This is a genomic window from Streptomyces sp. NBC_01296, assembly GCF_035984415.1.
GTDB lineage: Bacteria > Actinomycetota > Actinomycetes > Streptomycetales > Streptomycetaceae > Streptomyces.
The window spans coordinates 3762816-3818082 of record NZ_CP130720.1 but is presented as its reverse complement, the minus strand read 5'-3'; the positions used below and the strand labels follow the sequence as shown (position 1 = coordinate 3818082).

The 55267-nt window shown below is 69.3% G+C and carries 66 protein-coding genes (2 of these 66 only partly in view); 60 read left to right on the top strand and 6 right to left on the bottom strand.

Translation table 11 applies throughout. The features are described 5' to 3' along the window. Positions 1-2338, bottom strand: the 5' portion of a protein-coding gene (locus OG299_RS17000) for a YfhO family protein (protein ID WP_327361910.1). It extends 125 nt beyond the left edge of the window; 2338 of the gene's 2463 nt are visible here — the first part of the coding sequence; the start codon lies at positions 2336-2338; its stop codon lies beyond the left edge, outside the window. A 442-nt stretch (positions 2339-2780) separates the two neighbouring features. Between OG299_RS17000 and rpsL the strand changes: the two genes are divergently transcribed. The 4 genes from rpsL to tuf all read left to right on the top strand — a co-directional run bounded on the left by rpsL (position 2781) and on the right by tuf (position 7139). Continuing rightward, complete coding sequence (rpsL, locus tag OG299_RS16995) at positions 2781-3152, top strand: 30S ribosomal protein S12 (RefSeq protein ID WP_007265893.1); 372 nt, start codon at positions 2781-2783, stop codon at positions 3150-3152. A gap of 2 nt (positions 3153-3154) precedes the next feature. Next, on the top strand, positions 3155-3625 hold the full coding sequence (gene rpsG, locus OG299_RS16990) for a 30S ribosomal protein S7 (protein WP_266626462.1): 471 nt from the start codon (positions 3155-3157) through the stop codon (positions 3623-3625). Between the two features lie 39 nt (positions 3626-3664). Then, positions 3665-5797 (top strand): elongation factor G, encoded by a 2133-nt coding sequence (fusA, locus tag OG299_RS16985; protein ID WP_327361909.1) that lies wholly within the window; start codon positions 3665-3667, stop codon positions 5795-5797. A gap of 148 nt (positions 5798-5945) precedes the next feature. Continuing rightward, a complete protein-coding gene (gene tuf / locus OG299_RS16980; protein WP_266626458.1) occupies positions 5946-7139 on the top strand; it encodes an elongation factor Tu in 1194 nt (397 codons plus the stop codon). Positions 7140-7326: 187 nt separating this feature from the next. Here tuf and rfbC read toward each other — a convergent pair whose 3' ends face one another. Continuing rightward, positions 7327-7929, bottom strand: coding sequence for a dTDP-4-dehydrorhamnose 3,5-epimerase (gene rfbC, locus OG299_RS16975; RefSeq protein ID WP_327361908.1), 603 nt, complete (start codon positions 7927-7929; stop codon positions 7327-7329). Beyond that, positions 7926-8801 carry a glucose-1-phosphate thymidylyltransferase RfbA gene (gene rfbA, locus OG299_RS16970; protein WP_266626455.1) on the bottom strand — a complete coding sequence of 292 codons (876 nt, stop codon included), beginning with the start codon at positions 8799-8801 and terminating at the stop codon, positions 7926-7928. Before rfbA ends, rfbC begins: the two co-directional genes overlap by 4 nt. Before the next feature lie 82 nt (positions 8802-8883). Here rfbA and rfbB point away from each other — a divergent pair, with 82 nt between their 5' ends. The 45 genes from rfbB to glmM all read left to right on the top strand — a co-directional run bounded on the left by rfbB (position 8884) and on the right by glmM (position 42276). After that, positions 8884-9861 carry a dTDP-glucose 4,6-dehydratase gene (rfbB, locus tag OG299_RS16965; RefSeq protein WP_327361907.1) on the top strand — a complete coding sequence of 326 codons (978 nt, stop codon included), beginning with the start codon at positions 8884-8886 and terminating at the stop codon, positions 9859-9861. Further along, entirely contained in the window at positions 9858-10778 is a 921-nt protein-coding gene (gene rfbD, locus OG299_RS16960; RefSeq protein WP_327361906.1) for a dTDP-4-dehydrorhamnose reductase, read from the top strand. The genes rfbB and rfbD overlap by 4 nt, the downstream gene beginning before the upstream one ends. Continuing rightward, positions 10775-12106, top strand: coding sequence for a polysaccharide biosynthesis protein (locus OG299_RS16955; protein WP_266626449.1), 1332 nt, complete (start codon positions 10775-10777; stop codon positions 12104-12106). The genes rfbD and OG299_RS16955 overlap by 4 nt, the downstream gene beginning before the upstream one ends. A 68-nt stretch (positions 12107-12174) precedes the next feature. Next, the gene (locus tag OG299_RS16950) at positions 12175-12861 is read left to right on the top strand and encodes a glycosyltransferase family 2 protein (protein WP_266626447.1); all 687 of its coding nucleotides are present in this window, start codon (positions 12175-12177) and stop codon (positions 12859-12861) included. After that, positions 12861-13304 carry a DUF2304 domain-containing protein gene (locus OG299_RS16945; RefSeq protein ID WP_266626445.1) on the top strand — a complete coding sequence of 148 codons (444 nt, stop codon included), beginning with the start codon at positions 12861-12863 and terminating at the stop codon, positions 13302-13304. The genes OG299_RS16950 and OG299_RS16945 overlap by 1 nt, the downstream gene beginning before the upstream one ends. Positions 13305-13313: 9 nt before the next feature. Further along, positions 13314-14216, top strand: coding sequence for a glycosyltransferase family 2 protein (locus tag OG299_RS16940; RefSeq protein ID WP_266626443.1), 903 nt, complete (start codon positions 13314-13316; stop codon positions 14214-14216). 24 nt (positions 14217-14240) lie between these two features. After that, on the top strand, positions 14241-16139 hold the full coding sequence (locus tag OG299_RS16935) for a hypothetical protein (protein ID WP_327361905.1): 1899 nt from the start codon (positions 14241-14243) through the stop codon (positions 16137-16139). 149 nt (positions 16140-16288) lie between these two features. Next, positions 16289-17596: an N-acetylmuramoyl-L-alanine amidase gene (locus tag OG299_RS16930; RefSeq protein ID WP_327361904.1), complete on the top strand. Its 1308-nt coding sequence runs from the start codon at positions 16289-16291 to the stop codon at positions 17594-17596. Positions 17597-17718: 122 nt separating this feature from the next. After that, positions 17719-18849 carry a hypothetical protein gene (locus tag OG299_RS16925; protein ID WP_327361903.1) on the top strand — a complete coding sequence of 377 codons (1131 nt, stop codon included), beginning with the start codon at positions 17719-17721 and terminating at the stop codon, positions 18847-18849. A gap of 512 nt (positions 18850-19361) precedes the next feature. Further along, positions 19362-19670, top strand: coding sequence for a 30S ribosomal protein S10 (rpsJ, locus tag OG299_RS16920; protein WP_003948644.1), 309 nt, complete (start codon positions 19362-19364; stop codon positions 19668-19670). A 14-nt stretch (positions 19671-19684) separates the two neighbouring features. Continuing rightward, a complete protein-coding gene (gene rplC / locus OG299_RS16915) occupies positions 19685-20329 on the top strand; it encodes a 50S ribosomal protein L3 (RefSeq protein ID WP_008739720.1) in 645 nt (214 codons plus the stop codon). 4 nt (positions 20330-20333) lie between these two features. Further along, positions 20334-20984, top strand: a complete 651-nt coding sequence (gene rplD, locus OG299_RS16910; protein WP_266626439.1) for a 50S ribosomal protein L4 — start codon at positions 20334-20336, stop codon at positions 20982-20984. Further along, positions 20984-21307, top strand: a complete 324-nt coding sequence (gene rplW, locus OG299_RS16905) for a 50S ribosomal protein L23 (protein WP_030154694.1) — start codon at positions 20984-20986, stop codon at positions 21305-21307. The genes rplD and rplW overlap by 1 nt, the downstream gene beginning before the upstream one ends. A 39-nt stretch (positions 21308-21346) precedes the next feature. Then, positions 21347-22183, top strand: a complete 837-nt coding sequence (rplB, locus tag OG299_RS16900; protein WP_008739715.1) for a 50S ribosomal protein L2 — start codon at positions 21347-21349, stop codon at positions 22181-22183. A 12-nt stretch (positions 22184-22195) separates the two neighbouring features. Further along, on the top strand, positions 22196-22477 hold the full coding sequence (gene rpsS / locus OG299_RS16895) for a 30S ribosomal protein S19 (RefSeq protein WP_008739713.1): 282 nt from the start codon (positions 22196-22198) through the stop codon (positions 22475-22477). Between the two features lie 43 nt (positions 22478-22520). Continuing rightward, positions 22521-22868 (top strand): 50S ribosomal protein L22, encoded by a 348-nt coding sequence (gene rplV / locus OG299_RS16890; RefSeq protein ID WP_037792011.1) that lies wholly within the window; start codon positions 22521-22523, stop codon positions 22866-22868. Next, positions 22868-23710: a 30S ribosomal protein S3 gene (rpsC, locus tag OG299_RS16885; protein ID WP_266626437.1), complete on the top strand. Its 843-nt coding sequence runs from the start codon at positions 22868-22870 to the stop codon at positions 23708-23710. The genes rplV and rpsC overlap by 1 nt, the downstream gene beginning before the upstream one ends. A gap of 5 nt (positions 23711-23715) precedes the next feature. Beyond that, positions 23716-24135 carry a 50S ribosomal protein L16 gene (rplP, locus tag OG299_RS16880; RefSeq protein ID WP_112447745.1) on the top strand — a complete coding sequence of 140 codons (420 nt, stop codon included), beginning with the start codon at positions 23716-23718 and terminating at the stop codon, positions 24133-24135. Beyond that, positions 24135-24359, top strand: coding sequence for a 50S ribosomal protein L29 (gene rpmC, locus OG299_RS16875; protein WP_008739703.1), 225 nt, complete (start codon positions 24135-24137; stop codon positions 24357-24359). Before rplP ends, rpmC begins: the two co-directional genes overlap by 1 nt. Beyond that, positions 24359-24640, top strand: a complete 282-nt coding sequence (rpsQ, locus tag OG299_RS16870; protein ID WP_030026328.1) for a 30S ribosomal protein S17 — start codon at positions 24359-24361, stop codon at positions 24638-24640. Before rpmC ends, rpsQ begins: the two co-directional genes overlap by 1 nt. Positions 24641-24741: 101 nt before the next feature. Beyond that, on the top strand, positions 24742-25110 hold the full coding sequence (gene rplN, locus OG299_RS16865) for a 50S ribosomal protein L14 (protein ID WP_008739701.1): 369 nt from the start codon (positions 24742-24744) through the stop codon (positions 25108-25110). A gap of 2 nt (positions 25111-25112) precedes the next feature. After that, on the top strand, positions 25113-25436 hold the full coding sequence (gene rplX, locus OG299_RS16860) for a 50S ribosomal protein L24 (protein ID WP_266626434.1): 324 nt from the start codon (positions 25113-25115) through the stop codon (positions 25434-25436). Continuing rightward, positions 25436-25987 carry a 50S ribosomal protein L5 gene (rplE, locus tag OG299_RS16855; RefSeq protein ID WP_030154702.1) on the top strand — a complete coding sequence of 184 codons (552 nt, stop codon included), beginning with the start codon at positions 25436-25438 and terminating at the stop codon, positions 25985-25987. The genes rplX and rplE overlap by 1 nt, the downstream gene beginning before the upstream one ends. 5 nt (positions 25988-25992) lie before the next feature. Further along, positions 25993-26178 (top strand): type Z 30S ribosomal protein S14, encoded by a 186-nt coding sequence (locus OG299_RS16850; RefSeq protein WP_003956452.1) that lies wholly within the window; start codon positions 25993-25995, stop codon positions 26176-26178. Positions 26179-26401: 223 nt separating this feature from the next. Beyond that, positions 26402-26800: a 30S ribosomal protein S8 gene (rpsH, locus tag OG299_RS16845; RefSeq protein ID WP_007265911.1), complete on the top strand. Its 399-nt coding sequence runs from the start codon at positions 26402-26404 to the stop codon at positions 26798-26800. A gap of 20 nt (positions 26801-26820) precedes the next feature. After that, positions 26821-27360: a 50S ribosomal protein L6 gene (gene rplF / locus OG299_RS16840; protein ID WP_266626432.1), complete on the top strand. Its 540-nt coding sequence runs from the start codon at positions 26821-26823 to the stop codon at positions 27358-27360. A 2-nt stretch (positions 27361-27362) separates the two neighbouring features. After that, a complete protein-coding gene (rplR, locus tag OG299_RS16835) occupies positions 27363-27746 on the top strand; it encodes a 50S ribosomal protein L18 (RefSeq protein ID WP_008739696.1) in 384 nt (127 codons plus the stop codon). A 45-nt stretch (positions 27747-27791) separates the two neighbouring features. Further along, positions 27792-28394: a 30S ribosomal protein S5 gene (gene rpsE, locus OG299_RS16830; protein ID WP_073912880.1), complete on the top strand. Its 603-nt coding sequence runs from the start codon at positions 27792-27794 to the stop codon at positions 28392-28394. Further along, on the top strand, positions 28394-28576 hold the full coding sequence (rpmD, locus tag OG299_RS16825) for a 50S ribosomal protein L30 (protein ID WP_053682614.1): 183 nt from the start codon (positions 28394-28396) through the stop codon (positions 28574-28576). Before rpsE ends, rpmD begins: the two co-directional genes overlap by 1 nt. Before the next feature lie 2 nt (positions 28577-28578). Continuing rightward, entirely contained in the window at positions 28579-29034 is a 456-nt protein-coding gene (gene rplO / locus OG299_RS16820; RefSeq protein ID WP_030154704.1) for a 50S ribosomal protein L15, read from the top strand. A 187-nt stretch (positions 29035-29221) separates the two neighbouring features. Next, on the top strand, positions 29222-30535 hold the full coding sequence (gene secY / locus OG299_RS16815; RefSeq protein WP_266626430.1) for a preprotein translocase subunit SecY: 1314 nt from the start codon (positions 29222-29224) through the stop codon (positions 30533-30535). Next, positions 30535-31182 carry an adenylate kinase gene (locus OG299_RS16810; RefSeq protein ID WP_266626428.1) on the top strand — a complete coding sequence of 216 codons (648 nt, stop codon included), beginning with the start codon at positions 30535-30537 and terminating at the stop codon, positions 31180-31182. Before secY ends, OG299_RS16810 begins: the two co-directional genes overlap by 1 nt. 102 nt (positions 31183-31284) lie before the next feature. Further along, a complete protein-coding gene (gene map, locus OG299_RS16805; RefSeq protein WP_266626426.1) occupies positions 31285-32136 on the top strand; it encodes a type I methionyl aminopeptidase in 852 nt (283 codons plus the stop codon). Positions 32137-32276: 140 nt separating this feature from the next. After that, the gene (infA, locus tag OG299_RS16800; RefSeq protein WP_003956442.1) at positions 32277-32498 is read left to right on the top strand and encodes a translation initiation factor IF-1; all 222 of its coding nucleotides are present in this window, start codon (positions 32277-32279) and stop codon (positions 32496-32498) included. A 74-nt stretch (positions 32499-32572) separates the two neighbouring features. Beyond that, complete coding sequence (gene rpmJ / locus OG299_RS16795) at positions 32573-32686, top strand: 50S ribosomal protein L36 (protein WP_003956441.1); 114 nt, start codon at positions 32573-32575, stop codon at positions 32684-32686. Positions 32687-32885: 199 nt separating this feature from the next. After that, the gene (rpsM, locus tag OG299_RS16790; protein ID WP_069921529.1) at positions 32886-33266 is read left to right on the top strand and encodes a 30S ribosomal protein S13; all 381 of its coding nucleotides are present in this window, start codon (positions 32886-32888) and stop codon (positions 33264-33266) included. A gap of 54 nt (positions 33267-33320) precedes the next feature. Beyond that, positions 33321-33725, top strand: a complete 405-nt coding sequence (gene rpsK, locus OG299_RS16785; RefSeq protein WP_003956432.1) for a 30S ribosomal protein S11 — start codon at positions 33321-33323, stop codon at positions 33723-33725. Positions 33726-33862: 137 nt separating this feature from the next. Further along, positions 33863-34885, top strand: coding sequence for a DNA-directed RNA polymerase subunit alpha (locus OG299_RS16780; RefSeq protein ID WP_008739666.1), 1023 nt, complete (start codon positions 33863-33865; stop codon positions 34883-34885). An 84-nt stretch (positions 34886-34969) separates the two neighbouring features. Next, positions 34970-35431, top strand: coding sequence for a 50S ribosomal protein L17 (gene rplQ / locus OG299_RS16775; protein ID WP_030154710.1), 462 nt, complete (start codon positions 34970-34972; stop codon positions 35429-35431). Between the two features lie 112 nt (positions 35432-35543). Further along, positions 35544-36395: a tRNA pseudouridine(38-40) synthase TruA gene (gene truA / locus OG299_RS16770; RefSeq protein ID WP_266626424.1), complete on the top strand. Its 852-nt coding sequence runs from the start codon at positions 35544-35546 to the stop codon at positions 36393-36395. 53 nt (positions 36396-36448) lie between these two features. Next, positions 36449-38068 carry an ABC-F family ATP-binding cassette domain-containing protein gene (locus OG299_RS16765; RefSeq protein WP_389869254.1) on the top strand — a complete coding sequence of 540 codons (1620 nt, stop codon included), beginning with the start codon at positions 36449-36451 and terminating at the stop codon, positions 38066-38068. Positions 38069-38286: 218 nt separating this feature from the next. After that, a complete protein-coding gene (locus OG299_RS16760) occupies positions 38287-39543 on the top strand; it encodes a glycosyltransferase family 87 protein (protein WP_327361902.1) in 1257 nt (418 codons plus the stop codon). 233 nt (positions 39544-39776) lie between these two features. Next, complete coding sequence (rplM, locus tag OG299_RS16755) at positions 39777-40220, top strand: 50S ribosomal protein L13 (RefSeq protein ID WP_030864410.1); 444 nt, start codon at positions 39777-39779, stop codon at positions 40218-40220. A gap of 42 nt (positions 40221-40262) precedes the next feature. Next, on the top strand, positions 40263-40784 hold the full coding sequence (rpsI, locus tag OG299_RS16750) for a 30S ribosomal protein S9 (protein ID WP_266664716.1): 522 nt from the start codon (positions 40263-40265) through the stop codon (positions 40782-40784). Between the two features lie 133 nt (positions 40785-40917). After that, positions 40918-42276, top strand: coding sequence for a phosphoglucosamine mutase (gene glmM / locus OG299_RS16745; protein WP_327361901.1), 1359 nt, complete (start codon positions 40918-40920; stop codon positions 42274-42276). 79 nt (positions 42277-42355) lie between these two features. Here the strand turns inward: glmM and OG299_RS16740 are convergent, their stop codons facing one another. Together OG299_RS16740 and coaA are read right to left on the bottom strand one after the other, a co-directional pair. Next, the gene (locus OG299_RS16740; RefSeq protein ID WP_327361900.1) at positions 42356-43303 is read right to left on the bottom strand and encodes a DUF389 domain-containing protein; all 948 of its coding nucleotides are present in this window, start codon (positions 43301-43303) and stop codon (positions 42356-42358) included. Positions 43304-43377: 74 nt separating this feature from the next. Further along, on the bottom strand, positions 43378-44370 hold the full coding sequence (gene coaA / locus OG299_RS16735) for a type I pantothenate kinase (protein ID WP_266633318.1): 993 nt from the start codon (positions 44368-44370) through the stop codon (positions 43378-43380). A gap of 328 nt (positions 44371-44698) precedes the next feature. On the opposite strand from coaA, the gene OG299_RS16730 reads away from it, so the two are divergent. The 8 genes from OG299_RS16730 (at position 44699) to OG299_RS16695 (ending at position 52659) form a co-directional block, all read left to right on the top strand. Next, the gene (locus OG299_RS16730) at positions 44699-45478 is read left to right on the top strand and encodes a hypothetical protein (RefSeq protein ID WP_327361899.1); all 780 of its coding nucleotides are present in this window, start codon (positions 44699-44701) and stop codon (positions 45476-45478) included. 107 nt (positions 45479-45585) lie between these two features. Continuing rightward, on the top strand, positions 45586-47433 hold the full coding sequence (glmS, locus tag OG299_RS16725; protein WP_327361898.1) for a glutamine--fructose-6-phosphate transaminase (isomerizing): 1848 nt from the start codon (positions 45586-45588) through the stop codon (positions 47431-47433). Positions 47434-47451: 18 nt separating this feature from the next. After that, positions 47452-47820: a holo-ACP synthase gene (locus OG299_RS16720; protein ID WP_266626408.1), complete on the top strand. Its 369-nt coding sequence runs from the start codon at positions 47452-47454 to the stop codon at positions 47818-47820. Between the two features lie 33 nt (positions 47821-47853). Next, positions 47854-49248: an NAD(P)H-hydrate dehydratase gene (locus OG299_RS16715; protein ID WP_327361897.1), complete on the top strand. Its 1395-nt coding sequence runs from the start codon at positions 47854-47856 to the stop codon at positions 49246-49248. Positions 49249-49401: 153 nt separating this feature from the next. Further along, positions 49402-50538: an alanine racemase gene (gene alr, locus OG299_RS16710; RefSeq protein ID WP_266626404.1), complete on the top strand. Its 1137-nt coding sequence runs from the start codon at positions 49402-49404 to the stop codon at positions 50536-50538. Between the two features lie 34 nt (positions 50539-50572). Beyond that, on the top strand, positions 50573-51784 hold the full coding sequence (locus tag OG299_RS16705; protein ID WP_266626402.1) for an alpha/beta fold hydrolase: 1212 nt from the start codon (positions 50573-50575) through the stop codon (positions 51782-51784). Beyond that, a complete protein-coding gene (gene tsaE / locus OG299_RS16700; protein ID WP_327361896.1) occupies positions 51708-52292 on the top strand; it encodes a tRNA (adenosine(37)-N6)-threonylcarbamoyltransferase complex ATPase subunit type 1 TsaE in 585 nt (194 codons plus the stop codon). Before OG299_RS16705 ends, tsaE begins: the two co-directional genes overlap by 77 nt. Before the next feature lie 163 nt (positions 52293-52455). After that, positions 52456-52659 (top strand): hypothetical protein, encoded by a 204-nt coding sequence (locus OG299_RS16695; RefSeq protein ID WP_266626400.1) that lies wholly within the window; start codon positions 52456-52458, stop codon positions 52657-52659. An 86-nt stretch (positions 52660-52745) separates the two neighbouring features. Here OG299_RS16695 and OG299_RS16690 read toward each other — a convergent pair whose 3' ends face one another. Continuing rightward, complete coding sequence (locus OG299_RS16690; RefSeq protein WP_327361895.1) at positions 52746-53303, bottom strand: hypothetical protein; 558 nt, start codon at positions 53301-53303, stop codon at positions 52746-52748. Positions 53304-53461: 158 nt separating this feature from the next. Between OG299_RS16690 and tsaB the strand changes: the two genes are divergently transcribed. The 3 genes in view from tsaB to tsaD are tightly spaced (at most 5 nt apart) and all read left to right on the top strand, a layout consistent with a single transcriptional unit that may run on beyond the window. Next, the gene (gene tsaB, locus OG299_RS16685; protein WP_266626398.1) at positions 53462-54124 is read left to right on the top strand and encodes a tRNA (adenosine(37)-N6)-threonylcarbamoyltransferase complex dimerization subunit type 1 TsaB; all 663 of its coding nucleotides are present in this window, start codon (positions 53462-53464) and stop codon (positions 54122-54124) included. Between the two features lie 5 nt (positions 54125-54129). After that, on the top strand, positions 54130-54648 hold the full coding sequence (gene rimI / locus OG299_RS16680; protein WP_266633316.1) for a ribosomal protein S18-alanine N-acetyltransferase: 519 nt from the start codon (positions 54130-54132) through the stop codon (positions 54646-54648). Beyond that, on the top strand, positions 54641-55267 hold the 5' portion of the coding sequence (gene tsaD, locus OG299_RS16675) for a tRNA (adenosine(37)-N6)-threonylcarbamoyltransferase complex transferase subunit TsaD (protein ID WP_327361894.1). 492 nt of this gene lie beyond the right edge of the window; only the first 627 of its 1119 coding nucleotides appear in the window; it begins with the start codon at positions 54641-54643; the stop codon falls past the right edge of the window. The genes rimI and tsaD overlap by 8 nt, the downstream gene beginning before the upstream one ends.

Sequence of the window (55267 nt, the reverse complement as noted above, 5' to 3'; positions counted from 1 at the left end):
CCGCGGGGATGTCCATGGACACCAGGCCGTGGAAGCTCTTCACCGGGGCCGTGCACTGCCAGCCCGGGACGTCGGTCATCGCGAAGACCGCCGTGCCCGCGGCGCCCTTCGGGAGGGTGGCCTCGATGGTGTGGCCGCCCGCCGTGACCTTCGTGGCACCGGTGGACTTCAGAGAGGTGATCGCCGTGTCCAGGGCGGCGCGGTTCAGGCAGCCGACGGGGTGCTCGCCCGCCGTCGCGTCCTGCGTGCGGGTGTTCACCGCCACCGCGACCATGCCGTCGGCCGGGACCTTGCCCAGCTTGACCACCCCGGTCATCCGGTCCTCCAGGGGGCGGGACGTGCCGGCGAAGGCGAGCGTGCCGTAGAGCTCCGGGGAGAACCAGTACGCCTCGGAGCCGGGGGTGCACCGGGCGGCGTACGTCTGTTCCGTGGCGCTGCCGCCCCGGGTGACCTGCGGGACCTCGTACAGGGTGGTGCCCAGGACGTTCTCCTGGCGGGCGTAGACGCTGTCGGCCGGGTTCGGGGAGGTGTGGGCGGCGCTGCGGACCGTGACCAGGGGAGGGGCGGGGAAGCGGGTGGACGTCCAGGTGCCCTGCGCCGCGCCGGGGTGGACCCGGGCCCCGATCGCGAAGATCGCGTCGAGCACCGGGTTGTCGGCGCCGAAGAAGGTCCGGCCGTCGTTCTTGAAGCCGTATCCGAGGGGCTCCAGGGCCTGGTACGTGGCCTGCGGCAGGTAGCTGCTGTAGTACTGCGGGCCCTCCGCCCGCAGGGCGAGGGCGTCGTTGTACGAGGTCTGCGGCGCGCCCGAATCCGTCCGGTACGCGGGCCAGCCGTCCACCTGCCGGACGGCGTCGAAGTGGGCGTTGATCGAGCGGTTCGACGTGGCGACAGGCTTCGCCCAGCGCTCGCGGGCCCGGCGGGAGTCCGCGCCCGCTGCCGCCACCGTGGACTCCGCGAAGACCACGCCGACCATCAGGACGGCGGCCACGGGGATCAGTACCCGGTGCTTCGCCCCCAGGGAGAGCAGGATCAGGGCCAGCAGCGAGACGCCCCCGCCGACCAGCACCGCGTGCCAGGTCCAGCCGCCGAAGTCGTCGGTGCGGCGCAGCACGAAGGTGGCCGCGACCAGCAGGGCGGCCGTCAGCGCCAGGTGGAGGGGGCGCGGGCGGTGGGCCAGGGCCAGCCAGGCCAGGATCACGACCATGCCGCTGAAGACGAAGGTCTCGCGGTACGGATTGCCGTTCGGGACCGCCAGCCCGTGCCACACGTACTGCGTCGGCGGGAACTGGAACGAGGCGACGACGAGCAGCGTCGCCGCGGCCCACACCAGGCGGGTCTTCTTCGCGATGGCGGCGTTGAAGAGGAACGATCCGGCGAGGATCAGGCCCAGCGAGGCCACGTACAGCCGCGGCCGGCCGCCCCACAGGTGGGTGGCCGGGAGCATCCCGGCGAGGAAGACCTCGATCCGCACCGGCTCGAAGGCCCCGGCCTGGGTGGGCTGCGCGGAGCCGCTGGACAGGAACGACGGCAGCAGCAGCGGGAGGGTGAGCAGGATGCCGGTCGCGGCGGCGCTCGAGGCCCGCCACAGGACGCGCAGCCGCCGGCGGCCGGTCATGTCCCGGGTGATCAGGCGGATGCCGAGCAGGACGCAGGCGGCCATCGTCGCCATCATCGCGGTGTAGAAGTTGCCGAACCAGGCGAGCGCGACGAACAGCGCCACCCCCGGCCAGCGGCGCTCCTCCAGGCACCACTCGACGGCGATGCCGAGGAGGGGCAGGGCGACCAGGCCCCACAGCCACATGGGGATGTACGAGGCGTCGCTGAGCGCCCAACCGCACAGGCCGTAGCAGGCGCCGAGGACCCCGCGCTGCCACCACGGGCCGGGGTGCAGCTTGCCGAGGTAGACCGTCATGACGGCGGCGGCGGCGCCCATCGTGACCGGGGTGACCGCGAAGACGGCGAGGTCGACGTGGGCGCGCGGCACCAGGACGGCCAGCCAGGAGAACGGGTTGCCGAGGTACGTGTAGTAGTCGGACAGGAACTGCTGCCCGAAGCCGCCGCGCCAGGTGAAGAGCACGTCGCCGGCGGCCTGCCCGTGGACCAGGTCCCACAGGGTCCGGTGGAAGGGCACGTACTGGTTGGCCTGGTCGTTGAGGGCCCGGCCGGTGTTGCCGAAGGGGAAGGTGCCGCGGGCCACCCAGGCCGCGCAGAACGCGGCCGAGGTGACGAGGAACGCCAGCAGGGGCCCGTACAGGCGGGCGGCTCGCGGTGACCGGCGGCGGGGCGACGGGTGGACCGGGCTGTCGGCGGCCCTCGGCTCCGTGGTGACCGTCCGCAATGTCCCGCTCCCTGGTGGTTGGTCGTGCCGTTTGGGGTGAATCGCTGAATTCGCTGCATCGCTGAATGCCGAGGCAGTTTAGTTCGCGGGGAAGGTCGCTCCGTCCGGCACCGCTTAGCACGCCTTTACCACTTGCGCGAGTCGGAGCGGCCACACGAGGGCCTCGCCCAAGTGGCACATGACCGGCGGCGATGTCCAGGCCGTCCCGCGCGGGCCTTTGTTTTGACCGGATGGGATGCGGTAGGTACGCTCAGACCTTGTGCCTGGGGTGTGCCTGGGCTCCTGTGCGTGTCCATCAACCGCATGAGAGCCGGATCAGCCACCGCGATCCATGCGTTTCCGTGCTTGCGCGGAGCCCCGCCGGATCCGACACACCCGACCGCGTGGGTCGGCAAAGTTCCAGGTTAGCTTCACTACACGGCACACAGAAACCGGAGAAGTAGTGCCTACGATCCAGCAGCTGGTCCGTAAGGGCCGGCAGGACAAGGTCGAGAAGACGAAGACGCCCGCGCTTGAGGCTTCGCCCCAGCGCCGCGGCGTCTGCACGCGTGTGTTCACGACCACCCCGAAGAAGCCGAACTCGGCGCTCCGTAAGGTCGCGCGTGTGCGTCTGACCTCCGGCATCGAGGTCACCGCTTACATTCCGGGTGAGGGACACAACCTGCAGGAGCACTCGATCGTGCTCGTGCGTGGTGGCCGTGTGAAGGACCTGCCGGGTGTTCGTTACAAGATCATCCGCGGTGCGCTTGACACGCAGGCTGTCAAGAACCGCAAGCAGGCCCGCAGCCGCTACGGCGCCAAGAAGGAGAAGTAAGAATGCCTCGTAAGGGCCCCGCCCCGAAGCGCCCGGTCATCATCGACCCGGTCTACGCATCTCCTCTGGTGACGTCGCTCATCAACAAGATCCTCCTGAACGGCAAGCGCTCCACCGCCGAGCGCATCGTTTACGGCGCCATGGAAGGCCTCCGCGAGAAGACCGGCGCTGACCCGGTCATCACGCTGAAGCGCGCGCTGGAGAACGTCAAGCCGTCCCTCGAGGTCAAGTCCCGCCGTGTCGGTGGCGCCACCTACCAGGTGCCGATCGAGGTCAAGCCGGGTCGCGCGTCGACCCTCTCGCTGCGCTGGATCGTGGGTTACTCCCGCGCCCGCCGCGAGAAGACCATGACCGAGCGCCTCATGAACGAGCTCCTCGACGCCTCGAACGGCCTCGGTGCGGCCGTCAAGAAGCGTGAGGACACGCACAAGATGGCCGAGTCCAACAAGGCCTTCGCGCACTACCGCTGGTAGTCCCAACCCACATCGAGACCGAGAGAAGACTGAGCCGAGATGGCTACCACTTCGCTTGACCTGGCCAAGGTGCGCAACATCGGCATCATGGCTCACATCGACGCGGGCAAGACGACCACCACCGAGCGCATCCTGTTCTACACCGGTGTGTCTTACAAGATCGGTGAAGTCCACGACGGCGCTGCCACGATGGACTGGATGGAGCAGGAGCAGGAGCGCGGCATCACGATCACGTCTGCCGCGACGACCTGCCACTGGCCGCTCGAGGACGTCGACCACACCATCAACATCATCGACACCCCGGGTCACGTGGACTTCACGGTCGAGGTGGAGCGTTCGCTCCGCGTCCTCGACGGTGCCGTCACCGTGTTCGACGGTGTCGCCGGTGTGGAGCCGCAGTCGGAGACGGTGTGGCGTCAGGCCGACCGTTACGGCGTGCCGCGCATCTGCTTCGTGAACAAGCTCGACCGTACCGGCGCCGAGTTCCACCGCTGTGTCGACATGATCAAGGACCGCCTCGGTGCGGTTCCGATCGTCATGCAGCTCCCGATCGGTGCCGAGGCCGACTTCCAGGGCGTTGTCGACCTGGTCACCATGAAGGCGTTCGTCTGGTCCGCCGAGGCGACCAAGGGCGAGATGTACGACATCGTCGACATCCCGGCCACGCACGCCGAGGCCGCTGAAGAGTGGCGCGGCAAGCTGGTCGAGACCGTCGCCGAGAACGACGACGAGATCATGGAGCTCTTCCTGAACGGCGACGAGCCGTCCGTGGAGCAGCTGCACGCCGCCGTCCGTCGCATCATCCTCGGCTCCGGCAAGGGCAAGGGCGAGCCCACGATCACCGCGGTGTTCTGTGGCACGGCGTTCAAGAACAAGGGCGTTCAGCCCCTGCTCGACGCTGTCATCCGCTACCTCCCGTCGCCGCTGGACATCGAGGCCATCGAGGGCCACGACGTCCGCGACGCCGAGACCGTCGTGAAGCGCAAGCCTTCCGACGAGGAGCCGCTCGCGGCGCTGGCGTTCAAGATCATGCGCGACCCGCACCTCGGGAAGCTCACCTTCGTCCGGGTTTACTCGGGCCGCCTGGAGGCCGGCACTGCGGTGCTGAACTCCGTCAAGGGCAAGAAGGAGCGCATCGGCAAGATCTACCGCATGCACGCGAACAAGCGTGAAGAGATCGCCGCGGTGGGCGCCGGTGACATCGTCGCCGTCATGGGCCTGAAGCAGACCACCACCGGTGAGACGCTGTGTGACGACAAGGCACCCGTGATCCTGGAGTCCATGGACTTCCCGGCTCCGGTCATCCAGGTCGCCATCGAGCCCAAGTCCAAGGGTGACCAGGAGAAGCTGGGTGTCGCCATCCAGTCTCTCGCGGAGGAGGACCCCTCCTTCCACGTTCACTCGGACGAGGAGACCGGCCAGACCATCCTCGGTGGTATGGGCGAGCTGCACCTCGAGGTGCTGGTCGACCGTATGAAGCGCGAGTTCAAGGTCGAGGCCAACGTCGGCAAGCCGCAGGTCGCGTACCGCGAGACGATCCGCAAGACCGTCGAGCGTCACGACTACACCCACAAGAAGCAGACCGGTGGTACCGGTCAGTTCGCCAAGGTGCAGATCGCGATCGAGCCGATCACGGACGCCGATGGTCCGGCGTACGAGTTCGTGAACAAGGTCACCGGTGGCCGCATCCCGAGGGAGTACATCCCCTCGGTCGACGCCGGTGCGCAGGAGGCCATGCAGTTCGGCATCCTGGCCGGCTACGAGATGACCGGCGTCCGCGTCATTCTTCTCGACGGTGGCTACCACGAGGTCGACTCCTCGGAGCTCGCCTTCAAGATCGCCGGTTCGCAGGCCTTCAAGGAGGCCGCGCGCAAGGCTTCCCCCGTGCTGCTCGAGCCGATGATGTCCGTTGAGGTCACCACGCCCGAAGAGTCCATGGGCGACGTCATCGGTGACATCAACTCCCGCCGTGGCCAGATCCAGGCCATGGAGGAGCGTCACGGCGCGCGTCTCGTGAAGGGCCTCGTGCCGCTTTCGGAGATGTTCGGCTACGTCGGAGACCTCCGCAGCAAGACCTCGGGTCGCGCCAGCTACTCGATGCAGTTCGACTCCTACGCCGAGGTTCCCCGGAACGTCGCCGAGGAGATCATCGCGAAGGCCAAGGGCGAGTAACTCTTCCGAGTACACGCTTTAGGCTTGTCACCGGAGCCTCTGGGGCAACAGGAGTAACCCTCCGTTGCCCCGGAGGGGCCGGCTTTCCAGCAAAGATCACCTGGCGCCGATGAGCAAGGCGTACAGAACCACTCTCCAGGAGGACCCCGTGGCGAAGGCGAAGTTCGAGCGGACTAAGCCGCACGTCAACATCGGCACCATCGGTCACATTGACCACGGTAAGACGACCCTCACGGCCGCCATTACCAAGGTGCTGCACGACGCGTACCCGGACCTGAACGAGGCCTCGGCCTTCGACCAGATCGACAAGGCTCCTGAGGAGCGCCAGCGCGGTATCACCATCTCCATCGCGCACGTCGAGTACCAGACCGAGGCGCGTCACTACGCCCACGTCGACTGCCCGGGTCACGCCGACTACATCAAGAACATGATCACCGGTGCCGCGCAGATGGACGGCGCGATCCTCGTGGTCGCCGCCACCGACGGCCCGATGCCGCAGACCAAGGAGCACGTGCTCCTGGCCCGCCAGGTCGGCGTCCCCTCCATCGTTGTCGCCCTGAACAAGGCCGACATGGTGGACGACGAGGAGATCCTGGAGCTCGTCGAGCTCGAGGTCCGTGAGCTGCTCTCCGAGTACGACTTCCCGGGCGACGACCTGCCGGTCGTCCGCGTCTCCGCGCTGAAGGCCCTCGAGGGCGACAAGGAGTGGGGCGAGAAGCTTCTCGGCCTCATGTCCGCCGTCGACGACTTCATCCCGACCCCCCCGCGTGACACCGAGAAGCCGTTCCTCATGCCCGTCGAGGACGTCTTCACGATCACCGGTCGCGGTACGGTCGTCACCGGCCGTATCGAGCGTGGTGTCCTGAAGGTCAACGAGACCGTCGACATCATCGGCATCAAGGAAGCCAAGACCACCACCACGGTCACCGGCATCGAGATGTTCCGCAAGCTGCTCGACGAGGGCCAGGCCGGTGAGAACGTCGGTCTGCTCCTCCGTGGCATCAAGCGCGAGGACGTCGAGCGCGGCCAGGTCATCATCAAGCCCGGTTCGGTCACGCCGCACACCGAGTTCGAGGCCCAGGCCTACATCCTGTCGAAGGACGAGGGTGGCCGTCACACCCCGTTCTTCAACAACTACCGCCCGCAGTTCTACTTCCGTACCACGGACGTCACGGGTGTCGTCACCCTGCCGGCCGGCACGGAGATGGTCATGCCGGGCGACAACACCGAGATGACGGTCGCGCTGATCCAGCCGGTCGCCATGGAGGAGGGCCTGAAGTTCGCCATCCGTGAGGGTGGTCGTACGGTCGGCGCCGGCCAGGTCATCAAGATCACGAAGTAATTCGTGCTCTGACCTGGTAGCTCGCGCGAGCGGGCACCATGTTTGACAGAAGGGCCCCTTCCCCACCGCTTCGGCGGCGGGGGAGGGGCCCTTCGTCGTACGGGCGGGCAGGACGTACGGCATACGGAAGAGGGCCGCACCCCCGATCGCGGGGTGCGGCCCTCTTCCGTGTGCTGCGGGGGAGCGGTCAGCCGGTCACGCGCAGGGAATCGGTGAACTCGTTGCAGGCGGCGTAGTCCGGCAGCAGACCCGACTCGATGGCCTCGGCCAGCGTCGGCGCGGCCTCGTCACGGGCGGACAGCAGCGGGACGTCCGCCGGCCAGTCGATGCCCAGATCCGCATCGAGCGGGTGAACCGAGTGCTCGCCGGTCGGGTTGTACGTCTCCGAGCAGAGGTACGAAAGCGTGGCGTCGTCGCTCAGCGCGCAGAACCCGTGGCCCAGGCCCTCCGGGATGTAGACCGCGCGGCGGTCCACGTCGTCCAGGCGGACACCCTCCCAGCGGCCGAAGGTCGGGGAGCCGACCCGCAGGTCCACGATGACGTCGAGCACGGCACCCCGTACGCAGGTGACGTACTTGGCCTGGCCGCGCGGTACGTCGGCGAAGTGGATGCCGCGGACCACGCCGCGCGAGGACACCGAGAGGTTCGCCTGCGCCAGGTTCAGCGGGTGGCCGACGACCTCGGACAGCTTGTCGAAGCGGTACCACTCGGTGAACATGCCGCGCGGGTCGCCGTGCAGCTGCGGGGTGATCTCGTAGGCGCCCTCTATCGAGAGCTGACGGAACTTCACCGGGAGGACTCCTCGTCGAGCAGAGCGATCAGGTACTCGCCGTAACCGCTCTTGAGCAGCGGCTGGGCCAGCTCGCGCAGCTGCGCGGAATCGATCAGGCCGGCCCGCCAGGCCGCCTCCTCGATGCAGCCGATCTTGAAGCCCTGGCGCTCCTCGATCACGCGGACGAACTCCGAGGCCTGGACCATGGAGACGAAGGTCCCCGTGTCCAGCCAGGCGGTGCCGCGGTCGAGGATGGTGACATTCAGCTCACCGGCCTGGAGGTACGCGTCGTTGACCGCGGTGATCTCCAGTTCGCCGCGCGCGCTGGGCTTCAGGGTGCGGGCGATCTCGACGACGCGGTTGTCGTAGAAGTACAGACCGGGCACCGCGTAGCGGGACTTGGGCTTGACCGGCTTCTCCTCGATGGAGATGGCCTGGCCGTTCTCGTCGAACTCGACCACGCCGTACGCCGTCGGATCGGCCACCGGGTACGCGAAGACCCGGCCGCCCTTGGAGTCGGTGTGCTCCGCCAGGCGCGTGCCGAGACCGCTGCCGTGGAAGATGTTGTCGCCGAGGATCAGGGCGACGGACTCGTCGCCGATGAAGTCGGCGCCGAGCACGAAGGCCTGGGCGATGCCCTCGGGGCGCTCCTGGACCGCGTACTCCAGCCGGATGCCGAACTGGGAGCCGTCGCCGAGCAGTCGCTCGAACTGGGCACGGTCCTCCGGCGTGGTGATGACGAGAATCTCGCTGATTCCGGCCATGACCAGGGTGGAGAGCGGGTAGTAGATCATCGGCTTGTCGAAGACGGGGAGCAGCTGCTTCGAGACTGCCCGGGTCAGCGGCCAGAGTCGGGATCCGGTGCCACCGGCCAAGAGAATTCCACGCATGGACACAACCCTATGCGAGAGCGCCGGGGCGGCGCGGTCCGGGCCCGAACGGTGGTGTACGAGCGGCTAGACTCTTCGTATTATGCGCATCCTCGTGACCGGCGGCGCCGGCTTCATCGGTTCAGAATTCGTTCGCCAGCAGCTCGGTGCAGACGCATCGGCTCGGATCACGGTCTTCGACAAACTGACCTACTCCGGTGTCGAAGCCAATCTCGCCCCGGTCGCGGACCACCCCGGATACAGCTTCGTCAAGGGCGACATCTGCGACGCCGAGGCCGTCGACCAGGTCATGCCCGGGCACGACGTCGTGGTGCACTTCGCGGCCGAGTCCCACGTGGACCGCTCGATCGCCGGCGCCGGCCCGTTCGTGATGACCAACGTCGTGGGCACGCAGGTCCTGCTGGACGCCGCCCGCAAGCACGGCGTCGGCCGCTTCGTGCACATCTCCACCGACGAGGTGTACGGCTCGATCACCGAGGGCTCCTGGACCGAGGAGTGGCCGCTGGTCCCGAACTCCCCGTACTCCGCCTCCAAGGCCTCGTCCGACCTGCTGGCCCTGGCCTACGCCCGGACGCACGGCATGGACGTCGTCGTCACGCGCTGCTCCAACAACTACGGGCACTACCAGTTCCCGGAGAAGGTCATCCCGCTGTTCGTCTCGAACCTGATGGACGGCAAGAAGGTCCCGCTGTACGGCAACGGCGGCAACGTCCGCGACTGGCTGCACGTCTCCGACCACTGCCGCGGCATCGACCTGGCGATGCGCAAGGGCCGCGCCGGCGAGGTCTACAACATCGGCGGTGGCACCGAGCTCACCAACAAGGAGCTCACCGGCGTGCTGCTCGAGGCGGCCGGCCTCGGCTGGGACATGGTCGAGCAGGTCGAGGACCGCAAGGGCCACGACCTCCGCTACTCCATCGACATCAGCAAGATCGGTGCCGAGCTGGGCTACGTCCCGCAGGTCACCTTCGAGGACGGCATCGCCGCCACGATCGAGTGGTACCGCGAGAACCGCGCCTGGTGGGAGCCGCTGAAGGCGAAGGCGGCCCTGCAGAAGTGAGCACCAATCCGCGAGCCGGGCGCTGGCTCGTCACCGGCGCCGCCGGGATGCTCGGCCAGGACGTCCTGGCCGTCCTGAAGGACGCCGGGATCGAGGCCGTGGGCCTGCGCCGCGCCGACCTCGACATCACCGACCCGGCCGCCGTCCTGGCCGCGGTCGAGGGTGTCACCGTGGTCGTGAACTGCGCCGCCTGGACCGACGTGGACGGCGCCGAGACCGCCGAGGAAGCCGCCACCGCCGTCAACGGCACCGGCGTACGCGTCCTCGCCGAGGCCTGCGCCGCCGCCCATGTGCGCCTGCTGCACGTCTCCACCGACTACGTGCTGCCCGGCGACGCCTCCGAGCCGTACCGCGAGGACACCGCCACCGGGCCCGTGAACGCGTACGGCCGCTCCAAGCTGGTCGGCGAGCAGGCCGTGGCCGAACTGCTGCCGCAGGACGGCTACATCGTGCGCACCGCCTGGCTGTACGGCGAGCACGGGCCGAACTTCGTCGCCACCATGCTCAAGCTGGCCGCCCAGCGCGACACCCTCGACGTGGTCGACGACCAGCACGGCCAGCCCACCTGGTCCTACGCGCTGGCCCGCCGGCTGGTCGAGCTCGGCCTGGCCGCGCTGAAGGGCCACGCCATGGGCGGGATCTACCACGGCACCGCGAGCGGCCGGACCACCTGGATGGGGCTCGCCCGCGAGACCTACCGGCTGAGCGGGCTCGACCCGGAGCGGATCCGGCCGACCACCTCCGCCGCGTTCGTCCGCCCGGCCGCCCGCCCGGCGTTCAGCGTGCTCGCGCACGACCGCTGGGCCGACGCGGGCCTGGCCCCGCTCGCCGACTGGCACGAGCAGCTCGCCGAGGCGCTCGCCGCCCCCGCGTTCACCGTCCTGGCCGACGCGGCCCGGAACGGCAGTACGGGATGAAGTCCCTGCTGAGCAGGCTCACCGCGGCGCTGCCGCCGGGCACCGTCGCGGTGGCCGGCGGCACCGTCGTGCTCGGTGCGGCCTCGTACGTCCACCTGGGCGTGGCCGGCTACAGCCTGTCCACGGAGGCCGTGGCGAACGTCTCGGTGCTGTGGACGATCGTCATGGCGCTCGGGCTCGGCATCTTCTTCCCGATCGAGCAGGAGCTCACCCGGATCGTCGCCGCCCGCGTGGTGCTCGGTCAGGGCGCGGCCCCCGTGCTGCGCCGGGCCACGCTGCTCACCTCGGGGATCCTCGGCACGACCCTGCTCCTCCTGGCCCTGGGCGCGGGCCCGATCGCGGACCTGCTGTTCCACGGCGACCGCGGCCTGGTGGCGGCCCTCGGCGGCGCCTTCACGGGCATGGCCGTCTGCTACCTGACCCGCGGTGTCCTGGCCGGCCTCGGCCGGTTCGGCGCGTACGGCACCCAGTTGGCCGTCGACGGCGGGCTGCGCATCGCCCTCGCCTTCGGCTGCGCGGTGTCCGGGCTGCACTCCGCGCTCGCCTTCAGCCTGGTCCTGGCCGTGGCGCCCGTCGCCGCGACGCTGATCACCCTGCCTGCGCTGCTGCGCGTGGTGGAGCCCGGCGAGGAGATCGCCTGGCGGGAGCTGACCGGCGGGCTCGGCCTGCTGATCTGTTCGACCCTGCTCTCCCAGGTCGTCGTCAACGCCGCGGTGATGAGCACCAAGCTGCTCGCCCCCACCGACAGCGTGCTGATCGCGGCGCTGCTGAACGCGCTGGTCCTGGCCCGGGTGCCGCTCTTCGTCTTCGGCTCGCTCCAGGCCTCGCTGCTGGGCGGGCTCACCGCCGCCTACACGGCCGGCGACCGGGCGGCGTTCTCCGCGATGCTGCGCCGGATCGGCGTGGTCGTCGGGCTGTTGGGGCTGGTCGGCGGCGTGCCCGCGACCGCCCTCGGCCCCTGGCTGATCGAGGTGCTCTTCCACGCCAAGCCGGCGCTGGGATGCCTCGACTTCTTCCTTTTGTCCGCAGGCACCGTGGCGTACATGTTCGCGATGGTCCTCGGACAGGCGCTGATGGTATTCAAGCGGCACAACCTGCAACTGCTCTGCTGGGCCATCGGCACCGTCGTCCTGATCGGCATCACTTTTGCTCCGGGCGACGTTGCCGTGCGCGTCACCCTGGCCTACGCACTCGGGTCCCTCGCCACCGTGCTCGGTATGCTGGCCGTGCTGAGGCTGAGGTTCCCCGGAGCTGCTCCGGGCGTGACCGAAGGACCCGGGCACAAGGTCGCCGCAAGCCCATTGGGCGCCGGAGCGGTCGGGGAGTGACCATGCCGACTTCCGACGTCCCACCGATCACCGAGCACGCGCACGTGCCACATTCCGCTGGAGCTACCGTGTCCCAATACGACGATGTCTGGCTGGTCATACCGGCCTATAACGAGGGCCAGGTGATCGCCGATGTGGTCGAGGGAGCGCGTGCGACCTTCCCGAACATAGTCGTCGTCGACGACGGCAGCTCCGACAACTCGGCCGAGCACATCGCGAAGACCGGCGCCCACCTGGTGCGGCACCCGGTCAACCTCGGCCAGGGCGCTGCCCTGCAGACGGGCCTCAAGTACGCCCTCGCCCAGCCCGGTGCCCGCTACTTCGCGACGTTCGACGCGGACGGTCAGCACCAGACGCCCGACGTCGAGAAGATGGTCCGGGTGCTGCGCGACGACGAGGCCGACGTGGTCCTCGGCTCGCGCTTCATCGAGCAGAACGGCCAGGTGCCGTGGATCAAGCGCGTCGTGCTGCGTACGGCCGCGTCGGTCAGCCCGACCGCCCGCAAGCTGAAGCTCACCGACTCGCACAACGGCCTGCGCGTGCTGAGCCGCAAGGCCGCCGAGCAGCTGAACATCACCATGAACGGCATGGCGCACGCCTCGGAGATCGTCGGTTTCCTGGCCGGGTCCGGCCTGCGCGTCACCGAGGTCCCCGTGGACATCCTCTACACCGAGTACTCGCGCGCCAAGGGCCAGTCCCTGATCAACGGCGTCAACATCATCTTTGACATCACGATGCGGGAGCGAAGCCGCTGATGAAGTACTTCTGGATCCAGCTGCTGCTCATCGCGGGCTCGGTGTCGATGGCACTGATGTTCATACGTACGTGGGGGCAGGCGAAGAACCGCGCCTGGAAGCGCATCGCGTTCTCGGTGTTCGTCGTCGTCAACGTGTACGCGGTGCTCCGCCCCACGGACGTCACGTGGGTGGCCCACCAGCTCGGCGTCGGCCGAGGCACCGACCTCGTGCTGTACGTCATGGTGCTGGCGATGGGCTTCCTGACCCTCAACACCTTCCTGCGCTTCCGCTCGTTGGAGAAGAAGCTCACCGACCTGGCCCGGACGGTGGCCCTGAGCGAGGGCGCACGGCACAACGACGCGCGCCTCGGCGGGGCCGCCGCCGCTGCCGTCGCGACCGAGTCCGGCGCTCTCGCCGAGCCGGAGCCCGAGCCCGCCGACTCCGACACCGTGAAGGCCTGACGTCCCGTGGTGACCTTCGACTTCATGCTCCCCTACTACGGGGACGTGCAGCTGATGCAGGACGCCGTCCGCAGCGTCCTGGCCCAGACGGACCCGGACTTCCGCCTCGTCGTCATCGACGACGGCCAGGAGCCGGACGTCCCGGGCTGGTTCGAGGCACTCGGCGACGAGCGGGTGCACTACAGCCGCAACGAGCAGAACCTCGGCATCACCAAGAACTTCCAGAAGTGCGTACGGCTCTCCGAGGCCGACTACGTCGTCATCATGGGCTGCGACGACCTGCTGCACCCGCACTACCTGGAGACCGTCCGCGGCCTCATAGCGGCCAACCCGGGCATCGGCATGGTCCAGCCCGGCGTCGAGGTGATCGACGGCGACGGGCAGCTGACGTCCGGGCTCGCCGACCAGACCAAGCGGCGGCTGTACGCCCCGCAGGTCAAGGGCCGGCGCCTGATGGGCGGCGAAGAGCTCGCCACCAGCGTGCTGCGCGGGAACTGGCTGTACTTCCCGTCGATCTGCTGGCGCGGCGAAGCCCTGCGCGGGGTCAACTTCCGCGACGAGTACTCGGTGATCCAGGACCTGGCCCTGGTGGTCGACCTCCTCGAGCTCGGCGAGCAGATGCTGATCGACGAGACCACCACGGTCTTCCAGTACCGCCGCCACGCGGTCAGCGAGTCGTCGGTGCAGGCGTTCTCCGGCACCCGCTTCACCGAGGCCGAGCGGTACTTCTCCGCGGTGGCCGCCCGGATGGACGCCCGGGGCTGGCCCAAGGCCGCACGCGCGGCCCGCTTCCACAGCGGCTCCCGGTTCCACGCCATCACCATGCTGCCCGGCGCCCTGCTCCGCGGACACCGCGAGGGCGTCCGTACGCTGGCGAAGCACGCGTTCACCGCCGGTCAGCGCGCCGACTGACACCCGCGACGGAATTGGACTGAGATGACACACCTGGCCCCCGAGGTCGTCGGAACATCCGGCCCGGCGCACAGCCGGACCGGGACCGCTGACCCCGGGCCGGTCCCGTCCAGCTCGGCGGCGCGCCGCCCGTGGACCTCACGGCGCCGGGTGCTCGCCGTCGCCGAGGCCGTCGTCAGCGTCACGACGGCCCTCGGCTACATGCTGCTGAGCCGGCACATCAGTGTGAACCCGATCGTCCGCCTCGGCCAGGTCAGCGGCCTCGCCACGCTCCAGCAGTACGCCGCGGTCATCGGCCTGCCGCTGCTCGCGCTGCTCCTGTACACCGCCCACCGGGGCGCGGCCCGGCGCCACCAGCTGGTCAAGCGGCTGGTCTGCGCCGCCCTCGCGGGCCTGGCCACCGGCGTGATCGCCGGCGGTGTCGTCGTCGCCCTGCGCGGCACGCCGCACCCGCTCGGCGGCCAGGAGGGCGACCCGGGCGTCCTCATCGACATGGCCAACTCGTTCCTGCACCACGAGGGGATGTCGGGCATCTACCCGCCCGCCTTCCCGGCCCTCATGGCCCTCTGGGCGAAGATCCGCTACAACGGCCGCGGCGAGACCGGCTTCGCCCTGCACGACCTGCAGATCTTCTTCACCGCCGTGGCCGGCCCGATGGCCTACCTGGCCTGGCGGATACTGCTGAGGCCCTTCTGGGCGCTGCTGATCGCGGTTCCGGCCGCGGTGCTCTTCCTCGACCCGATCCGCCCGTACAGCCACATCGTCATGATCGTGCTGCTGCCGCTGCTCGGCTACTGGCTGCGCGAGATGCGCCTGGCCGGGCGGCGCGGGACGCGGCACCTGCTGCTGCGCGGCCTCGTCCTCGGCGTGACCTTCGGCGCGCTGTTCCTCTGGTACTCCGGCTGGTACATCTGGGCCGCGCCGGGCGCGCTCGTCGCCGCGCTGTTCTTCTTCCCGTGGCGCCAGGGCGCGGCGACGGCCAAGAAGGCGGGCCTGTACATAGGGGTCACCCTGCTGTCGGCCGGCGTCGTCGGCGCCCCGCTGCTCTACCAGATGGCCCGGCTGGGCGCGGAGAACCCCGACCGCTACGCCTTCCTCGCCGTGTACGCGGACCCCGGGTACGTCCTCGGCTGGGTCTCGGACCGGTCCTCGACCTTGACGTACCAGACCTGGCCCGTGGCCGGCGAGATGGCCGGCCAGAGCGGGTTCGCGCTGTTGCTGCTGTTCGGAGTGGGCCTCGGCCTCGGCCTCGGGCTGCGCAACATCATGGTGCGCACCGCGGCGGCGGTCCTGGCCGGCGCCTGGCTCGCCCGCTTCTGGTTCGCCGGGCACATGGCCCACGACAAGGCCATCCAGCTCTACCCGCGCACCACGTGGATCATCATGTACTGCCTGATGATCCTGGCCGTGCTCGGCATGATGGCCGTGGTCAACCGGGGCTCCGGGTGGATCGAGCGCACGCTGCGCCCGAGCGGTGCCGGGACCGGTTCCGGGGCGGGGCTCGCCCGGGTCGTTCCGCCGCGGGTGGTCCGCCAGCTCGCCGCCGGCATGGTGTGCGTGATCGCGCTGTTCGCGGCCATGGGCGCGTCCTGGTCGGCCAACCGCTACATGCCCTCGTCGGACGTCGACTCGATGGGCATCGACGCGTACCGCGCCCATGTCATCAAGACGCGGGACGGCAGCTGCCCGCGCTTCTCGCCCCGCGAGAACTGCTGGGACATCGAGAAGGACGACTGGAAGCCCGGCCCCATCCAGAACTTCATCTGGTGCGCCGGCATCGTCGCCGACGACTGGCCCAGCGTCTGCGGGATGGAGGCGCCCAAGCGCGTGCGGTCGAGGGCGGACATCGAACGGGACGCCGAGGCCGAGAAGCAGGCCCGCAAGGACGCCGTCGTGACCGGCAAGGACGCGCGGAAGAAGTAGCGGCCATGCGGTCCGGTTGCCCGGGCGCCCTACGGACGGTGACCACACCCGCACCGGTTGTCACGGTCGACCAGTAGCATCCGCCCCGTCAGCGGTGTCGTATGGCGCACTTGCCATAGGGGTGGGGGATCAACTTGAGAGGGACACGCGTGCGCGGTACCGCGCTGGCGGCCGCGATCGGAGCCGCCGCGGTACTGGGCATTCAGGGATGGGCCGGTGGAGCCGAACCGGGCCCGGACGGCAACGCACCGGCGAAGGCGTACAGCGCCGGCGTCAAGGAGACCGGACCGGTCGAGGGCGAGGTGCACAAGCTCGCGCTCAAGCCCAAGGGCAGCGGCGAAGCAGTGCTCTCGCAGCAGGGCACCGAGCCCTTCGGCCTGCTGGGCGTGTCCTGGACGGACCCCAAGGCCGAGGTGAAGGGGACCATCGAGGCCCGCGCCCGTGACGCGAAGACCGGCAAGTGGTCGCACTGGATCGCCCTCGACCCGGTGAAGGCCGGGATGGACGGCGTACGCCCCGGCGCGCACGGCTCGACGGAGCCCGTCTGGGTCGGCGCGTCGGACGGTGCCGAGGTACGGATCAGCGGCGGGGGTGTGCTGCCCGCGGGCCTCGAGCTGAACCTGGTGGACCCGGGCGGCGCCATCAGTCCGGCGAAGAAGAACGGCTCCCAGAAGAACGGCTCCCTGAACGCCGGCCCGGCCGCGTTCGCCGCGCCGGCGGCGGACCCCGCCCCCACGGACCCGCCCACGACTCCGCCGTCGGTCCCCGGGCCCGTCTCCACGGCCCCGCAGCCGAACGTGGTCTCGCGCGTCGCGTGGGGCGCCGACGAGACGATGAACAACGAGGGCCCGATCTACCTGCCCGGCGGGAAGGTCAAGGCGGTCTTCGTCCACCACACCGCCGACACCCAGCCGTACGACTGCTCGCAGTCCGCGGCGATCGTCCGCGGCATCCACGTCTACCACGTGAAGACCAACGGGTGGCGCGACCTCGGCTACAACTTCCTCGTCGACAAGTGCGGCACGGTCTTCGAGGGCCGGCAGGGCGGTGTCGACCAGCCCGTCCTCGGTGCGCACACGTTCGGATGGAACAACGAGACGGCGGGCATCGCCGTCCTCGGCGACTACAGCGCCGGGGGCGCCTCTGCCGCGGCGCAGGACGCCGTCTCCCGGATCGCGGCCTACAAGCTCGGCCAGTACGGCGGCGACATGAACGGCACGACGACGCTGACCGCGGGGGCCACGCAGACCAACTTCTTCGGGACCGCGTTCGAGGCCGGCAAGCCGTACACGTTCAAGTCGCTCTCGGGCCACCGGGACGGCTTCAACACCGAGTGCCCGGGCAACCAGCTCTACGGGCAGCTCGGCGCGCTCCGCACCGCCGGTCCCGCCGCGCAGCTGAACGTCGACGCCACGTCCCGCACGGCGACCTCGCGCGTACGAGTGCCTCGAACCTGAACTTCACCCCCGGGCAGACGATCCCCAACCTGGTCGTCGTCCCGGTGGGCACGTAGCAGCAACGTTTCAGCGGGGCACCCAGGACCCGGTCCTGGGGGCCCCGGACATTCCAGGGGTGGGACATGGGAAAGAACGACAACGACAACGACGGACCGGCGCTCTCCGACGAGGAGTGGGCCCGGTTCATGGAGCAGGCCCAGGCGGACGCCGGCCGGGCCCCCCGGGAGCCGTCCGCCCGGGCGCGCATGGTCACCGCGAGGCTGCAGGGCGAGTCCGCCGAGCCGCCCGGCTGGCGCACCGGTCCGGCCTGGCAGGAGCGGGAAGGCCGGGAGAGGGGCAAGCGCAGGCTCAAGGCCGCCGGGGCGATCGTGTTCATCGCGGCCCTCGCGCTGATCGCCGTCCGCCCGGAGCTGGTCATCGACAAGGTCACCGGCAAGGCCGACCGGAACGACAAGGCCCGTGGGCCGCTGCCCGCCGAGACCGCCCGGCCCAGCGCCCCGCCCTCGGCCGTCGACCCGGACCGGCCGACCCTCAAGGAACCCTTCAAGGGGTCCCCGGCCCTGCAGTGGGCCGACGGGGCGGCCGGGATCGAGGTCCCGGCGGCCGAGGCCGTCGGCGGGATGAGCAAGGCGCAGGTCGCCGACGCGCTGGAGAAGGCCAAGCAGTTCCTGGTCGCGGCCAACCTGGACCCGGCGACCCTGCGCGGGGAGCGGCCCGCGGCGGCGCTGGCGCTGCTCGACCCGAAGCTCGAGGAGCAGATGGACCGCCTGGAGGAGTCGCTGACGGCTCCGACGAAGGAGCACGACCCGCTGCACCTGTTCAGCAGGGTCAAGCCGGCCGAGCTGAAGCCCGTGGGCGACGTGGTCAAGGTCCGCGGCCGGATGTGGGTGGAGCCCGGCAAGGAGGCCGGTCAGGCCAACGTGCTGGCCGACTACACCTTCGTCCACCCGTTCGTGAAGGCGAAGCCGGGCGCCGAGCAGGTGGAACGCACCGTCGTGCGGCGCGAGATCACCTTCTCGATCGCCGACCCGGGCAAGTGGCAGGCCACCGCGGGCAAGCTCTGGCTCGAGAAGTTCAACGTCGACCTCGCCAACAGCGCCTGCAACGTCTACGACGGATTCCTGCACCCCGTCTTCGACGAGGACACGCCGACCGGGCCCGCTCCCTCCGGGACGCCCGTGGACCCGTACGACCGCAGCAAGACCATGGATACCGGCGGCCAGGAGGGCTGCGGCACCGTTTCGCGTACCTGAGCGAGGGCGGCGGAAAGGTTTCCGAGGCCGGTGGGCGGGCCCGGGCGGACCCCAAGGGGCGCCCGGGCAACCCCACTGCACGGCGCAGTTTGACCGATCACCGTGGAGGGGTATTCTCTTCGGCCCGATTGGCGCAGTACGTGTCTTGTATGGCAGACTAATCAAGTTGCTCGGCTGAGTGCCGATGCTGCGCGCCTCCCGCCGGGAGGACCGGAAGCGAGTCCCACAGTACTCGTCGCCTTTACCTGCCTCTCGGGGCAGCAATGGGGCGGACGTACGGGAATCTTCTGGGAAGCGTCAGCACGGTATCGGCCAGGCACTCGGTGGGTGTTTCTCCCCCGAAGCGCGGTCCTGGGACCGCACCCCCTTGGACGAGGGAATTTCCGTATGGGAATTTTCTGTGGAGGGAGTGCGACACGCCCGACCGCGTGGGTCGGAGAGAAGCGGTGGAGAGATCCACAGCCGACCGAGAGCCAGAGCGTTTCCACAACAGACAGGACTACGGAGTAGCCATGGCGGGACAGAAGATCCGCATCCGGCTCAAGGCCTACGACCACGAGGTCATCGACTCCTCGGCGAAGAAGATCGTCGAGACGGTGACCCGCACTGGTGCGTCGGTCGCAGGCCCGGTGCCGCTGCCCACTGAGAAGAACGTGTACTGCGTCATCAAGTCGCCGCACAAGTACAAGGACTCGCGCGAGCACTTCGAGATGCGCACGCACAAGCGCCTGATCGACATCCTCGACCCGACGCCCAAGACCGTTGACTCGCTGATGCGCCTGGACCTTCCGGCCGGCGTTGACATCGAGATCAAGCTCTGAGAGGCGTCGAGAAGATGGCAAAGCAGATCAAGGGCGTCCTGGGCGAGAAGCTCGGCATGACCCAGGTCTGGGACGAGAACAACCGTGTCGTCCCGGTGACCGTTGTCAAGGCCGGGCCCTGCGTCGTTACCCAGGTCCGTACGAACGACATCGACGGCTACGAGTCGGTCCAGATCGCCTTCGGCGAGATCGACCCGCGCAAGGTGAACAAGCCCCTCAAGGGCCACTTCGCCAAGGCCGACGTGACCCCGCGCCGCCACCTGGTGGAGCTCCGCACCTCCGACGCCAGCGAGTACACGCTCGGCCAGGAGATCACCGCCCAGGTGTTCGAGTCCGGCGTCAAGGTTGACGTCACGGGCAACAGCAAGGGCAAGGGCTTCGCCGGTGTCATGAAGCGGCACAACTTCCGGGGCCTCGGCGCCGGTCACGGTGTGCAGCGCAAGCACCGCTCCCCCGGTTCGATCGGTGGCTGCGCCACCCCTGGGCGTGTCTTCAAGGGCATGCGCATGGCTGGTCGTATGGGCAACGAGCGCGTCACCACCCAGAACCTGACCATCCACGCGGTTGACGCGGAGAAGGGTCTGCTCCTCATCAAGGGCGCAGTCCCCGGTCCGAACGGCGGCCTCGTCCTGGTCCGTACCGCGGCCAAGGGGGCTTGAGGTAATGAGCACCATTGACATCCTTTCGCCGGCAGGCGACAAGGCCGGTACCGTCGAGCTCCCCGCGGAGATCTTCGACGCGAAGACCAGCGTTCCGCTGATCCACCAGGTCGTTGTCGCCCAGCTGGCTGCTGCCCGTCAGGGCACGCACAAGACCAAGCGTCGTGGCGAAGTCCGTGGTGGTGGCCGCAAGCCGTACCGCCAGAAGGGCACCGGCCGCGCGCGTCAGGGTTCGACCCGAGCCCCGCAGTTCGTCGGCGGTGGCGTTGTCCACGGCCCGCAGCCGCGTGACTACTCCCAGCGGACCCCGAAGAAGATGAAGGCCGCCGCCCTCCGCGGTGCCCTCTCGGACCGTGCGCGTCACTCCCGCATCCACGTCGTCACCGGCGTGGTCGAGGGTGCCGTCTCCACGAAGGCCGCCAAGACGCTGTTCGGCAAGATCTCGGAGCGCAAGAACCTGCTCCTGGTCGTCGAGCGCGCCGACGAGGCCGCGTGGCTGTCCGCCCGCAACCTGCCCCAGGTTCACATCCTGGAGCCGGGCCAGCTGAACACGTACGACGTGATCGTCTCTGACGACGTGGTCTTCACTCAGGCCGCTTTCGAGTCCTTCGTGTCTGGCCCCAAGGCCGATGAGACCGAAGGGAGCGACGCCTGATGTCTGAGGCGACCGTTACCAGCAAGACCTTCACTGACCCGCGCGACCTGCTGATCAAGCCGGTTGTCTCGGAGAAGAGCTACGCGCTGCTGGACGAGAACAAGTACACGTTCATCGTCGCGCCCGGCTCCAACAAGACTCAGATCAAGCAGGCCGTCGAGGCGGTCTTCGGGGTCAAGGTCACCGGGGTCAACACGATCAACCGTCAGGGTAAGCGCAAGCGCACCAAGACCGGTTTTGGCAAGCGCGCTGACACCAAGCGCGCCATCGTGACCCTCGCTGAGGGCGACCGAATCGACATCTTCGGCGGCCAGGCCTCCTAACGGAGGTCTAGTCGTCCGGAATCGGACGAGGACTGAGAAATGGGTATCCGCAAGTACAAGCCGACGACCCCGGGCCGTCGTGGCTCCAGCGTCGCCGACTTTGTCGAGATCACGCGGTCCACGCCGGAGAAGTCGCTGGTTCGCCCGCTGCACAGCAAGGGCGGCCGTAACAACACCGGTCGGATCACCGTTCGCCACCAGGGTGGTGGACACAAGCGCGCCTACCGCGTGATCGACTTCCGTCGTCACGACAAGGACGGCGTGCCGGCCAAGGTCGCGCACATCGAGTACGACCCCAACCGCACTGCGCGCATCGCGCTCCTGCACTACGCGGACGGCGAGAAGCGCTACATCATCGCGCCGAAGGCTCTGAAGCAGGGCGACCGGATTGAGAACGGCCCCACGGCCGACATCAAGCCCGGTAACAACCTGGCGCTTCGCAACATCCCGGTCGGTACCACGATCCACGCGATCGAGCTCCGTCCCGGTGGCGGCGCCAAGTTCGCGCGTTCGGCCGGTGCCTCCGTGCAGCTGCTGGCGAAGGAGGGCACGATGGCCCACCTCCGCATGCCGTCCGGCGAGATCCGTCTCGTCGACGCGCGCTGCCGCGCCACGGTCGGCGAGGTCGGCAACGCCGAGCAGTCGAACATCAACTGGGGCAAGGCCGGCCGCATGCGCTGGAAGGGCGTTCGCCCGTCCGTCCGCGGTGTCGCGATGAACCCGGTTGACCACCCGCACGGTGGTGGTGAGGGCAAGACCAGTGGTGGTCGCCACCCGGTCTCCCCGTGGGGTCAGAAGGAGGGTCGTACTCGCTCGCCGAAGAAGGCTTCGAGCAAGTACATCGTCCGCCGCCGCAAGACGAACAAGAAGCGCTAGGAGCGGGTTTAGATGCCGCGCAGTCTCAAGAAGGGGCCCTTCGTCGACGACCACCTCGTAAAGAAGGTGGACGTCCAGAACGAAGCCGGCACCAAGAACGTCATCAAGACCTGGTCCCGTCGCTCGATGATCATCCCCAGCATGCTGGGTCACACCATCGCGGTGCACAACGGCAAGACCCACGTCCCGGTGTTCGTCACCGAGTCGATGGTCGGCCACAAGCTCGGCGAGTTCTCGCCGACTCGCACCTTCCGCGGCCACGTCAAGGACGACCGGAAGTCGAAGCGCCGCTAAAGGCGGGGTGGTTACGACTATGACTTACACCGAAGGGACAACCATGGAAGCCAGGGCCCAGGCGCGGTACATCCGCGTCACGCCCATGAAGGCCCGCCGAGTGGTGGACCTTATCCGTGGCATGGATGCCACGGAGGCTCAGGCGGTCCTGCGTTTCGCCCCGCAGGCCGCGAGCGTGCCGGTCGGCAAGGTGCTGGACAGCGCCATTGCCAACGCCGCACACAACTACAACCACCCGGACGCCTCCACGCTGGTCATCAGCGAGGCGTTCGTGGACGAGGGCCCGACCCTGAAGCGGTTCCGTCCGCGTGCGCAGGGCCGTGCCTACCGGATCCGCAAGCGGACCAGCCACATCACCGTGGTCGTCAGCAGCAAGGAAGGTTCCCGGTAATGGGCCAGAAGGTAAACCCGCACGGGTTCCGGCTCGGCATCACCACCGACTTCAAGTCGCGTTGGTACGCCGACAAGCTGTACAAGGACTACGTCAAGGAAGACGTCGCCATCCGTCGGATGATGACGTCCGGCATGGAGCGCGCCGGCATCTCGAAGGTTGAGATCGAGCGCACCCGTGACCGCGTGCGTGTGGACATCCACACCGCTCGTCCGGGCATCGTCATCGGCCGCCGTGGCGCCGAGGCCGACCGCATCCGCGGTGACCTCGAGAAGCTCACGGGCAAGCAGGTCCAGCTGAACATCCTCGAGGTCAAGAACCCCGAGCTCGACGCTCAGCTGGTTGCCCAGGCCGTTGCCGAGCAGCTCTCCTCCCGCGTTTCCTTCCGTCGCGCCATGCGTAAGAGCATGCAGGGCACGATGAAGGCCGGCGCCAAGGGCATCAAGATCCAGTGTGGCGGCCGTCTCGGCGGCGCCGAGATGTCCCGCTCCGAGTTCTACCGCGAGGGTCGTGTGCCGCTGCACACGCTGCGCGCGAACGTGGACTACGGCTTCTTCGAGGCCAAGACCACCTTCGGCCGTATCGGTGTGAAGGTCTGGATCTACAAGGGCGACGTCAAGAACATCGCCGAGGTTCGCGCCGAGAACGCTGCGGCCCGTGCGGGTAACCGCCCGGCCCGTGGTGCAGCAGGCGCTGGCGACCGTCCCGCCGGCCGTGGTGGCCGTGGTGGCGAGCGCGGCGGCCGTGGTGGCCGCAAGCCGCAGCAGGCTGCTGGTGCCGAGGCCCCCAAGGCCGACGCTCCCGCCGCCGCTCCGGCCGAGAGCACCGGAACGGAGGCCTGACCAACATGCTGATCCCTCGTAGGGTCAAGCACCGCAAGCAGCACCACCCGAAGCGCAGCGGTATGGCCAAGGGCGGTACTGAGGTCTCGTTCGGTGAGTACGGCATCCAGGCGCTGACCCCGGCGTACGTGACGAACCGCCAGATCGAGGCGGCTCGTATCGCGATGACCCGCCACATCAAGCGTGGCGGCAAGGTCTGGATCAACATCTACCCGGACCGTCCGCTCACGAAGAAGCCTGCCGAGACCCGCATGGGTTCCGGTAAGGGTTCTCCCGAGTGGTGGATCGCCAACGTGCACCCGGGCCGGGTCATGTTCGAGCTGTCCTACCCGAACGAGAAGATTGCTCGTGAGGCGCTCACCCGCGCTGCTCACAAGCTTCCGATGAAGTGCCGGATTGTTCGGCGCGAGGCAGGTGAGTCGTGATGGCGACGGGAACCAAGGCGTCCGAGCTGCGTGAGCTCGGCAACGAGGAGCTCGTTGGCAAGCTGCGCGAGGCCAAGGAGGAGCTGTTCAAGCTCCGCTTCCAGGCGGCCACGGGTCAGCTGGAGAACAACGGCCGGCTCAAGTCCGTCCGTAAGGACATCGCTCGCATCTACACCCTGATGCACGAGCGTGAGCTCGGTATCGAGACGGTGGAGAGCGCCTGATGAGCGAGAAGAACGTGACTGAGACGAACGAGCGCGGCTTCCGCAAGACCCGTGAGGGTCTCGTCGTCAGCGACAAGATGGACAAGACCGTCGTCGTCGCCGTCGAGGACCGTGTGAAGCACGCGCTGTACGGCAAGGTCATCCGCCGTACGAACAAGCTCAAGGCTCACGACGAGCAGAACGCTGCCGGCGTCGGCGACCGCGTCCTCATCATGGAGACGCGTCCGCTGTCGGCGAGCAAGCGCTGGCGCATCGTCGAGATCCTCGAGAAGGCCAAGTAATCACCTGAGGGGTTTCCCTCAGGTCAGTTCCGCCAGGCTCGGCGAGGGGTTCCGGTGACGGACCCCTCGCCGGGAACCGGCAGACAAATCAGGAGATACACGTGATCCAGCAGGAGTCGCGACTGCGTATCGCCGACAACACTGGTGCCAAGGAAATCCTTTGCATCCGTGTTCTCGGTGGTTCCGGTCGCCGCTACGCGGGCATCGGTGACGTCATCGTCGCCACCGTCAAGGACGCGATCCCCGGTGGCAACGTGAAGAAGGGTGACGTCGTCAAGGCGGTCATCGTTCGCACCGTCAAGGAGCGCCGCCGCCAGGACGGCTCGTACATCCGCTTCGACGAGAACGCCGCTGTCATTCTCAAGAACGACGGCGACCCTCGTGGCACCCGTATCTTCGGCCCCGTGGGCCGTGAGCTGCGCGAGAAGAAGTTCATGAAGATCATCTCGCTCGCGCCGGAGGTGCTGTAAGCATGAAGATCAAGAAGGGCGACCTGGTTCAGGTCATCACCGGTAAGGACAAGGGCAAGCAGGGCAAGGTCATTCAGGCCATCCCTACTGAGAACCGTGTCCTCGTCGAGGGTGTCAACCGGGTCAAGAAGCACACCAAGGCCGGCCAGACCGCTGGTGGCTCGCAGACCGGTGGCATCGTGATCACCGAGGCGCCGATCCACGTCAGCAACGTTCAGCTGGTTGTGGAGAAGGACGGCCAGAAGGTCGTTACCCGCGTCGGTTTCCGCTTCGATGACGAGGGCAACAAGATCCGCGTTGCCAAGCGGACGGGTGAGGACATCTGATGGCTACCACTCCGCGTCTCAAGACGAAGTACCGCGAGGACATCGCGGGCAAGCTGCGTGAAGAGTTCTCGTACGAGAACGTCATGCAGATCCCCGGCCTCGTGAAGATCGTGGTCAACATGGGTGTGGGCGACGCCGCCCGCGACTCCAAGCTGATCGACGGCGCCATCCGCGACCTGACGACGATCACCGGTCAGAAGCCGGCCGTCACGAAGGCCCGCAAGTCCATCGCGCAGTTCAAGCTGCGTGAGGGTCAGCCGATCGGCTGCCACGTCACCCTCCGTGGTGACCGCATGTGGGAGTTCCTGGACCGTACGCTGTCGCTCGCGCTGCCGCGTATCCGTGACTTCCGTGGTCTGTCGCCGAAGCAGTTCGACGGCCGTGGCAACTACACCTTCGGTCTCACGGAGCAGGTCATGTTCCACGAGATCGACCAGGACAAGATCGACCGTACCCGGGGTATGGACATCACCGTGGTCACCACGGCGACCAACGACGCTGAGGGCCGCGCGCTCCTTCGTCACCTCGGCTTCCCCTTCAAGGAGGCGTAAGCGAGATGGCGAAGAAGGCTCTCATCGCGAAGGCTGCCCGCAAGCCCAAGTTCGGTGTGCGTGCGTACACCCGCTGCCAGCGCTGCGGTCGTCCCCACTCCGTGTACCGCAAGTTCGGCCTGTGCCGCGTCTGCCTTCGTGAGATGGCTCACCGTGGCGAGCTGCCGGGCGTGACCAAGAGCTCCTGGTAATTCCCTTCCGTCCGCAAGGACTTGGGAAGTACCAGAGACTCTCGGTAAGCATCTGGTCGGTGGGTGCCCTCCTCCGCATGCCGTAGGCTTGTGGGGTTGGGCGTCCGCCGTCCATAACGACTTACTACGCCGTAGGTCCCCGCACCGCACCCGTCCCGCCACTGAGTGGGGAGAGGGATGGCGCATACAGGAAACCCCGGCGAGAGAGGCCGAAGGCCACTTCATGACCATGACTGACCCGATCGCAGACATGCTGACCCGTCTGCGTAACGCTAACTCGGCGTACCACGACACCGTCGTGATGCCGCACAGCAAGATCAAGTCGCACATCGCAGAGATCCTCAAGCAGGAGGGTTTCATCACCGGCTGGAAGGTCGAGGACGCCGAGGTCGGCAAGAACCTCGTCCTCGAGCTGAAGTTCGGGCCGAACCGTGAGCGCTCCATTGCGGGCATCAAGCGGATCTCGAAGCCCGGTCTGCGCGTGTACGCGAAGTCCACCAACCTGCCGAAGGTGCTCGGCGGCCTGGGCGTGGCGATCATCTCCACGTCCCACGGTCTCCTCACCGGCCAGCAGGCAGGCAAGAAGGGCGTAGGTGGGGAAGTCCTCGCCTACGTCTGGTAGTCGGGAACGGAGGAAAAGCAATGTCGCGAATCGGCAAGCTCCCCATCCAGGTTCCCGCCGGTGTGGACGTCACCATCGATGGCCGCACGGTCGCGGTGAAGGGCCCCAAGGGTCTCCTCTCGCACACCGTCGCTGCGCCGATCGAGATCGTCAAGGGTGAGGACGGCGTTCTGAACGTCACCCGCCCCAACGACGAGCGTCAGAACAAGGCCCTGCACGGCCTGTCCCGCACGCTGGTGGCGAACATGATCACCGGCGTGACCACGGGATACGTCAAGGCTCTCGAGATCAGCGGTGTCGGTTACCGCGTCGCCGCGAAGGGCTCCAACCTGGAGTTCCAGCTTGGTTACAGCCACCCGATCCTGATCGAGGCGCCCGAGGGCATCTCCTTCAAGGTCGAGTCGCCCACCAAGTTCACGGTCGAGGGCATCGACAAGCAGAAGGTCGGCGAGGTCGCCGCCAACATCCGCAAGCTGCGGAAGCCCGACCCGTACAAGGCCAAGGGTGTCAAGTACGCCGGCGAAGTCATCCGCCGCAAGGTCGGAAAGGCTGGTAAGTAGCCATGGCATACGGTGTGAAGATCGCCAAGGGCGACGCGTACAAGCGCGCTGCCAAGGCTCGCCGCCACATCCGCATTCGCAAGAACGTGTCGGGTACGGCGGAGCGTCCGCGCCTCGTCGTGACGCGTTCCAACCGCAACATCGTTGCTCAGGTCATCGACGACCTCCAGGGTCACACCCTGGCGTCCGCGTCGACCCTGGACACCTCGATCCGCGGTGGCGAAGGCGACAAGAGCGCCCAGGCCCAGGCCGTCGGCGCGCTCGTGGCCGAGCGTGCGAAGGCTGCCGGCGTCGAGACCGTTGTCTTTGACCGCGGTGGCAACCGATACGCCGGGCGCATTGCCGCTCTGGCTGACGCCGCCCGCGAAGCCGGGCTGAAGTTCTAAGCCCCGGTTCCGGGACTCACGGACGTAACAGAGAGAGGTAATCCAATGGCTGGACCCCAGCGCCGCGGAAGCGGTGCCGGTGGCGGCGAGCGGCGGGACCGGAAGGGTCGCGACGGTGGCCCTGCCGCCGAGAAGACCGCTTACGTTGAGCGCGTTGTCGCGATCAACCGCGTCGCCAAGGTTGTCAAGGGTGGTCGCCGCTTCAGCTTCACCGCGCTGGTCGTGGTGGGCGACGGTGACGGCACTGTAGGTGTCGGTTACGGCAAGGCCAAGGAAGTTCCCGCGGCCATCGCCAAGGGCGTCGAGGAAGCCAAGAAGAGCTTCTTCAAGGTCCCGCGTATCCAGGGCACCATTCCTCACCCGATCACGGGCGAGCGTGCTGCGGGCGTCGTGCTGCTGAAGCCGGCTTCCCCCGGTACCGGTGTTATCGCCGGTGGCCCGGTGCGCGCCGTTCTGGAGTGCGCCGGCGTTCACGACATCCTGTCGAAGTCGCTCGGCTCTTCCAACGCGATCAACATCGTGCACGCGACCGTGGCGGCCCTCAAGGGCCTGCAGCGTCCCGAGGAGATCGCGGCTCGCCGTGGTCTGCCCCTCGAGGACGTCGCCCCCGCGGCTCTCCTTCGTGCACGTGCCGGGGCGGGTGCGTAATGGCTCGCCTCAAGATCACGCAGACGAAGTCGTACATCGGCAGCAAGCAGAACCACCGCGACACGCTGCGTTCGCTCGGGCTCAAGCGCCTGAACGACGTCGTCGTCAAGGAGGACCGCCCCGAGTTCCGCGGAATGGTGCAGACCGTCCGCCACCTCGTGACGGTTGAGGAGGTTGACTAATCATGGCTGAGAACAGCCCGCTGAAGGCCCACAACCTCCGTCCCGCCCCCGGTGCCAAGACCGCGAAGACCCGTGTCGGTCGTGGTGAGGCGTCGAAGGGTAAGACGGCCGGTCGTGGTACGAAGGGCCAGAAGGCCCGTTACCAGATCCCGCAGCGCTTCGAGGGTGGGCAGATGCCCCTCCACATGCGCCTGCCGAAGCTCAAGGGCTTCAAGAACCCGTTCCGCACCGAGTTCCAGGTCGTGAACCTGGACAAGCTCGGCGCTCTCTACCCCGAGGGTGGAGAGGTCACGGTGGCCGACCTGGTCGCCAAGGGCGCGGTTCGCAAGAACAGCCTCGTCAAGGTCCTGGGCCAGGGCGAGATCTCCGTGGCGCTGACGGTTTCGGTTGACGCCGTTTCCGCCTCCGCCAAGGAGAAGATTGCCGCTGCCGGCGGCACCGTCACCGAGCTTGTCTAAGACAAACTCTTGTGACAAATAGCTAGAAACCCGACCGGGGATGCCTCACATATGGGGCATCCCCGGTTGGTCGTTCCACGGGGGGCGCAGTCGCCGGTAAGGTGGCCTGCACCTTTGCTTGTACGTATTCACCGATCCCTCAGACCGTCACCTCTGACGCAGTAGCGCGGGGGTCGCAGGAGGCACCGTGCTCACCGCGTTCGCCCGGGCGTTCAAGACGCCCGACCTGCGCAAGAAGCTGCTCTTCACGCTCGGCATCATCATGCTGTTCCGGCTCGGGTCCCACATCCCGGTACCCGGCGTGAGCTACAAGAACGTTCAGATCTGTGTCGACCAGGCCGGAAGCAGCAACAGCCTCTTCGGTCTCGTCAACATGTTCAGCGGCGGTGCGCTGCTGCAGATCACGATCTTCGCGCTCGGCATCATGCCGTACATCACGGCGAGCATCATCCTGCAGCTGCTGACCGTGGTCATCCCGAAGCTGGAGAACCTCAAAAAAGAGGGTCAGTCCGGCACGGCGAAGATCACTCAGTACACGCGCTATCTGACGGTCGCACTCGCGATCCTGCAGGGCACCGGCCTCGTCGCCACTGCCCGCACTGGTGCCCTGTTCCAGGGCTGCCAGGTCGCCAGCCAGATCGTCCCGAACCGGTCGATCTTCACCACCATCGTCATGGTCATCACGATGACCGCGGGTACCTGCGTCGTCATGTGGCTCGGTGAGCTCGTGACCGACCGCGGCATCGGCAACGGCATGTCGATCCTGATGTTCATCTCCATCGCCGCCGGCTTCATGGGCGCCCTGTGGCAGATCAAGCTCCAGGGCAAGATCGCCGACGGCTGGGTCGAGTTCGGCGTGGTCATCCTCGTCGGCCTGGCCATGGTCGCCCTGGTGGTCTTCGTCGAGCAGGCGCAGCGGCGGATTCCGGTCCAGTACGCGAAGCGCATGATCGGCCGCCGTGCGTACGGGGGCACCTCGACGTACATCCCGCTCAAGGTGAACCAGGCCGGTGTCATCCCGGTCATCTTCGCCTCGTCGCTCCTGTACATCCCGGCGCTGATCGTGCAGTTCAGCGGTTCGACCGCCGGCTGGGCCACCTGGATCCAGAAGCACTTCGTCAAGGGCGACCACCCGTACTACATCGCCGCCTACTTCCTCCTGATCGTCTTCTTCGCGTTCTTCTACGTGGCGATTTCGTTCAACCCCGAGGAAGTTGCAGACAACATGAAGAAGTATGGTGGGTTCATCCCGGGTATCCGTGCCGGTCGACCCACCGCCGAGTACCTGAGCTACGTGCTCAACCGGATCACCTGGCCGGGGTCGCTGTACCTGGGTCTCATCGCTCTTGTGCCGACGATGGCGTTGGCCGGCTTCGGAGCGAACCAGAACTTCCCGTTCGGCGGGACGAGCATCCTCATCATCGTGGGTGTGGGTCTGGAAACCGTGAAGCAGATCGAGAGCCAGCTCCAGCAGCGCAATTACGAAGGGTTCCTCCGCTGATGCGAATCGTCCTCGTCGGACCGCCCGGTGCGGGCAAGGGAACGCAGGCCGCGTTCCTTGCGAAGAACCTGTCGATCCCGCACATCTCCACGGGCGACCTCTTCCGCGCCAACATCAGCAAGAACACCGAGCTGGGCCAGCGCGCGAAGGCGTTCATGGACGCCGGTGACCTCGTCCCCGACGAGATCACCATCGGCATGGCCAAGGACCGGATGGAGCAGCCGGACGCCGCGAACGGCTTCCTGCTGGACGGCTTCCCGCGCAACGTCTCGCAGGCCGAGGCGCTGGACGAGATGCTGCAGACGGCGGGCATGAAGCTCGACGCCGTCCTCGACCTCGAGGTCGAGGAGGACGAGGTGGTCAAGCGCATCGCCGGCCGCCGGATCTGCCGCAACGACTCTGCACACGTCTTCCACGTCGTGTACGCGGCGCCGAAGGCCGAGGGCGTCTGCGACTCCTGCGGTGGCGAGCTGTACCAGCGTGACGACGACTCCGAGGCCACGGTGCGCAACCGGCTCGAGGTCTACCACACGCAGACCGAGCCGATCATCGACTACTACAAGGCCCAGGGCCTGCTGGTGACCATCCCGGCCCTCGGTGAGGTCGCGGACGTCACGCAGCGCGCGATGGACGCCCTCAAGAAGTAGTACCCCTGTTTCGTGCAGTACGGCCGCGGTGTCCCCAGGACCCCGCGGCCGTACTGTTGAGACGACCTGAACACGCAGATCCGAAGGTGGAAGGCACTTCCCATGGTCCAGATCAAGACCCCCGAGCAGATCGCGAAAATGCGAGAGGCAGGGCTGGTCGTCGCCGCGATCCACGCGGCGACCCGTGAGGCGGCCGTGCCGGGCGCCACGACGCGGGATCTGGACATGGTGGCCCGCAAGGTCATCGCGGATGCCGGGGCCAAGTCGAACTTCCTCGGCTACGGCGGCTTCCCCGCGACGATCTGCACTTCGGTCAACGAGGTCGTCGTCCACGGCATCCCGGACGACAAGACGGTCCTCAAGGACGGCGACATCATCTCGATCGACGCCGGCGCGATCGTCGACGGCTGGCACGGCGACGCCGCGTACACGGCCTTCGTGGGCACCGGTCACGCTCCGGAGCTCGTGGAGCTCTCCCGGGTGACCGAGGAGTCCATGTGGGCCGGCATCGCCGCCATGAAGCTCGGCAACCGCCTCGTGGACATCTCGAAGGCGATCGAGACGTACATCAAGCGGCAGCCCCGCCCGAGCACCGGCGACCACAGCCTCGGCAAGTTCGGGATCATCGAGGACTACGGCGGCCACGGCATCGGGTCCGAGATGCACATGGACCCCCACCTGCTGAACTACGTCTCGCGCAAGCGGGGCAAGGGCATCAAGCTGGTCCCGGGCGTCTGCCTGGCGATCGAGCCGATGGTCTCCCTGGGCACCGCCCAGACGGAGGTCCTGGCGGACGACTGGACGGTCATCACGACGGACGGCACCTGGTCCTCGCACTGGGAGCACTCCATCGCCCTGACGGAGGCCGGGCCCATCGTCCTGACCAGCCCGGACTGCGGCAAGGCGAAGCTGGCGGAGTACGGCGTGACGACGGCGCCCGACCCCCTCGGTTAATGATCTACGCTGTGGGGCAAACTTTCCGGATTCGTCTTTCTGGGTGCCCTGACGTAGACTGACTCGTCGGCTCCTTTGCACCCGCATGTCCTCATGTGAAGCAGGGAGCTGATCAAGGTAGCCGATTCGAAGGGCGAAGCGTGGCCAAGAAGCAAGGTGCCATCGAAATCGAGGGCACCGTGATCGAGTCCCTCCCGAACGCGATGTTCAAGGTGGAACTGCAGAACGGTCACAAGGTCCTCGCGCACATCAGCGGCAAGATGCGTATGCACTACATCCGCATCCTCCCGGATGACCGGGTCGTTGTGGAGCTGTCTCCGTACGACCTGACGCGTGGCCGGATCGTCTACCGATACAAGTAGATCTTGTCTTCACTCCGGCCTGGACATCTAGTCCCGGCGCGGGTGGTGGCACTGACCCGGAGAACCTCACCAACATGAAGGTCAAGCCGAGCGTCAAGAAGATCTGCGACAAGTGCAAGGTGATCCGCCGTCACGGTCGGGTCATGGTCATCTGCGACAACCTGCGCCACAAGCAGCGCCAGGGCTGACGCACGCCGACCGACCTGCACTACGCAGTTCTTCGCGCGACGTAAGAAAACGTACATACGCAGAATCCGCCCAGCCTTGAGAAGGGCCGGCGGCACCTCCGGCGGGGGCCGGGGACCCGGACGTACCACCACCCATCAGGTGTGGTCGGCGGTCGGGAGTGGTTCTGCGGAAGACCCCCGAACACACAGGAGCCATTGAATGGCACGCGTTTCCGGTGTTGACATCCCGCGCGAAAAGCGCGTGGAGATCGCACTCACCTACGTCTTCGGTGTCGGTCGCACCCGGTCCAAGGAGATCCTTGCGGCCACCGGTGTGAACCCGAACACCCGCGTTCGTGACCTGGCCGAAGAGGACCTGGTCAAGATCCGCGAGTACGTGGACGCCAACCTCCGCACCGAGGGTGACCTCCGCCGCGAGATCCAGGGCGACATCCGCCGCAAGATCGAGATCCAGTGCTACCAGGGCATCCGCCACCGTCGTGGCCTGCCGGTGCACGGCCAGCGCACCAGCACGAACGCGCGTACCCGCAAGGGCCCGCGTCGCGCGATCGCCGGTAAGAAGAAGCCGGGCAAGAAGTAGTCCTGTTCAGCGGTCTTGCGCTGTAGGACCGACCACCTCCCGTAGGAGATTTAGATGCCCCCCAAGGGTCGTCAGGGCGCTGCCAAGAAGGTGCGCCGCAAGGAAAAGAAGAACGTCGCTCATGGGCACGCCCACATCAAGAGCACGTTCAACAACACCATCGTTTCGATCACCGACCCCTCGGGCAACGTGATCTCCTGGGCCTCCGCCGGCCACGTCGGCTTCAAGGGCTCGCGCAAGTCCACCCCCTTCGCCGCGCAGATGGCCGCCGAGTCGGCCGCCCGTCGCGCGCAGGAGCACGGCATGCGCAAGGTCGACGTCTTCGTCAAGGGTCCCGGCTCCGGCCGTGAGACCGCGATCCGCTCCCTCCAGGCCACCGGCCTCGAGGTCGGCTCGATCCAGGACGTCACCCCCACCCCGCACAACGGCTGCCGCCCGCCGAAGCGCCGCCGCGTCTGACGCAGCGACGCCTGTGCGTCTTTGAGTGTCCGGGCGGTACGACCCCTTCGGGGGCCGTGCCGCCCGTACCCTTGCAGTACCCAGCAGTACATGTCGGGCGTCAAATAGTGGGCGTCCACGACTGAAGGAACACAGACATGCTTATCGCTCAGCGTCCTTCGCTGACCGAAGAGGTCGTCGACGAGTACCGCTCGCGGTTCGTGATCGAGCCGCTCGAGCCGGGCTTCGGCTACACCCTCGGCAACTCGCTGCGCCGCACGCTCCTGTCCTCGATCCCGGGTGCCGCTGTCACCAGCATCCGCGTGGACGGCGTCCTGCACGAGTTCACCACCGTGCCCGGTGTCAAGGAAGACGTCACCGACATCATCCTCAACATCAAGCAGCTGGTCGTCTCCTCGGAGCACGACGAGCCGGTCGTGATGTACCTGCGCAAGCAGGGTCCCGGCCTGGTCACCGCTGCCGACATCGCGCCCCCGGCCGGTGTCGAGGTGCACAACCCGGACCTGGTCCTCGCCACGCTCAACGGCAAGGGCAAGCTGGAGATGGAGCTGACCGTCGAGCGCGGTCGCGGCTACGTCTCCGCCGTCCAGAACAAGCAGCTGGGCCAGGAGATCGGTCGCATCCCGATCGACTCCATCTACAGCCCGGTCCTCAAGGTCACCTACAAGGTCGAGGCGACCCGAGTCGAGCAGCGCACCGACTTCGACAAGCTGATCGTCGACGTCGAGACCAAGCAGGCCATGCGCCCGCGTGACGCCATGGCGTCCGCCGGCAAGACCCTGGTCGAGCTGTTCGGTCTGGCCCGCGAGCTCAACATCGACGCCGAGGGCATCGACATGGGCCCGTCCCCGACGGACGCCGCCCTGGCCGCCGATCTGGCGCTGCCGATCGAGGAGCTCGAGCTCACCGTTCGGTCGTACAACTGCCTCAAGCGCGAGGGCATCCACTCCGTGGGTGAGCTCGTCGCCCGCTCCGAGGCCGACCTGCTCGACATCCGCAACTTCGGTGCGAAGTCGATCGACGAGGTCAAGGCGAAGCTGGCCGGCATGGGCCTGGCCCTCAAGGACAGCCCGCCCGGATTCGACCCGACCGCCGCCGCCGACGCCTTCGGCGCCGACGACGACGCGGACGCCGGTTTCGTCGAGACCGAGCAGTACTAAGAAAAGACTTTCCCGGGGCAGCCGCCCCGGGGGAACTGACACCGGTACCTGACACGGCCGGTGCAGATATGAAGGAGTAACACCATGCCGCGTCCCGCAAAGGGTGCCCGTCTGGGCGGCAGCGCCGCGCACGAGAAGCACCTTCTCGCGAACCTCGCGAAGGCGCTCTTCGAGCACGGCCGCATCACCACCACCGAGGCCAAGGCCCGTCGCCTGCGTCCCTACGCCGAGCGTCTGGTCACCAAGGCCAAGAAGGGCGACATCCACAACCGTCGCCTGGTGCTGCAGACGATCACGGACAAGAGCATCGTGCACACGCTGTTCACCGAGATCGCCCCGCGCTACGAGAACCGCCCCGGTGGTTACACGCGCATCACCAAGATCGGCAACCGTCGTGGCGACAACGCCCCGATGGCCGTGATCGAGCTGGTCGAGGCCCTTACGGTCGCCCAGCAGGCCACCGGTGAGGCCGAGGCCGCCACCAAGCGTGCGGTCAAGGAGGCGGAGGCTGTCGAGACCCCCGCCGAGGAGACCAAGGAGGCCTGATCCCGCTTCGGGATCGAGCTTGCTTGATCGGCTCTGAACGGGCCCGCCCCTTCCCGGGGCGGGCCCGTTCTGCGTTTCCTGACGTTCTTGAGCTTCTGAGAGGATCTGTCGCGTGAGTGACGAGGTGGAGCCCGGGCACGTCCGGGTACGGCTGGACCTGTCGTACGACGGGAAGGACTTCTCCGGCTGGGCGAAGCAGCGCGTGCTGCGGACCGTGCAGGGCGAGCTGGAGTCGGCCCTGCAGACCGTGATGCGGCTGCCGGACCCGGTCGAGCTGACCGTGGCCGGGCGGACCGACGCGGGCGTGCACGCCCGCGGGCAGGTCGCCCAGTTCGACCTGGCCGAGGAGGTGTGGGCCGAGCACCACGACAAGCTGCTGCGCCGCCTCGCCGGCCGGCTGCCGCACGACGTACGGGTGTGGAAGGCCGCCGAGGCCCCCGAGGGCTTCAACGCGCGCTTCTCCGCCATCTGGCGGCGCTACGCGTACCGCGTCGGCGACCACCAGGGCGGCGTCGACCCGCTGCGCCGCGGGCACGTGCTGTGGCACCAGTGGCCCCTGGACGTGGACGCCATGAACGAGGCCGCCGCCCCGCTGCTCGGCGAGCACGACTTCGCCGCGTACTGCAAGAAGCGCGAGGGCGCCACGACCATCCGCACCCTCCAGCAGCTCAGCTGGGAGCGCGCCGAGGACGGGATCATCACGGCGACCGTCCGCGCCGACGCCTTCTGCCACAACATGGTCCGCTCGCTGGTCGGCGCCCTGCTGCACGTCGGGGACGGGCACCGGCCGACCGACTGGCCCGGCAAGGTCCTGCGGGCCGCCGTACGGGACTCCTCGGTGCACGTCGTGAAGCCGCACGGGCTCACCCTGGAGGAGGTCGGCTACCCGGCGGACGAGCTGCTGGCCGCCCGCAGCAAGGAAGCGCGCAACATGCGCACCCTCCCGGGCGCCGGCTGCTGCTGACCGGCTGCTTATCCGTTTGGGCGGATCGGCGCCGGGCCTGGACAATGCCCGGCATGGGACATCTCGAAGCCAGCCACCTGGAGTACTACCTTCCCGACGGGCGGGTCCTGCTCCCCGACGTCTCCTTCCGCGTGGGGGAGGGGTCGGTGGTCGCCCTCGTCGGGGCGAACGGGGCCGGCAAGACCACCCTGCTGAAGCTGATCTCCGGTGACCTCCAGCCGCACGGCGGCGGGACCACCGTCAGCGGCGGCCTCGGCGTGATGTCGCAGTTCGTGGGCTCCGTACGGGACGAGACGACCGTACGGGACCTGCTGGTCTCCGTGGCCCAGCCCCGGCTCCGGGCCGCCGCGAAGGCCGTCGACCACGCCGAGCACCTGATCATGACGGTGGACGACGAGGCCGCCCAGATGGCGTACGCGCAGGCGCTCAGCGACTGGGCCGACGTCCAGGGCTACGAGGCGGAGACCCTGTGGGACGTCTGCACCATGGCCGCGCTGGCCGTCCCGTACGACGCCGCGCAGTTCCGCGAGGTGCGCACGCTGTCGGGCGGTGAGCAGAAGCGGCTGGTCCTGGAGGCCCTGCTGCGCGGGCCGGACGAGGTGCTGCTGCTCGACGAGCCGGACAACTACCTGGACGTCCCGGGCAAGCGGTGGCTGGAGGAGCAGCTCAAGGCCACCCGCAAGACCGTGCTCTTCGTGTCGCACGACCGGGAGCTGCTGTCCACGGCCGCCGAGAAGATCATCAGCCTGGAGCCGAGCCCGATGGGCACCGACGTCTGGGTGCACGGCTCTGGCTTCGGCACGTACCACGAGGCCCGCAAGGAGCGCTTCGCGCGCTTCGAGGAGCTCAAGCGGCGCTGGGACGAGGAGCACGCCCGTCTGAAGGCGCTGGTCCTGCGGCTGCGCAACCAGGCGGCGAGCAGCCCCGACATGGCCTCGCGCTACCGGGCGATGCAGACGCGTTTCCAGAAGTTCGAGGAGGCGGGCCCGCCGCCGGAGCCGCCGCGCGAGCAGGACATCCGGATGCGCCTGAAGGGCGGCCGGACCGGCGTGCGCGCGCTGACCGTGGAGAACCTCGAGCTCACGGGCCTGATGAAGCCGTTCTCGCTGGAGGTCTTCTACGGGGAGCGGGTCGCGGTGCTCGGCTCGAACGGTTCCGGGAAGTCGCACTTCCTGCGGCTGCTGGCGGGCGAGGACGTCAAGCACACGGGCGACTTCAAGCTGGGTGCCCGGGTGGTCGCCGGACACTTCGCGCAGACCCACGCGCACCCCGAGCTGTTCGGCCGCACCCTGGTCGACATCCTGTGGACGGAGGCCGCGAAGCCGCTCGGCGCCGCGATGGGCGTCCTGCGCCGGTACGAGCTGGAGCGCCAGGGGGACCAGCCGTTCGAGAAGCTGTCGGGCGGCCAGCAGGCGCGTTTCCAGATCCTGCTGCTGGAGCTGGCGGGCACCACGGCGCTGCTGCTGGACGAGCCCACGGACAACCTGGACCTGGAGTCCGCGGAGGCGCTGCAGGACGGCCTGGAGTCGTACGAGGGCACTGTGCTGTGCGTCACGCACGACCGGTGGTTCGCGCGGACATTTGACCGTTTCCTGGTCTTCGGTTCCGACGGTGTTGTGCGAGAGACTCAGGAACCCGTTTGGGACGAGCGACGCGTCGAGCGCCGCCGCTGAGACGGGTGTTCGGCCCGGTTCGACGGACAGAGTCCGTCGCAGCCGTCCGAAGCCGCTGAGGCCCCCCGGGGCCGAAGGGTGCGAGGGCGGCGGTGGGGACGGGTCTCAGGAACCCGTTTGGGACGAACGTAGGGTCGAGCGGAAGCGCTAGGGGGAGACCGCCCCCTCGGTCGGAGTGAGGGGGAGGCGTTGTGGGCCTGTGGCCTGGCATCTGGCTCATGAAGCGGGAGCACCACGGCGCCGGCAACCGGCTGCTCGACTGGCTGCTGCGGCCCGCGTCCCGGCCCTGGCAGCTCGTCTCCCTCGCCGTGGTCCTGGGGGTCTGCGTCTCCACGAGCCTGCGGGAGAACTGGGGCTCCGACAACGCCTTTGTGGTCAAGGCGGCGCAGACGCTGCTGGCCGGCGGGTCGCCGTACGAGGACAAGCGCTTCCTGTACCTGCCCAGCGCGGTCCTGATGGCCGTTCCCGAGGCGCTGCTGCCGACGGCGGTGCTGCGCTGGACCCTGCCGGTCGCGATGTCCGGGCTGCTGGGCATCGGGTGGCTGGCCGCGCTGCGGATGTTCTCGGTCCCGCTGCGCTCGCGCTTCGCCGTCGTCGGGTTCGCGGCGCTGGCCCTGGCCTACAAGCCGTACGTGAACCTCGTGCTGATCGGCAACTGGACGGCGATCTCGGCGGCCGCGCTGCCGGTGGCGCTGCTGCTCGTGCGGCGGCGGCGCTGGGGGTCGGCCGGGCTGGTGATAGGGCTGGCGATCGCCTGCAAGCCGATGCTGGTGCCGGTCGGGCTGCTGTTCGTGATGGCGCGGCGGTGGCGGGGTCTGACCGCAGCCGTGCTGGTGCCGCTGGGGCTCTCGCTGGCGGGCGCGCTGCTGATGCCGAGCCCGTCGCTGTTCTTCACCAAGACCCTGCCGTTCCTGCTCAACGGGCAGGACGCGTACGCGCTGCCCTGGGACGCCTCGCCCATTGCGGTGCTGCCCCGGCTGGGGGTGCCGGAGCCGGTGGCGGTGCTGGTGGCCTTCTCGGGGGCCGGGGCGGGGCTGTGGGCCGCCTGGACGCGGTGGCGGCGCACGGGGGAGGAGACGGACGGGGGAGAGCTGAGGCTCGCGGAGACGGCCTGCATGGTGATGCTCGCCGCATTCCTGGTCTCGCGGCCGTCCTTCGACCACTACCTGCTGGTGGTGCTGCCGCTGCTGCTGGCCTCGGCGGTGCGGCCGGGGTCGATGCCCCGCTCGCCCTGGTTCTGGCTGGCCCTGACGCCCCAGGTGGCGCTGCTGCCGTGGCCCTCGGAGCTGGCCCACAAGCGGCGCGCCTTCAAGGACTGCGCCACCCTCTGCGGAGTCGCGATTGTGCTGGCGCGTCGTGCGCTGCGCTCAGGTCGGGTTACTCTGGAGCCCGTAACAACTGCGGGGTCCCCACCCAGGACCGAACCGGAGTGCGCCGCGACGCCAGCAGAATCGGCATCGCGGACCGCGTTTTGACCCGTACGGGTCTGCTTGGGTATCCTGCTGGTTTGTTATGCGTATTGGCTTTCTCATTCTCACGTGAAAGGGCCTTGCGCCGGTCCACCGGACCGATGACCAGCAGTTCACGCGGGTTGCGTCCCCGTTGTGAACGAGGGCTGTCGTGATCGTCCGTGGTGACCCTGTCAGGACCTTCCCGTGGGGGCTTGCGCCCTTTGGGATACCACCACTGAAGAAGCGAAGGCATACGCGTGCGTACGTTCAGCCCCAAGCCCGGCGACATCTCGCGCCAGTGGCTCGTCATCGACGCCCAGGACGTTGTCCTCGGCCGTCTGGCGACCCAGGCCGCTGCCCTCCTGCGGGGCAAGCACAAGCCGACCTATGCGCCTCACATGGACATGGGCGACTTCGTCGTCATCATCAACGCCGACAAGGTTCACCTGTCCGGCAACAAGGCGACCCAGAAGATGGCGTACCGCCACTCCGGTTTCCCGGGCGGTCTGCGTTCCGTGCGCTACGACGACCTCCTGGCGAACAACCCGGAGAAGGCCGTCGAGAAGGCCATCAAGGGCATGCTCCCCAAGAACACCCTGGGCCGTCAGATGCTCTCGAAGCTGAAGGTCTACTCGGGCGACCAGCACCCCCACGCTGCCCAGCAGCCGGTGCCGTTCGAGATCACCCAGGTCGCGCAGTAGTTCCGGCCACCCCCTAAGACGTAGAAAATTCTGAGGAGCATCGTGGCCGAGACCACCGCCGAGACGACCCCCGTCGAAGAGTTCGAGGGCAACGTCGAGGAGTACACCAGCGAGTCCGAGGTCGTCGTCGAGGGCGACTACACCTCCGAGTCCCTTGCCGGCCGCTTCGGCGACCCGCAGCCTGCCGCAGGCCTGGGCCGTCGCAAGAACGCCATCGCCCGCGTCCGGATCGTTCCGGGCACCGGCAAGTGGAAGATCAACGGTCGCACCCTTGAGGACTACTTCCCCAACAAGGTGCACCAGCAGGAAGTCAACGACCCGTTCAAGCTCCTTGAGCTGGACAACCGCTACGACGTCATCGCCCGCATCTCGGGTGGCGGCGTTTCCGGCCAGGCCGGCGCCCTGCGCCTCGGCGTGGCCCGTGCGCTGAACGAGGCGGACGTGGACAACAACCGCCCGGCGCTGAAGAAGGCCGGCTACCTCTCCCGCGACGACCGTGCGGTCGAGCGCAAGAAGGCCGGTCTCAAGAAGGCCCGTAAGGCCCCGCAGTACAGCAAGCGTTAATCTGCGCCTGCTGTTCAGCAACAACCGCCCCGGCAGCACTCTCCGTGCTGCCGGGGCGGTTCGTTTACCGCCACAAGCGGCAAATACATGTCACAAGCGGTCACAAACGAAGTGTGAACTCGGGAGGACAACAGTGGGACAACTCTTCGGGACGGACGGTGTACGCGGCGTCGCCAACGCGGATCTGACGGCTGAGCTCGCGCTCGGTCTCTCCGTGGCAGCTGCCCACGTACTCGCCGAGGCAGGCACCTTCGCGGGCCACCGGGCGACCGCGGTCGTCGGCCGCGACCCCCGCGCCTCCGGCGAATTCCTGGAGGCCGCGGTCGTCGCGGGCCTCGCGAGCGCGGGCGTGGACGTCCTGCGCGTCGGTGTGCTGCCCACCCCGGCGGTGGCGTATCTCACCGGTGCGCTGGGTGCCGACCTCGGCGTGATGCTCTCCGCCAGCCACAATGCGATGCCCGACAACGGCATCAAGTTCTTCGCCCGCGGCGGCCACAAGCTCGCCGACGAGCTCGAGGACCGCATCGAGGCCGTCTACGACGAGCACCGCACCGGCGCCCCCTGGGACCGTCCGACCGGCGCCGGCGTCGGCCGCGTCTCCGACTACGACGAGGGCTTCGACAAGTACGTCGCGCACCTCATCGGTGTCCTCCCCAACCGCCTGGACGGGCTCAAGATCGTCCTGGACGAGGCGCACGGCGCCGCCGCCCGCGTCTCGCCCGAGGCCTTCACCCGGGCGGGTGCCGAGGTCGTCACCATCGGCGCCGAGCCGGACGGCCTCAACATCAACGACGGCTGCGGCTCCACCCACCTGGGGCTCCTCAAGCAGGCCGTGGTCGAGCACGGCGCCGACTTCGGCATCGCGCACGACGGCGACGCGGACCGCTGCCTCGCGGTCGACGGCTCCGGCGCGGAGATCGACGGCGACCAGATCCTCGCCGTGCTGGCGCTGGCCATGCGCGAGGCCGACCAGCTGCGCGGCAACACCGTCGTCGGCACCGTGATGTCCAACCTCGGCTTCAAGCTGGCCATGGAGGGCGAGGGCATCCAGGTCGTGCAGACCGGCGTCGGCGACCGGTACGTGCTCGAGTCGATGAAGGAGCACGGCTACGCCCTCGGCGGCGAGCAGTCCGGCCACGTGATCATCCTTGACCACGCCACGACCGGCGACGGCACGCTCACCGGCCTGATGCTGGCGGCGCGCGTCGTGGCCACCGGCCGGTCGCTGGCCGACCTGGTGGGCGTCATGCAGCGGCTGCCGCAGGTGCTGATCAACGTCCCCGACGTGGACAGGACCCGGGTCGGGACCTCCGCCGAGCTGGCCGCGGCCGTCGCGGACGCCGAGCGCGAGCTGGGCACCACCGGCCGGGTGCTGCTCCGTCCGTCGGGTACCGAACCGCTCGTCCGGGTCATGGTCGAGGCCGCCGACATCGAGCAGGCCCGCGCGGTCGCCGGGCGGCTCGCGGACGTCGTCAAGTCGGCGCTCGGCTAGGCCCGGCCCCCGGTCCGTACGTCGGCCCCGCCCTTCCGTGTTGTTCCGGAGGGCGGGGCCGACGTCGTCACCGGGCCGTTCAGGTCTTCGGCCGGCGGACCCAGCGGCCGCGCTGGGTCCGCCACAGCGCTTTCTGCGCGTACAGGGTCAAGATGCCCGCCAGCATGATCCCGCCCAGGTTCAGCAGCAGCTGCTCCGCCGAACCCCACATCTGGGAGAAGTCGCCGTAGCTGAGGGCCACGGCGGCGTTCGCACCGGCCGGGACGGTGGTCACGGAGATCGCGACGCCCACCAGCGCCCCGGACTTGGCGGACGTCAGGGACAGCACCCCCGCCACGCCCGCGAGCAGCGACACCACGAACGAGAACGGGTCCGGCTGCCAGATGAAGCCGGTGTTCGGGCGGGGCCGCTCCAGCATCCCCTCCTGGAACTGCCCGATCGCGTCCATCCCCAGGCTGAAGACGGTCGTGGCGACGATCGCGGCGGCGAAGCCGATCAGCAGCGCGCCGAGGGATCGCAGGGCGAGCCGCGGCGCCCGCTGCACCACCGCGGTGCAGACGCCCGCGAGCGGGCCGAACTCCGGACCGACCGCCATGGCTCCCACGATCAGGATGGCGTTGTCGAGGGCGACGCCGCATGCCGCGATCATGGTCGCGAGGATCATGAACGCGACGTACGTGATGGTGAGCGTGGACTCCTCGTGGGTGGCCTCCGTCAGCTGCTCCCACAGCACCGCGTCGGCGGCCTCGCCCGGGGCCTCCTCCTCGGCCGCGTCGGCCCGCCGGGACAGCGACAGGTCGATGGTCTCGACGGCGATCGAGCCGTCCTGCTCGATGCCCAGCTCCCGGAGCTCGTTCAGCAGCTCGTCCCCCGCCTCGCGGGCGACGTCGCACAGCACGACGTCGCCCCGGGGTTCGCGGGCGACGCCCGGCAGTACGACCAGATGGGTGGTGCCGACCGTCGATTCGATGACCGAGACCACGGCCTCGGTCCGGTCGGCCGGGGTGATCAACCGAAGGTGCAGCATGGCCGCACCCTAGGGGGTGTCTTGCCGATCAGGCCAGGCTCGATCGACAAGACACCCCCTGGTGCGTGACGGCGTCAGAGCTTGCGGAGACTGAGCTTTTGCACCTTGTGGTCCGGGCCCTTGCGTACGACGAGGGTCGCGCGGCCGCGGGTGGGGGCCACGTTCTCCAGGAGGTTGGGCTTGTTGATGGTGCGCCACATGGTCTGCGCGTACTCCATGGCCTCCTCCTCGGAGACCTGGGTGTACTTGCGGAAGTAGGAGAAAGGATTCTGGAAGGCGGTCTCGCGCAGCTTCCGGAACCGGTTGAGGTACCAGCGCTCGATGTCCTCGGGGCGGGCGTCCACGTACACGCTGAAGTCGAAGTAGTCGGCGAGGCCGACGCGCGTGCGGCCGTCCTTGCCGGGCAGGGCCGGCTGGAGGACGTTGAGCCCCTCGACGATCAGGATGTCCGGGCGGCGTACGACGAGCTGCTCGCCCGGGACGATGTCGTAGATGAGGTGCGAGTAGACGGGGGCCGTCACCTCGTCCTTGCCCGCCTTGATGTCGGCGACGAAGCGGGTGAGCGCGCGGCGGTCGTACGACTCCGGGAAGCCCTTGCGGGAGGTGAGCCCGCGGCGCTGGAGCTCCTTCATCGGGTACAGGAAGCCGTCGGTGGTGACCAGCTCGACGCGGGGGTGCTCCGGCCAGCGGGCGAGCAGGGCCTGGAGCAGGCGGGCCACGGTGGACTTGCCGACGGCGACGGAGCCGGCGACCCCTATGACGAACGGGGTGCCCTGCTGCGCGCCGTGCCCGTTGCCGGCGTCGCCGAGGAAGGTGTTGAGGGTGCCGCGGAGGTTGCTCGTGGCACCGACGTAGAGGTTGAGGAGGCGGGAGAGCGGGAGGTAGACGTCCCGGACCTCGTCGAGGTCGATGACGTCGCCGAGACCGCGCAGTCGTTCGACCTCGTCGGCGGTGAGGGGGAGCGGGGTGCGTTCGCGCAGGGCGCTCCACTCGTCCCGGGTGAGGTCGACGTAGGGAGAGACCTCGGCCCGGCGGTGAGGTCGCTCGGGACGGCCGGGGCGCTCCATCGCGCTGTCCGGCTGCGTGCTTCGTGGCGGCGAAGTGATCACAGGGCCATTGTCGTGGCTCGGAGGCGGTTGTGGGTGGTGTGGTCGGTCACGTGCCGGGGGTCCGGGCCGTCGCAGCGGTGTCTGCGGGGTGTCGTGCAGTGGTTCCCGTGCCGGTCTCGAGCCGGCCGCGAGCCGGGGTGCGGATCGCGCTCCGGTCACGATCGGCCGCAGCGGGCGGAAAATGGACTGGCCGTGATCGAACCGCCCCGTAGATTTGCTTGATCACCGCGGCGCTCCTTCTGCTGCCGCTGCTGTCTTTGCCGTGTTTTCCTGGGGGAGATCCTTCGTGCGTAGCACTCTTGTCCGTCGTACCGTCCTGACCGCCTCCGCGGTGTCCCTGGCCCTTCTGTCCACCGCCTGCGGTTCCGACAAGGCGGACGACAAGAAGCCGGACGCCAAGCCGTCCGCCGCCGCGTCGTCCGCGGCCCCGGCCGCGAAGGGCAAGACGGACGCCGAGCTGACCGCCCTGCTGGTCACCCAGGCCGAGGTCCCCGACTACGTGGTCCAGGCCGAGGCGGGCGCCAAGCTGGCCAAGGTCGACTCGACCCCGGTCACCACCGACAAGGCCGCGTGCAAGGTCCTGGTCCAGTCCCAGGCCCTGCAGAAGGTCGGTACGCCGACCGGCGTCGCCCGTACGGCGCTGGGCGCCAAGCCGAAGGAGCCGGCCGAGAACGCCTCGCCGGAGGAGAAGCTCGAGGCGATCAAGAACGCGTTCGGCGTCACCACGACGATGACCGGGCTCTCCTCGTACGAAGGCAAGGGCGCGGAGGAGCTGCTCGCCTCCGTCAAGGCGGCGGGCACCGCGTGCGCGGGCGGCTTCAGTGCCACCGCCGAGGGCGACACCACCAAGTACGAGAGCGTCAAGCCCGGTCCGGCCGTCACCGGCGGCGACGAGTCGGCGAGCCTGTCCCTCACCGCCGACCTGAGCGGCGGCGACAAGGGCACGATCCTGATCACCGTCACCCGCAAGGGCTCCACCGTGGCCACCTTCAGCTCGGTCAGCCTGACGGGCACGGCCGAGCACCCGAAGGCGCTGATCGACACCCAGGTCAAGAAGCTCGGCTGACCCCGGCCGCACCGACCGTCAACCCCGCCCCGGCGCATGCGCCGGGGCGGGGTTTCGTCTTGTTCAGGTACCGGGCAGACGGCCAACTACGGCGTACGCTGCGCCGTATGTGCGGAATTGTGGGTTACGTGGGAGCGCAGTCGGCGCTCGATGTGGTCATCGCCGGACTCAAGCGGCTCGAGTACCGCGGCTACGACTCGGCGGGCGTCGCCGTGCTCGCGGACGGGGGGCTCGTCGCCGCCAAGAAGGCCGGGAAGCTGGTCAATCTGGAGAAGGAGCTGGTCGGGCACCCGCTGCCGGCCGGTTCCACGGGACTCGGGCACACCCGCTGGGCCACCCACGGCGGGCCCACCGACGTCAACGCCCACCCGCACCTGGACAACGCGGGCCGGGTGGCCGTCGTGCACAACGGCATCATCGAGAACTTCGCCGCGCTGCGCGCCGAACTGGCCGAGCGCGGGCACCGGCTGGAGTCCGAGACGGACACCGAGGTCGTCGCGCACCTGCTGGCGGAGCGGTTCGGTGCCTGCGGGGATCTCGCGGAGGCCATGCGGCAGGTGTGCCGGCGGCTGGAGGGCGCGTTCACGCTGGTCGCGGTGCACGCCGACGCGCCGGACGTGGTGGTCGGGGCGCGCCGGAACTCCCCCCTGGTGGTGGGCGTTGGGGAAGGTGAGAACTTCCTCGCCTCGGACGTGGCCGCGTTCATCGCCCACACCCGGTCCGCGATCGAGCTGGGGCAGGACCAGGTCGTCGAGCTCCGCCGCGACGGGGTCACGGTGACCGACTTCGCCGGTGCACCCGCGTCCGTGCGGGCGTACCACGTCGACTGGGACGCCTCGGCGGCCGAGAAGGGGGGGTATGACTACTTCATGCTCAAGGAGATCGCCGAGCAGCCGAAGGCTGTCGCCGACACCCTTCTGGGCAGGATCGACGCGAGCGGCTCGCTGACCCTGGACGAGGTGCGCATCCCCGTCTCGGTGCTCAGGGAGGTCGACAAGGTCGTGATCGTGGCGTGCGGTACGGCGTACCACGCGGGCATGATCGCGAAGCTGGCCATCGAGCACTGGACCCGCATCCCGTGCGAGACGGAGCTGGCGAGCGAGTTCCGCTACCGCGACCCGATCCTGGACCAGCGGACGCTGGTGGTCGCGATCTCGCAGAGCGGCGAGACCATGGACACCCTGATGGCGCTGCGGCACGCGCGCGAGCAGGGGGCCAAGGTGCTGGCCATCTGCAATACGAACGGGTCGACGATCCCGCGCGAATCGGATGCGGTGCTGTACACGCACGCCGGTCCCGAGGTGGCCGTCGCCTCGACCAAGGCGTTCCTGACGCAGCTGGTGGCCTGCTATCTGGTCGCGCTGTACCTCGGGCAGGTCCGGGGTACGAAGTGGGGCGACGAGATCGAGGCGGTGGTCCGCGAGTTGTCCGACATCGCCGCGGCCGTGGACACCGTACTGGAGACCATGGAGCCGGTCCGGGAGCTGGCGCGCTCGCTGGCGGACAAGAACACGGTGCTGTTCCTCGGGCGCCACGTCGGGTACCCGGTGGCCCTGGAGGGTGCGCTCAAGCTCAAGGAGCTGGCGTACATGCACGCCGAGGGCTTCGCGGCCGGCGAGCTCAAGCACGGGCCGATCGCGCTGATCGAGAAGGACCTGCCGGTGGTGGTCGTCGTGCCGTCGCCGCGCGGGCGTTCCGTGCTGCACGACAAGATCGTGTCGAACATCCAGGAGATCCGGGCGCGCGGGGCGCGGACCATCGTGATCGCGGAGGAGGGCGACGAGGCGGTCGTCCCGTACGCCGACCACCTGATCCGGATCCCGGCGACGCCGACGCTGCTGCAGCCCCTGGTGGCGACGGTGCCGCTGCAGGTCTTCGCGTGCGAGCTCGCGACGGCGCGGGGGAACGAGGTGGACCAGCCGCGTAATCTCGCGAAGTCGGTGACCGTGGAGTGAGCGAAGCGAGTTGGCGTTGTGATTATCGGTGTGGGGATCGACGTTGCCGAGATCGAGCGGTTCGGTGAGGCGCTGCAGCGCACCCCGAACATGGCCGGGCGGCTGTTCGTCGACTCCGAGTTGACGCTCCCGAGCGGCGAGCGGCGCGGGATCGCCTCGCTCGCCGCCCGGTTCGCGGCCAAGGAGGCCCTCGCCAAGGCGCTCGGCGCGCCCGGCGGGATGCTGTGGACCGACGCCGAGGTGTACGTGGAGGAGACCGGGCAGCCGCGGCTGCGGGTGTCGGGAACGGTCGAGGCCAGGGCGCTGGCGCTGGGCGTGAAGTCCTGGCACATCTCCCTGAGCCACGACGCGGGTGTGGCCTCCGCCGTGGTGATCGCCGAAGGATAGGCCGGCTCCCCGGGGTTCGGGCACGCTGGTGCCATGCGTACTGCTTACAGCGTGGAGACCGTACGGGCCGCCGAGCGGGAGTTGATGGCCCGGCTGCCGCAGGGCGCCCTGATGCAGCGGGCTGCGGCCGGACTGGCCGCCGTGTGCGCGGGCCTGCTGCGCCGGGTGTACGGGGCGCGCGTCGTCCTGCTCGTCGGGCCGGGGGACAACGGCGGCGACGCCCTGTACGCGGGCGCCCGGCTGGCCCGGCGCGGCGCCGGGGTGACGGCGGTGCCGATGGATCCGGAGCGGCTTCACGCGGGCGGGCTGCGGGCGCTGCTGGCCGCCGGGGGCCGGGTCGCGCCGGACGTCCCCGGCCAGGCGGACCTCGTACTGGACGGGCTCGTCGGCATCGGCGGGCGCGGCGGGCTGCGGCCGGCCGCGGCGGAGCTGGTGGAGCAGATCCCGGCCGGCGTGGTCGTGGTCGCGGTGGACCTGCCGAGCGGGGTCGACGCGGACACCGGGGAGGTGGCCGGCCCGGCCGTCCGGGCCGATGTCACGGTGACCTTCGGGGCGTACAAGCCGGGGCTGCTCATCGACCCGGGGGCTTCGCGCACGGGCGCGCTGCGCCTGGTGGACATCGGGCTGTCGCTGCCGGAGCCGGACGCCGAGGCGTTGCAGCACGCCGATGTGGCGGCGCTGCTGCCGGCTCCGACGGCGTCGAGCGACAAGTACCGCCGGGGCGTGGTCGGCATCGTCGCCGGGTCGGCCCAGTACCCGGGCGCGGCGGTGCTCGCCGTCGCCGGGGCGCTGCGCGGCGGCGCGGGCGCCGTGCGGTACGTCGGGCCGGCGGCGGACGCGGTGCTGGCGCGGTACCCCGAGACGCTGATCGGGCGGGGCCGGGTGCAGGCGTGGGTGGTCGGGCCGGGGCTGGGGGCGGGCCGGGCGGCGGAGGTCGCGGAGGTCCTGGCCGACCCGGTCCCGGTGCTGGTGGACGCGGACGGGCTGCGCGGGCTGGACCCGGAGGTGCTGCGGGCCCGCCCGGCCGAGACGCTGCTGACCCCGCACGCGGGGGAGGCGGCGGCGCTGCTGGGGATGTCCCGGGAGGCGGTGGAGTCGGCCCGGCTGTCGTCCGTACGGTCGCTGGCGGCGCGGTACGGGGCGACGGCCCTGCTGAAGGGCTCGACGACCCTGGTGTCCCGGGGCGGCGGCCCGGTCCGGGTCAACCCGACGGGAACCGCGTGGCTGGCGACGGCCGGCAGCGGTGACGTCCTGTCGGGCCTGGCCGGCTCCCTGCTGGCCTCGGGCCTGCCGGCGGTCGACGCCGCTTCGGTCGCGGCGTACCTCCACGGTCTGGCGGGGCGCCGGGCCGCCTCCGGAGCCCCGCTCCTCGCCCAGCAGATCGCGGAATCCCTCCCGGAGGCCTGGCGCGGTGTCCAGGCCCCGTGACGCCGCGGCCCCACCCGGACGGCCCCGCTCCCGTCGTCGGCATACGGACCCCCGCGTCCCCTGAGTGGTCCCAACGGGGGTGGAACATCCCGGTGTGCGTGAGGGGGACGGCGGTCGAGCAAGCCATGGCCGGGCTCTGAGAGACTGGGGGCGATGAACGAGACACCGACGCGCGTGTACGCCGAGATCGATCTTGACGCCGTACGGGCGAACGTGCGCGCACTGCGCGAGCGGGCACCAGGGGCCGAGTTGATGGCCGTCGTCAAGGCGGACGCCTACGGCCACGGCGCGATCCGCTGCGCCCGCGCGGCCCAGGAGGCCGGTGCCACCTGGCTCGGAACCGCCACCCCCGAGGAGGCGCTCGCGCTGCGCGCCGCCGGGATCGGCGGGCCGGTCATGTGCTGGCTGTGGACCCCCGGCGGGCCCTGGCAGGCGGCCGTCGAGGCCGACCTGGACATCTCCGTCAGCGGGATGTGGGCCCTCGACGAGGTGCGCAAGGCCGCGCACGCCGCCGGCCGCCGGGCCAGGGTCCAGCTCAAGGCCGACACCGGCCTCGGCCGGGGCGGCTGCCAGCCCGCCGACTGGGCGGAGCTCGTCGGCGCGGCCGTCGCCGCCCAGGCCGAGGGCACCGTCAAGATCACCGGCCTCTGGTCCCACTTCGCCTGCGCCGACGAGCCGGGCCACCCCTCCATCCCGCTCCAGCTTGCGTCCTTCCGCGAGATGCTGGCGTACGCCGAGAAGGAGGGCGTGGAGCCCGAGGTCCGGCACATCGCGAACTCGCCCGCGACGCTGACGCTGCCCGAGAGCCACTACGACCTCGTGCGCTGCGGCCTCGCCGTCTACGGCGTGTCCCCGGCCCCCGAGCTCGGCACCTCCCAGGAGCTGGGCCTGCGGCCCGCCATGACCCTCAAGGCCTCCGTGGCACTGGTCAAGGCCGTGCCCCCGGGCCACGGGGTCAGCTACGGGCACCACTACGTCACCGAGGCCGAGACGAACCTCGCCCTCATCCCCGCCGGATACGCCGACGGCATCCCGCGTCACGCCTCCGGCCGCGGGCCGGTCTCCGTCGGCGGGAAGATCCGCCGCGTCGCCGGACGCGTCGCCATGGACCAGTTCGTCGTCGACCTGGGCAGTGACCTGGTACGGGCCGGGGACGAGGCCGTCATCTTCGGCAGCGGCGAGCACGGCGAGCCCACCGCCGAGGACTGGGCCCGAGCGGCAGACACCATCGCCTATGAGATCGTCACCCGTATCGGGGTGCGTGTTCCTCGGGTCTACCTGGGCGGCTGAGGCTGAGTGAGGACGACGTGAGCGTGAGGACGGCGTGAGCGAGAACTGGCGCAAAGCCGGCTGGGCCGGCGCTGCGATCGGCGTGATAGCCGCAGGCGCGGCGGCCGGCGTCGCCGTCGAACGGATCACGGTCGGGCGCGGCATGCGCCGCAAGGCGCGCCTCGCGCTCGACGCCACCGGGGACTACGGCTCCCTGCGCGGCACCGCCGGAGCCTGCTACGCCGAGGACGGCACCGAGATCTACTACGAGGTCGACGAGCCGTCCGAGACCCCGAAGAAGCGGCCCCGGCTGCGCCGCAAGGAACCGGCCGCCCCGACCGTCGTGTTCTGCCACGGCTACTGCCTCGGCCAGGACTCCTGGCACTTCCAGCGCGCCGCCCTGCGCGGCATGGTCCGCGCCGTGTACTGGGACCAGCGCAGCCACGGCCGCAGCGCGCGCGGGTTCTCCCAGGCCGACGGCGAGCGCGTGACCATCGACCAGCTCGGCCGCGACCTGAAGGCCGTCATCGACGCCGCCGCGCCCGAGGGCCCGCTGATCCTGGTGGGCCACTCGATGGGCGGCATGACGATCATGGCGCTGGCCGAGCAGTTCCCCGAGCTCATCCGCGACCGGGTGATCGGCGTGGCCCTCGTCGGCACCTCCAGTGGGCACCTCGACCAGGTGACGTACGGGCTGCCCTCGGTCGGCATGGGCGCCGTGCGCCGAATCCTGCCGCCCGTGCTCAAGGCGCTCGGCTCGCAGGTGGAGCTGGTCGAGAAGGGCCGCCGGGCCACCGCCGACCTCTTCGCGGGCATGATCAAGATGTACTCGTTCGGCGCCCCCCGCGAGGTGGACCCCGGTGTCGCGCGCTTCGCCGAGCGGCTCATCGAGGCCACCCCGATCGACGTGGTCGCCGAGTTCTACCCGGCCTTCCAGATCCACGACAAGAGCGCCGCCCTCCAGCGGTTCGCCGACATCCCCGTCACCGTCATCGCCGGCGACCGCGACATGGTCACCCCGGCCGCGCACAGCCAGGCCATCAAGGACGCCCTGCCGGCCGCGGAGCTCGTCGTCCTGGAGTCCGCCGGGCACCTGATGATGCTGGAGTACCCCGAGACGGTGACCGGGCTGCTCACCGACCTGCTGGCGCGCACCGGTGCGGTGCCCGCAGCGACTAACGTTGGCGGGCATGGAAGAAGTACCGCTGGAAGCGCGAGCGCCGCGCAGTCAGACACCGCAGCGTCAGGCACCGCAGCAGGCAGCTGAGGCGGCCGGCGCCGAGGCGCGCCTCACCGTCGACTCGCCCGAGGCCATGCAGGAGCTGGGCCGCACTCTCGCCGGCCTGCTCCGCCCCGGCGACCTCGTCCTGCTGACCGGGGAGCTCGGCGCGGGCAAGACCACGCTGACCCGGGGCCTGGGCGAGGGGCTGGGCGTACGGGGCGCCGTGACCTCGCCGACCTTCGTGATCGCCCGGGTGCACCCCTCGCTGCGCGGCGGGCCGGCGCTGGTGCACGTGGACGCGTACCGGCTCGGCGGCGGCCTGGACGAGATGGAGGACCTGGACCTCGACGTCTCGCTGCCCGAGTCCGTGGTCGTCGTGGAGTGGGGCGACGGCAAGGTCGAGGAGCTCTCCGACGACCGGCTGCACGTGGTGATCGCCCGGGCGGTCGGCCACGAGGAGGTCCTGGACGACGTCCGGGAGGTCTCGGTGCGCGGGATCGGCTCGCGCTGGTCCGGGCCGGGCGCATTGGCGGCGCTGGCCCCGGTGCGCTAGGGGCGAGGGGCGACGGGCGAGGGGCGGCCGAGGGGCGGCGCGGGAAAACGTACCGACAACTCGTCGGCAAGATATTGCGCCGATGGAGTCGCGCGTGGTGACATGGTACAGAGGGCTGGTTAGGCCTACCTAAGTACGGGCCGGCCCGGGCCAGGAGGCAGCCATGTCCGCAGCAGGAGTGCAGCGCGACCCCCGCCCGTCCGTCGTGTCGATGGGGGCGCTGCTCGCCGCGGGCGCGGCCGCCACGGCGGTCTCGACGCCACCTGTGCGGGAGCACGCCCCGGACGCGCCCGAAGGCACCGGGGCCGAGGTGGGCGCCAGGCCCGACGTACGCGAACAGGCCGCCCCGGAGTCCGAGGCGGCCTGAGAGGTCCGCGTTGCGCGGTGGCCCGCACGTCCGGTAGCCCGTTCGGGTGAATCCGTGGCGGGCTGCCCGGTCAGGGGGGCAGGGCGTCAGGGGACGACGACGACCTTCGAGCTGATCGTCGCGAAGGCCCACATCGCATCGCCGTCGGCCCGCGTCATGCGGATCCCGCCGGTCTTCTTGTTCGGGTCGGGCTCCGGCATCTGGCCGTCCACCCGGGAGCTGAACCCGACCACGACGCCGTCCGCCGTGGCGAACCGGACGACGTGCTCGATCGGCACCCCGTCCGAGCCGGTGACCGCGCCCGAGCGCGAGTTCACCAGGTACGTGCCCGGCTTCGGGTGCGCCGTGCTCGGCTTGACCGGGAACGACTTCGGCTCCTGCCCGCTCTCGCCGACCAGCCACACCCGCTTCAGGGCCATCGAATACACGACGCGCGAGCCCGTACCCGATTCGGCCGGCACGGCCACCGGCTTCGCCGCTTCGGCCGGGTGCGCGGAGGGGACGGGGGAGGGCGCCGTGACCGGCGGGGCCGCGTGCGGGGGGTGCGCGGGCGCGGTCGCAGAGGCCTGGTAACCGAGGAAGCCGACGGCGGCGAGCGCCACCACGGTGAGCCCGGCCACGATTCCCGAGCTGCTGCGTGCCACCTTGCTCCACCTCTCCCGTGCTTCCCCTTGCCGCAGCGCCGGCCGGGCATACCGTGTCCCGGCTCGGACCTCGGCCGATACCTGGGTCGAAGGTAGCAGCCGGGGTGCCCGGCGACCGGCCGCGAGGGCCCGGGGCCCCGGAGTCGTAGGCTGTTCGCGTGCTCTTGCTCGCTGTAGATACCGCCACGCCCGCCGTCACCGTCGCCCTGCACGACGGCGAGTCCGTCCTCGCCGAGTCGAACCAGGTCGACGCCCGCCGCCACGGGGAGCTCCTGCTGCCCTCCGTCGACAAGGTCCTCGCCGAGGCCGGGCTGAAGCTCGACGCCCTCACGGGCATCGTCGTCGGCGTCGGACCCGGCCCCTACACCGGGCTGCGCGTCGGCCTCGTCACCGCCTCCACCTTCGCCACCGTGCTCGGCATCCCCGTGCACGGCCTGTGCACCCTCGACGGCCTCGCGTACGCCGCGGGCGCCGCCGGGATCGAGGGCCCCTTCACCGTGGCCACCGACGCGCGGCGCAAGGAGGTCTACTGGGCCCGGTACGAGGACCCGCGCACGCGCGTCGGCGAGCCCGCGGTGGACCGCCCGGCCGACATCGCCGAGCAGGTCGCCGGCCTGCCCGCGGTGGGCCAGGGCGCGCAGCTGTACCCGGACGTCTTCACCGACGCGCGGGCCCCCGAGCACCAGAGCGCCGCCGCCCTCGCCGCCCTGGCGGTGGAACGTCTCGCGGCCGGAGCCGAGTTCCTGCCTGCGACGCCGCTGTACCTGCGCCGCCCCGACGCGCAGGTGCCGAAGAACTACAAGGTGGTCACCCCGCAGTGACGGCAGTGACGGCAGTGACCGCAGTACTGCGCGAGATGCGCTGGTGGGACATCGAGCCCGTGCTGGAACTGGAACACGAGCTGTTCCCCGAGGACGCCTGGTCCGCGGGCATGTTCTGGTCCGAGCTCGCCCACGCCCGCGGCCCGCACGCCACCCGCCGCTACGTGGTCGCCGAGACCCCCGATGGCCGCCTGGTCGGTTACGCCGGGCTGGCCGCCGCCGGTGACCTGGCCGACGTACAGACCATCGCGGCCGCACGCGACCAGTGGGGGACCGGGCTCGGCGCCCGGCTCCTCACCGACCTGCTGCGCGCCGCCACCGCGTTCGAGTGCGCCGAGGTGCTGCTGGAGGTACGGGTGGACAACACCCGGGCCCAGAAGCTCTACGAGCGCTTCGGCTTCGAGCCGATCGGCTTCCGGCGGGGCTACTACCAGCCCGGCAACGTGGACGCGCTCGTGATGCGCCTGACCGACCCCGCACAAGCAACGACTGAGAGCACTGAGAGCAGTGAGAGCAATGGCTGACGAACCGCTCGTCCTCGGCATCGAGACCTCCTGCGACGAGACCGGCGTCGGCGTCGTCCGCGGCACCACCCTGCTGGCGGACGCGATCGCGTCCAGCGTCGACGAGCACGCGCGCTTCGGCGGCGTCGTGCCCGAGGTGGCCTCCCGGGCGCACCTGGAGGCGATGGTCCCCACCATCGAGCGCGCCCTGAAGGAGGCCGGGGTCAGCGCCCGCGACCTCGACGGCATCGCCGTCACCGCGGGTCCCGGCCTCGCGGGGGCGCTGCTGGTGGGCGTCTCGGCGGCCAAGGCGTACGCGTACGCGCTCGGCAAGCCGCTGTACGGGGTGAACCACCTGGCCTCGCACATCTGCGTCGACCAGCTGGAACACGGGCCGTTGCCGGAGCCGACCATGGCGCTGCTGGTGTCCGGCGGGCACTCCTCGCTGCTGCTCGCCCCGGACATCACCTCCGACGTACGGCCGCTGGGCGCGACCATCGACGACGCGGCGGGCGAGGCCTTCGACAAGATCGCGCGCGTGCTGCAGCTGGGCTTCCCCGGCGGCCCGGTCATCGACCGGCTCGCGCGGGAGGGCGACCCGAAGGCGATCAACTTCCCGCGCGGGCTGACGGGGCCGCGC

Excerpts from the sequence above, each read along its gene's own strand:
- rpmD (WP_053682614.1), top strand. The coding sequence starts at position 28,394 with ATGGCTCGCCTCAAGATCACGCAGACGAAGTCGTACATCGGCAGCAAG.
- rplC (WP_008739720.1), top strand. The coding sequence starts at position 19,685 with ATGGCAAAGCAGATCAAGGGCGTCCTGGGCGAGAAGCTCGGCATGACC.
- rplB (WP_008739715.1), top strand. The coding sequence starts at position 21,347 with ATGGGTATCCGCAAGTACAAGCCGACGACCCCGGGCCGTCGTGGCTCC.
- rpsH (WP_007265911.1), top strand. The coding sequence starts at position 26,402 with ATGACCATGACTGACCCGATCGCAGACATGCTGACCCGTCTGCGTAAC.
- rpsS (WP_008739713.1), top strand. The coding sequence starts at position 22,196 with ATGCCGCGCAGTCTCAAGAAGGGGCCCTTCGTCGACGACCACCTCGTA.
- OG299_RS16715 (WP_327361897.1), top strand. The coding sequence starts at position 47,854 with ATGCGTACTGCTTACAGCGTGGAGACCGTACGGGCCGCCGAGCGGGAG.
- tsaE (WP_327361896.1), top strand. The coding sequence starts at position 51,708 with ATGGAAGAAGTACCGCTGGAAGCGCGAGCGCCGCGCAGTCAGACACCG.
- OG299_RS16935 (WP_327361905.1), top strand. The coding sequence starts at position 14,241 with ATGACACACCTGGCCCCCGAGGTCGTCGGAACATCCGGCCCGGCGCAC.
- rpmJ (WP_003956441.1), top strand. The coding sequence starts at position 32,573 with ATGAAGGTCAAGCCGAGCGTCAAGAAGATCTGCGACAAGTGCAAGGTG.
- rplD (WP_266626439.1), top strand. The coding sequence starts at position 20,334 with ATGAGCACCATTGACATCCTTTCGCCGGCAGGCGACAAGGCCGGTACC.
- OG299_RS16765 (WP_389869254.1), top strand. The coding sequence starts at position 36,449 with ATGGGACATCTCGAAGCCAGCCACCTGGAGTACTACCTTCCCGACGGG.
- rplV (WP_037792011.1), top strand. The coding sequence starts at position 22,521 with ATGGAAGCCAGGGCCCAGGCGCGGTACATCCGCGTCACGCCCATGAAG.
- rpsE (WP_073912880.1), top strand. The coding sequence starts at position 27,792 with ATGGCTGGACCCCAGCGCCGCGGAAGCGGTGCCGGTGGCGGCGAGCGG.
- rplQ (WP_030154710.1), top strand. The coding sequence starts at position 34,970 with ATGCCGCGTCCCGCAAAGGGTGCCCGTCTGGGCGGCAGCGCCGCGCAC.
- OG299_RS16945 (WP_266626445.1), top strand. The coding sequence starts at position 12,861 with ATGAAGTACTTCTGGATCCAGCTGCTGCTCATCGCGGGCTCGGTGTCG.
- rplW (WP_030154694.1), top strand. The coding sequence starts at position 20,984 with ATGTCTGAGGCGACCGTTACCAGCAAGACCTTCACTGACCCGCGCGAC.
- OG299_RS16740 (WP_327361900.1), bottom strand. The coding sequence starts at position 43,303 with ATGCTGCACCTTCGGTTGATCACCCCGGCCGACCGGACCGAGGCCGTG.
- OG299_RS16780 (WP_008739666.1), top strand. The coding sequence starts at position 33,863 with ATGCTTATCGCTCAGCGTCCTTCGCTGACCGAAGAGGTCGTCGACGAG.
- OG299_RS16925 (WP_327361903.1), top strand. The coding sequence starts at position 17,719 with ATGGGAAAGAACGACAACGACAACGACGGACCGGCGCTCTCCGACGAG.
- rplP (WP_112447745.1), top strand. The coding sequence starts at position 23,716 with ATGCTGATCCCTCGTAGGGTCAAGCACCGCAAGCAGCACCACCCGAAG.
- rplE (WP_030154702.1), top strand. The coding sequence starts at position 25,436 with ATGGCTACCACTCCGCGTCTCAAGACGAAGTACCGCGAGGACATCGCG.
- coaA (WP_266633318.1), bottom strand. The coding sequence starts at position 44,370 with ATGGAGCGCCCCGGCCGTCCCGAGCGACCTCACCGCCGGGCCGAGGTC.
- alr (WP_266626404.1), top strand. The coding sequence starts at position 49,402 with ATGAACGAGACACCGACGCGCGTGTACGCCGAGATCGATCTTGACGCC.
- OG299_RS16850 (WP_003956452.1), top strand. The coding sequence starts at position 25,993 with ATGGCGAAGAAGGCTCTCATCGCGAAGGCTGCCCGCAAGCCCAAGTTC.
- rfbA (WP_266626455.1), bottom strand. The coding sequence starts at position 8,801 with ATGCGTGGAATTCTCTTGGCCGGTGGCACCGGATCCCGACTCTGGCCG.
- rplF (WP_266626432.1), top strand. The coding sequence starts at position 26,821 with ATGTCGCGAATCGGCAAGCTCCCCATCCAGGTTCCCGCCGGTGTGGAC.
- glmS (WP_327361898.1), top strand. The coding sequence starts at position 45,586 with ATGTGCGGAATTGTGGGTTACGTGGGAGCGCAGTCGGCGCTCGATGTG.
- OG299_RS16955 (WP_266626449.1), top strand. The coding sequence starts at position 10,775 with ATGAAGTCCCTGCTGAGCAGGCTCACCGCGGCGCTGCCGCCGGGCACC.
- OG299_RS16760 (WP_327361902.1), top strand. The coding sequence starts at position 38,287 with ATGAAGCGGGAGCACCACGGCGCCGGCAACCGGCTGCTCGACTGGCTG.
- rpsJ (WP_003948644.1), top strand. The coding sequence starts at position 19,362 with ATGGCGGGACAGAAGATCCGCATCCGGCTCAAGGCCTACGACCACGAG.
- map (WP_266626426.1), top strand. The coding sequence starts at position 31,285 with ATGGTCCAGATCAAGACCCCCGAGCAGATCGCGAAAATGCGAGAGGCA.
- rpsG (WP_266626462.1), top strand. The coding sequence starts at position 3,155 with ATGCCTCGTAAGGGCCCCGCCCCGAAGCGCCCGGTCATCATCGACCCG.
- fusA (WP_327361909.1), top strand. The coding sequence starts at position 3,665 with ATGGCTACCACTTCGCTTGACCTGGCCAAGGTGCGCAACATCGGCATC.
- rpmC (WP_008739703.1), top strand. The coding sequence starts at position 24,135 with ATGGCGACGGGAACCAAGGCGTCCGAGCTGCGTGAGCTCGGCAACGAG.
- rplX (WP_266626434.1), top strand. The coding sequence starts at position 25,113 with ATGAAGATCAAGAAGGGCGACCTGGTTCAGGTCATCACCGGTAAGGAC.
- rpsQ (WP_030026328.1), top strand. The coding sequence starts at position 24,359 with ATGAGCGAGAAGAACGTGACTGAGACGAACGAGCGCGGCTTCCGCAAG.
- OG299_RS16695 (WP_266626400.1), top strand. The coding sequence starts at position 52,456 with ATGTCCGCAGCAGGAGTGCAGCGCGACCCCCGCCCGTCCGTCGTGTCG.
- rpsK (WP_003956432.1), top strand. The coding sequence starts at position 33,321 with ATGCCCCCCAAGGGTCGTCAGGGCGCTGCCAAGAAGGTGCGCCGCAAG.
- rpsC (WP_266626437.1), top strand. The coding sequence starts at position 22,868 with ATGGGCCAGAAGGTAAACCCGCACGGGTTCCGGCTCGGCATCACCACC.
- rfbB (WP_327361907.1), top strand. The coding sequence starts at position 8,884 with ATGCGCATCCTCGTGACCGGCGGCGCCGGCTTCATCGGTTCAGAATTC.
- rplR (WP_008739696.1), top strand. The coding sequence starts at position 27,363 with ATGGCATACGGTGTGAAGATCGCCAAGGGCGACGCGTACAAGCGCGCT.
- OG299_RS16810 (WP_266626428.1), top strand. The coding sequence starts at position 30,535 with ATGCGAATCGTCCTCGTCGGACCGCCCGGTGCGGGCAAGGGAACGCAG.
- rplO (WP_030154704.1), top strand. The coding sequence starts at position 28,579 with ATGGCTGAGAACAGCCCGCTGAAGGCCCACAACCTCCGTCCCGCCCCC.
- rpsM (WP_069921529.1), top strand. The coding sequence starts at position 32,886 with ATGGCACGCGTTTCCGGTGTTGACATCCCGCGCGAAAAGCGCGTGGAG.